Source organism: Epibacterium sp. HA2-3 (assembly GCF_055693725.2).
Map to the genome: position 1 here is coordinate 166689 of NZ_JBVFUL020000002.1, position 55573 is coordinate 222261.

Sequence of the window (55573 nt, forward strand, 5' to 3'; positions counted from 1 at the left end):
CGCGCCACCTCGAATTCATCCTTGTAGGCCATCAGCTTGAAGAGGCTGCGGGCCGCCGACGCGGTGAGCCGATCTGCGTGGTTCGCGGGAAGTGCACGGTGCAGGCGCTGCAGGAGGTCCGAATAGATCCCGGCATAGTCCTCGTTCTGATAAGCGGTGAGGAACGAGACGCGACGCTTGATCAGGTCCTGAAGCGTCTCTTCTGTCGCTTCAGTTTCGCTGTAGTGCGCGGCGAGGCGCTCTGGCGCGGCGGCCATCGCACGCCCGATGGCGAAGGCGAGTTGGTTTTTCTCAATTGCAACGCCATTGAGGACGATCGCCTGCTGTAGTGCGGTGAGGCTGACGGGGACAAGCCCCTGCTGCCAAGAGAATCCAAGCATGATGACATTCGCCAGAACCGCATCGCCAAGCAGCGTCTCGGCGATCGCATTGGCGTTCAGAGCCGTGACATTTCCTGCGCCCACCACCGAGGCCACAGCCCGGGCGCGGGCCGGAATGTCGAGCGACGCATCGCGGCGCAAAACGATGTCGCCGGTGGGCATTTCCGCAAGGTTCAGCGCCACGCGGCTGCCCTCGCGATAATGTGCCGAGGCTTTTGGGGCGGAGGAGACCACCGCGTCGCAGGCGATGACCGCATCGGCGGCACAAAGATCTGTGCGCACCTGATGGACCTCCTCGGGCGATTTGGCGAGGCGGATATAGCTCAGGACGGTGCCGAATTTCTGCGCAAAGCCGGTAAAGTCCAGCACCGATGATCCTTTGCCCTCAAGGTGGGCCGCCATGGTGATCAGCGCCCCAACGGTGACAACCCCCGTGCCGCCGACACCCGTCACCAAGAGATCAAAGGGTTTGCCAAGAGCGGGCAGGTCGGGTGCCGGCAAATCCACCGTGAGCGCTGCCGGGTCCAGATCCTTCAATTCCCGTTTCCGCCGGGTTGCGCCCTCTACCGTCACAAAGCTGGGACAAAAGCCGTTGAGGCAGGAAAAGTCCTTGTTGCAGCTGGAGAGGTTGATCTTGCGCTTGCGGCCAAAGGGCGTCTCTTTGGGTTCGACGCTGAGGCAGTTGCTCTCGACAGAGCAATCCCCACAGCCTTCGCAGACCAGGTCGTTGATATAGGCAAAGCGCTTGGGGTCTTCCATCTTGCCGCGTTTGCGGCGGCGGCGTTTCTCCGTGGCGCAGGTCTGTTCGTATATCAGGAGGGTGACGCCCTTGATTTCGCGTAGCTCGCGCTGGACCAGATCGAGGTCGGCGCGATCGTGAAAAGACGTGCCCGCCGGGAAGTCGCTGCGGGTGAATTTCCCGATATCATCAGAGATCAGCGCGATGCGCTCCACGCCTTCGGCGCGACCGGCCTGCGCGATGCCCGCAACAGAAACCGGCCCGTCCACGGGTTGACCGCCAGTCATGGCCACTGCGTCATTATAGAGCACCTTGAAGGTGATATTCGCCCCTGAGGCCACCGCCTGACGGATCGCGAGCGAGCCGGAGTGATACCATGTGCCTTCGCCAAGGTTCTGGAACACATGTTTGCCGCCGTTGTATTTCGACGCGACCACATGCGGCACGCCTTCGCCGCCCATCTGCGCATAGCCTGCGGTGTTGCGGCCCATCCACGAGGCCATGACGTGACAGCCGATCCCGGAGTTGGCGGTGGAGCCTTCGGGGACTTTGGTCGAGGTGTTGTGCGGACAACCCGAGCAGAAATAGGGCGTGCGCGTGGCGCCGGGGATATTGAGCAGGTTGGGCGGCTGCTCGGTCAGGGCGCGGGCCTTGTCGCGCAGCTTCAGCTCTGGGAAGAAACGATCAAGACGCTCTGCCACCACCGGCACCAGCATAAGGGGGCTCAACTCGCCCACCCATGGGATCAGCGGCTCGCCCGCGGCGTGGTATTTGCCGACCATTTTCTTGGGCTTGTCACCGGGCCAGTCGTAGAAATACTCCTTGAATTGGCTCTCGATGATGCCGCGTTTTTCCTCGATCACCAGCACCTCTTCTTTGCCCTTCACAAAGCGCAGCGCCTCGGCGCGGGCGAGGGGCCAGACCATGCCAACCTTGTAGATGTCGATGCCCAAACGGCGGCAAGTGTCCTCGTCCAGATCCAGTAGACGCAGCGCCTCCATCAGGTCGAGATGGCCCTTGCCGGTGGTGACGATGCCAAAGCGGGCCTCTGGCAGATCATAGATGCGCCGGTCGATCGGGTTGGCCTCGGCAAAGGCCCGCACGGCCTGAAGTTTAGCGCGAATACGGGTCTCGATCTCGGGGCTTGGAAGGTCAGAAGACCGGATGTGCAGCCCGCCGGGATAGTCCGGCAATTCAGGCCGGATAAAGTCACGATCCTCGGGCAGTTCGACCGAACGGCCGCTTTCCACGGTTTCGGACACCGCCTTGAAGCCGACCCAAGTGCCGGAATAGCGCGAAAGCGCGATGCCATATTCACCGAAGGACAGGAACTCGCCCACATCGGCCGGGTTCAGCACCGGCATGAACCACGACATGAAGGCCACATCAGATTGATGCGGCATCGACGAGGACACGCAGCCATGATCGTCGCCAGCGACGACCAACACGCCGCCCTTGGCAGAGGAGCCATAGGCATTGCCATGTTTCAGCGCATCGCCAGAGCGGTCCACGCCGGGCCCCTTGCCGTACCACATGGAAAACACGCCCTCGACCTCGCAATCGGGATCCAGAACAGCTTGCTGCGCGCCCAGAACCGCCGTTGCGCCGAGGTCTTCGTTGACGGCAGGCATGAAGGTGATTCCAGCCTCCTCCATGCGGGCACGGGCGCGCCAGAATTCAAGATCCACGCCGCCCAGCGGAGAGCCGCGATAGCCAGAGACAAAGCCTGCGGTATTCAACCCCGCCGCACGGTCCCGCCGGGCCTGATCCAGCATGATCCGCGCCAGAGCCTGCGTGCCTGTGAGAAACACCCGCCCCTTGGTGCGGGCATAGCGATCCTCAAGCTGGTAAGTCTCAAAGGCGTGGGACAGCTCGGTCATGTTGGCTCCAGTCTGGCTATCGGGCGAGAAGTTGGTTGGCGCCGAAAGGATAAACCCAGATGCATGAAAAAACTTGCCAGATTGCGCGCAAAACTCCACACATCAGGATAAACAATCCGCCAAGCAGCCACACTTCGAAAGGGTTTTGCAAATATGAGACTCGATGATCGAGACCGGCGTATCCTGACCTTGCTGCAAGAAGACAGCCGCATGTCCAATGCCGATCTGGCCGAAGCCGTCGGCATGTCAGCCTCGGCCCTGTGGCGACGCGTGCGCAGTCTCGAGGAGGCAGGGGTTATCAAACGCTATGGCGCAGTGGTGGTGCCGCAAGCAATGGGGCTCAATTTCGAGGCGCTGGTTCAGGTAAATCTGACCCGCCATGCGCCTGAGCACCTGCAGGAATTCATCCGTGCCGTCGAGGGCAATCCGCATGTGGTGGAATGTTATGCAACCACGGGGCAGGCGGACTACCACCTGCGGATTCTCGCGCCCGACCTTGAGGCCTATAATCAGTTTCTGGAACAGTTCCTGTTCCAATTGGCGGGGGTTGCAAGCGCGCAGACCCATGTGATCTTGAAAACCGTCAAACGCGATACCCCGGTGGTGCCCTGACGGAGCTTCAATCTTGGCGCAGGCAGCGCGATTCCGGGTTGCGAGCCCGTAATGTTCACTTTATGTTCTGATTCACTTCAAGAGATCAGGATTGGACAAATGCCCAGATTAGCGGTGATTTTGACACAGGGATTTGCGGATTGGGAATACGGGGTGCTGTGCGGGCTGGGCCGGGCCTATTTTGGCCTTGATGTCCGCTTTGTGACGCCAGTGCCGGGAGATGTGATCTCCATGGGTGGTCTGGTGGCGCGGGTGTCCGACGGGTTTGAGCTGCTCGATTCTTGGGAGCCCGATGCAGTGGTGGTCATTGGCGGCACACTTTGGGAGCACCCAGACGCACCGGACCTCTCCGGCCTGCTCGAAGGTGCTCAGGCCCGCGGTGCGGTACTGGCCGGCATATGTGGCGGCACATTGGCGCTGGCGCGGGCCGGGGTACTCAATACGCTGCGCCATACCTCAAATGATGCAAGCTTCCTCGGCCTGCATGCGGCGGGCTATGCGGGTGCTGCACTATATGTGGATCAGCCCAAAGCGGTGCGTGACGGAAAAGTCGTGACAGCAGCAGGCACCGCCCCGGTGAGCTTTGCTGCAGAGATCATGACAGCGCTTGATGTGCCCCTTGAGACGGTTCAGCAACTGAAGTCCATGTTGGGCGCTGAACACATTGGCACGCAAGCCCGAAGCGTCTGACGTCCTCGCCGCGCGAAAGCGCGGCGCCGGGTCCAACTGTGGAGGAGCATCTTAATGCCCCGAGACGGGCGGGAGCACCCCCGGGCCTCGGAGCGTCGCATCCGCAGACAGGCGTAAAGGGGGCCTTAGAGGCAGACCGCGGCCCAGGCGGCGGTCATGCCGACATAGGTCAGATGGTGCAGCAGTTGATCGGTTCCCATCGCACGCCAGAAGGCACCCTGGGTGGGATCGAGCTTGTTGCACTCCGTGTGATGCGCCTTCCAGAAGTCGATATTGAAATGGATAAACCACTCCACTGCGCAGATCAGCGCGATGAACCAGGCCGGGCTGCCCATGACAAACAGGACCACCACCGAAGCCAATGCATGCACCCCCGCATGCTGGGCGCGTCCGGGATGAAAATACTGGCACCTGCCCGACAGCATCTTCTTGGTCTGCAAGTAGAAGTCCGCAAACATATGTTTGACTTCAAACAGGCAGATCAGCAGCAGGACTGTACCGACATGTTCTGGCAAGGCAGGCTTCCTCTGGCAGTGGCGTCAAGCAGTGGCGTAAATATCCGTCGGACATTACGGTGTTTTACCCGTATCGCAAATACGGCATTCAACTGTCTGTGACTTAGCTCACAGACCGCGACGCGCCATCTTTTTAGACAGATGCAGAGTTTGCATGCTGCATCATTGCCTGAAGAGGACAAACCGCGCTACCCATGTCAAAACCCTTCTGTCATCGTTCGATGACAGAGATCTCACCCTGACGCTCGAACCGCGGAGCCGCCCCATAGAACGCTCGCTATTCCAATTCATCTGGAAATACTCCAAGCGCGACCAGTTGGTTTTGCTGGTTGTGACCGCTTGCCTGTTTCCCCTGCTTTATCTGACCCTTGAGCTGCCCAAGCGCATCATCAACGACGCGATCGGGGCGCAGAGTTCGACCGTCGAGGTACTGGGGCAGCAGGTCGATCAGCTGACCTATCTGTGGATCCTGTGCGGTGCTTTTCTTCTGGCCGTGCTCGCACATGGGCTGACAAAAATGCGGATCAACACCATGAAAGGTGTGTTGGCCGAACGGATGCTGCGCCGATTTCGGTATAGTCTGATCGCGCGTGTTCTGCGTTTCCCGCAACCCTATTTCGAGCGCACCAGCCAGGGTGAGTTGGTCTCCATGATCACCTCCGAATCAGAGCCCATGGGCGGATTGATGGGCGATGCGGTCAGCCAACCGGTGCTGCAAGCCGGGCAGATGCTCACCATCCTCTATTTTCTATTCGCGCAGAATTTCTGGTTCGGCTTGGCTGCGGTGGCTCTGATCCCGTTGCAGGGCTGGCTCATCCCGCTGCTGCAACGCCGGATCAATCTCCTCAATAAGAAACGCATCCAGCAAGTGCGGGCGCTGGCATCGGAAATCGGGGAAAGTGCGGCCGGGGCCTCGACGCTGCGGGTCAATGGGGGCTGGCGCTACCGGATGGCGCGGGTGACGGATCGGCTGGGGCGGCTCTACGAGATCCGCTTCGAGATCTACCAGAAAAAATTCTTCATGAAGTTCCTCAACAACTTCATCACCCAGCTGACACCGTTCTTTTTCTACGCGGTGGGCGGCTACTTGGTGCTGGAGGGCAAGGTCTCGCTCGGGGCGCTGGTGGCAGCTCTTGCGGCCTACAAGGATCTGGCGTCCCCGTGGAAGGAGTTGCTCACCTACTACAACCAGACACAGGATATGTCGCTGCGCTGGGAGGTGATCCTGGAACGCTTTGCGCCGCCGGACATGGTCGACGAGCGCCTGATGGAGGGCGAACCAGAGGAACTGCCGCATCTGGACGGCGACATCGTGCTCAAGGACGTTAGCGTGCGCGACGCCGATGGCAACCTGATCCTCGAGGAGCTCTCTGCCACCTTCCCCAAGGGCGAATTGATCGGCATCGCAGCCCCATCAGAGGAGGATCGTCGCGCATTGGCCGAAGTGTTGACGCGCGAGGTTTTGCCCGCGTCCGGCACCGTCACGCTGGCCGGACATGACATTCGCGAGTTGCACCAGATGGTGCTCGCAACCCGTATTGGGCATGCCACCTCGCGCCCGGCGCTCTTCAAAGGATCCTTTGGTGAAAACGTTCTGATGCCCCTGCGCGTGCGGCCGCTCGAAGATCCCAGCGACGCACGGGCGGTGCGTGATGCAATCCGTGCAGGCAACAGCCCAGATCCCTTTGGGGTGAACTGGGTCGACCCCCAAATAGCCGGGTTCGAAAAACCCGAGGAGCTGCGGGACTGGTGGCTGCGCATCGTCGAGGGGATCGGATCCGATACCGCCTTGCTGCGCCGTGGCATGGATCAGGTCTTCGACCGGGAGGAACACCCCAAGCTGGCGCAAGCGCTGATCGATCTGCGGCCTCGTGTGCAACGTGCGCTGATGGACGCAGGACTGGATGCTTTTGCGCATTTCAACAATCCCGCGCATTACAATCCCGCGCTGCCGGTGGTGGAAAACCTCCTCTATGCCACCCGATCCGTGCCCATCACCTATGAACTGCTGCGCGAGCAGACAGAATTCCTGCAGACCCTGCGGCGCATCGGGCTCGACAAGGACTTGGTGGCGCTAGCACAGGATGTGCTCGAGATGCTGCGCCAGATCTTTGGCATGGATGGCACCGTCCACCCGTTGTTCCGCAAACTGGGGCTTGAGGCCAGCGATTACGAGGCCGCGCTACAACTTCTGCAGAAGGTGAAATCCAGAGGGACCGAAGCTTTGGAGCCTGAAGAACTCGCGCAGATGATGATCGTGCCATTCTCGATCTCTGCCGAAGCCCTTGGTCCGGCATTCAGCTCCGAAATCGAAAACCGGATCCTGAGCTTGCGCGACAGCCACGGACGAGAGCTTCTTGAGACGCTAGATGACCTCTTTGTACCGCTCAACAAGGATCGTTTTGCCCCCGGCTTCACCGTACTTGAGAATGCAATCTTCGGTAAGATCTCTGACAACGCAGGGGCGCGGGCGGAGGATCTGCGCAAGACCGTGGCCGAAGTCATCGACGCAGCCGGTGTGCGCGAAATGGTGGTGGAGCTGATCTTTGATCTGCCGGTATCAGTAGGCGGGCAGGGGCTCGGGCAGAGTTTTGCGGAACCGCTGGCCTTCTGCCGCGCGTCGATCAAACGTCCGGACATCCTGATCCTAGATGGCGCGCTGGCGAGTTTTGACCGCGCCACACGGCGCGCCATGCAGGACAATCTGCGGGACCTGCTGCCGCAATCGACACTGATTTTTCTTGAGCCTGCGTTCAAGGACCCGGACCGCTTTGATCATTATTTCGAGATGCGCCAGGGCCGGCTGAAAGATGAGCGCGCGGCCGAGCGGGGAGCCGCAGACGAAGACAGCGCCTCTGCTGCGGATCTGTCGCGCAAATTGCGGGCACTGGAGAGCACGGAGCTTTTCTCCGGGCTCAACCGCCGTCAGCTGCGCCTTCTTGCCTTTAGTGCGCGCTGGTATGAGGCCACGCCGGGCACCGCCGTCTTCCATAAGGATGATGCTGCCACCGACGGGGCGTATATGATCATCGAAGGCGAGGCAGGGCTCTACCTCCCCGCGGAAGATCCCGGTGCCAAGAGCCAGTTGATCGCCAAAGTCGGACCCGGACGTCTGGTAGGCGAACTGGGGCTGATCCGTAAAGAACCGCGTGCGTTGTCGATGATCGCCGAGAGCGATCTCACCTGTCTTCGCATCGGTGAAGAAGAGTTCCTCGCGGTGGTGGAGAACGACGCCAACACCGCCTTCAAATTGCTACAGGTTGTGGCGGGCTACGTCTCCAGCTAGGTCTTGTCCTGAGGTGCCGCTCACCCTGCGGCACAGGACATACCAAGGGAGAGACTGCCATGAAACTGTTTCGCTACCGCACGCCAGAGGGCGTACGTCCGGGCCTGATCGACGCGCAGGGCGTGGCGCGGGACCTGTCGGGGCATGTTGCGGATGTGACATCCGAGACACTGGGCGCCTCTGTGCTGGAGACGCTTCAGACTGTAGATCAGAGCGCGTTGCCAGAGCTGACAGGCCCGATTGATTACGCTCCCTGCGTCGGTGCGATCGGCAAGTTCCTCTGCATCGGACTCAACTATTCCGATCATGCTGAAGAGGTCGGCGCGACACCACCCGAGCACCCCATTCTTTTCATGAAAGCAAATTCAGCGATTGTCGGGGCCAATGACGACGTGCGCCTCCCCCGCGGTTCCAAGGCCTCAGACTGGGAAGTCGAGTTGGGCGTGGTGATCGGCAAGGCGGCAAAATATGTCTCGGTCGAAGAGGCGCTCGATCATGTTGCGGGGTATTGCATCGTCAATGATGTCTCCGAGCGGGACTATCAGCTGCACCTGACCGGCCAGTGGACCAAGGGCAAGAGCTGCGACACCTTTGGCCCGATTGGCCCATGGCTCGTCACCGCAGACGAGGTAAGCGACCCGCAGGATCTGGCGCTGTCATGTGATGTGAACGGCACCCGCATGCAGACCGGCAACACCAACAAGATGATCTTTTCTGTTGCAGAGGTGATTAGTCATCTGAGCCAACTGATGACCCTGCATCCTGGAGACATCATTGCAACCGGCACGCCGCCCGGCGTTGGCATGGGGCAGAAACCCGAGCCCGTATACCTGAAGGATGGCGATGTAATGGAGCTTGAAATTCAAGGACTTGGAAAGCAACGTCAGGTCGTACGCGCTGACGACTAACATAAAATATGTGCGAGGCCCCGTGTGGTCGGGGCCTCAGCTACAATAGATGTTGTGCAGGGTTTCCAGAACCTCTGTGGCGGGACCATCGGCGAGCGAGTAATAAACGGTCTTGCCGTCACGCCGAGCAATCACAAGCCTGTCTTCGCGCAGACGCGACAGAAGCTGGCTCACAGCGGCCTGGCGCTTGCCCAAGAGTTCCTCTAGCGCACCAACAGAAAGCTCACCCTCGGCGGCGAGATAACAGAGGATCATCAACCGTCCCTCATGGGCGAGAGCCTTGAGCAATGCAGCCGCGTCGGATGCATTGTCCATCATGGAATTTGCGGGCCTGTCCAATGTTACAGTCATTCTACTCAGATCTTCTCTGGAGGGCCGCAACTTTGGCCCATGGCAAACTCAGAAGCGCCAACGCAAGACTGACGCTAAATAGAGTAAAGCCATGGATACCTATCTACTCGCAAGAGTTTTGATAAAGATTTATTCTTTTTAGCAAACCTTTGCTCATATTTTTGCTGGGAGACCTCGCAACATCTGGTGAGGCAAGGCGTGCGACTCAACCCTCGATAGGTGGCGCGCCGCCCTCAAACGCATTGCCATTGGCATAATCACAGGGCGCTTCCTGCATGTTGAGATGCAGATCGTCGCCCTTAAACGGATGCTGGCGCGCAAGCTCTTCATCCACCTCAATGCCGAGGCCAGGGCTTTGCGGTGGCGTCACAAAGCCCTCCTCAACGCGGATCGATCCCTTGATCAGGCGGTCATGAAACGCTGTCTCGATGGTCTCTGCCATCAGGATGTTTGGCAGGGAGGCCGCAAGATGAATATTGGCCGCCCATTCCACCGGACCCGCATAGAGGTGTGGCGCAACCTGTGCGCCAAACACTTCGGCGATGGCGGCGGTTTTCTTCATCTCCCAGATACCGCCTGCACGCCCCAATGCAGGCTGCAGGATCTCGGCGGCTCCGGCCTGGAGGACGGCAGCGAATTCGGCCTTCGTGCAGAGCCGCTCTCCGGTCGCCACGGGAATGCGGACATTTTTCGCCACGCGCGCCATGTCGCCCACGGAATCCGGGGGGGTCGGCTCTTCGTACCAGAGCGGGTTATAGGGTTCGAGCGCTTGCCCCAGACGGATCGCGCCTGCAGGTGTGAACTGGCCATGTGTACCAAAGAGAAGATCTGCCTTGTCGCCAACCGCCTCCCGGATGGCCTTGCAGAAGGCGACGGACCGGCTGATGTCGGACATTGCCGGCATATGGCCGCCGCGCATGGTGTAGGGGCCTGCCGGGTCGAATTTGACGGCGGTATAGCCCCGGTTCACGGCGTCTTCGGCGGACTCGGCTGCCATTTCCGGAGAGTTCCAGAACGCGCTGATGTCGTGATCCGGTAACGGATAGAGATAGGTGTAGGCGCGAATGCGATCATTCATGCGCCCGCCAAGAAGGGCGTGGACAGGACGGTTCCAATCCTTGCCGAGAATGTCCCAGCACGCGATTTCAAGCCCTGAAAAAGCACCAATCACCGTCGGATCTGGGCGTTGCGTAAAACCCGAGGAATAGGCGCGCCGGAACATGAGTTCAATATTTTCGGGGTTTTCACCCTGCATGTGGCGGGCGAACACGTCTTCGATAACGGCGCGCATCGCAGTCGGCCCCACGGTCGAGGCATAGCACTCTCCCCAGCCGACAACTCCTGTATCGGTTGTGAGCTTCACGAGAGTCCAGTAGCGCCCACCCCAACCCGGGGCAGGGGGCGCAGTGATGATGATGTCGAGGTCCTGAAGTTTCAAATTTCACGGTCCTTTGTTTTCTGCAGATCGAATGGAGGAGGAGGGAGCGCGCGCCGGAGCCCGCGAGGCTCCGGCGCGCGCGGGTCCGGGCCAAAAGGCCCGGACCCCGTCGGCTAGGCGAACCGAACAGACCCAGAGCGGATGGCGTCGCATGAGGGCGATATCAGGGGTGATCGTTATCAAAGAGGATAACATTGCGACGTGCAGACCCAGTCTTGGTATCTGCAATCGCCTCATTAATTTGAGACAAGGACCAGCGACCAGAGATCAGCTCGTCGAGTTTCAGGCGACCTTGCTGGTAGAGGTCGATGATCCATGGCACATCGCGTTGAAGCACGACATCGCCCATCTTTGAGCCTTGCAGACCTTGCCCCAAAGCGGCCATGACCACAGGCTCGTAGGGCGCAGTATCACCGGAATGCGGCATACCGATCATCACCGCGCGCCCGCCCGGCGCCAGATAGCGCGGAGCCTGGGCATAAGCGGGGATCGCACCCACAGTGATCAGCACCACCTCTGCGCCCTTGCCGCCAAGGGCGTCGATAGCGGCGCGCCACGGTTTGAGATCGGAGGCCAGCACCGTGTCCGTCGCGCCAAAGTCGCGCGCTACATCGAGCTTTTCAGCGCTCAGATCGACGGCAACGATGCGGCGCGCACCGGCGATGCGAGCGCCCTGGATCGCGTTGAGACCGACACCGCCCGCGCCAATGACAACCACATCTTCGCCTGCCCGCAACTTCGCAGAGTGTACGGCACCGCCGACGCCCGTGATGACCCCGCACGAGACAAGTGCGGCAACGTCTTTGGGCATATCAGCCGGAATGGCCACAATCTGGCTGCCAGAGACCACCACTTTTTCCGCGAAGGCGCCACAGGCCATCGCCTGATAGAGTGGCGCGCCGGATGGGGTGCTGAGCGGGCCTTGCAACCCGTCATAGGGTGTCGCGCAGTAGACTGGCTGTCCTGATGTGCACGCGGAACAGTGGCGGCAGGCCCGGATGAGGGTCACCAGCACATCATCGCCGATGTTGAAACCATCGACATCACGCCCCAGCGCCGAGACACGACCAGCCGCCTCATGTCCGTAGACCGCCGGCAGCTGCCCGCCCCATGCGCCTTCGGCAAAGGAGATATCGCTGTGACAGATAGCGACCGCATCCAGCGTGACTTCAACCTCGCCCGGCCCGGGCGACGCAAGCACCACATCTTCGATTTCGAGCGCGCTTCCAAAGCTATGGCACACGGCGGCCTTGATTGTCTGCATCGGCTGTCTCCCTCGATGACCCCACCGTGACGAGAGCCAGCCCGGTGTGCAATGCGAAAAACGGCGCGGTCTGGTCGCATTTATGAGACATCCGTCGGGTCATCATCGGGTGCATCTGCTGTGCACCCCGTGCTCAAGCATAGCGGATCGGGCGGACACCGGCGGCAAACGTGACGTTCCGGGGTCGAAATCGCGTCGTCTCGATCACTTCGGGTGCGCTGATCCTGTCGGCGCGAAAATGGCGAAAGTCATTTCGGCTTGGATCCCAGGCAACCAGATACCACAGAGGCGGCAGGACCAGCATCGCCTGAGGTTCGATCTCTCGTGACGTCCACGCGCCCTTGGCGTCGCAGTACTGAAATCGCAGCCGTCTCTGGCCAAGAAAGGCGGCTTCAAAGGCTGGCAGCAACTCGGGCACCATCTCCTTCAGGTCAGAAATATCCACTTGTGAGGCGAGCGGGCCGACATAGAGCCGGTCGAGCATTCGGCGCAATTCCCGCAGCTTGTCGGGCGGCAGCGCTTTTTCGATCTTCGCCACGCCGCTGTCCGCGAGGCTCGAGAATGGGATCACACCTGCAGCCCGCATGGAGGCAACACCCATGATGAGCGCAAACACCTCTGCAACTGACAGTCTGGCTGTGGTCTGAACCGAGCTCGGATCAAGGGACACGCCACCGCCGCGCCCCTGTTCGGCATGGATGACATATCCCGCATCGCGCAGCGCCGAGAGGTCGCGCAAGACCGTGCTGCGCGAGGCATCAACCTCTTCCCCCAGCGCCGCAAGAGTGGTGGACCCGCGACGACGCAGAGTGCGGACAATGGCATCTTGGCGGGCGCGCTGCTTCATGCCTGTGGTGTATCATACAAAGGTATCAGTTTTTGAGACCTTTTTTGGTTAGGCGATCGCAGACATGTTTTCCAGCGAGGCCAACCCATGCCCCTTAACTCCGATTTTCCAGCCCCCCAGAAGATTAAGCTGAATGGAATTACGCTCGAAGTATTCGAAGCCGGGTCACACAACAGGGGCAATCCGATTGTCCTGTGCCACGGCTGGCCCGAGCTTGCCTATTCCTGGCGCGCCCAGATCCCTGCGCTTGTGGCGGCCGGCTATCACGTCCTGGCCCCAAACCAGCGTGGGTTTGGGGCATCGTCGCGGCCTGCCGATGTGACAGACTATGACATCACCCGTCTCACTGGGGATCTCGCGGCGTTGCTTGAACATTTTGGCTATGAGGCCGCGACATTTGTCGGTCACGACTGGGGTGCAAATGTCGTCTGGAGCATGGCGTTGCTGCATCCAGAAAGGGTTGTGCGGCTCATCAATCTGGCGCTGCCCTATCAAACCCGCACCCCGACACCCTGGATCGAGTTTATCGAGGCTCTCTTTGGGGCGGATCACTACTTTGTTCATTTTAATCGGCAATTTGGCGTGGCGGATGCGATCCTTGACCAGAACGCAGATCAATTCCTGCGCAATCTGTTTCGCAAGAACCTGACGATGGTTCCGCCAGAGCCCGGCATGATGATGATCAACCTCGCCCGCGCCGAGACGCCTCTGGGTGATCCTCTGATCAGCGCGGAGGATCTGGAGGTTTTTGTCTCAGCCTTCAAGGCCAGCGGCTTTAGACCGGGGATCAACTGGTATCGGAACATGGATCGAAACTGGCATATTCTGGCAGAGATCGACCCTGTCATCCGCCATCCGGCGCTGATGATCTACGGCCTGCAAGACCCGATCCCGCCGTCCGAGAACCTCAGCGAGTTTGTTCCCAATGTGGCGATCCGCAGCCTCGACTGCGGCCACTGGATCCAACAAGAGCGGCCCGAAGAGACGACGCAGGTCATGCTTGAGTGGCTCAAAGCCCAAGACCATGCGGGATAGCGAACGGGCTAGGGGCTGTCGCTCATCTCGGGCGCGTTTCGGACGTGGTCAGAGTTGATGTCCCGCAGCAGTCGGCCAAATTTGGAGGTTTCGTTTAGGAGTTGACCAAAGGTCTCGATCCCCTTGCCCTGCAAGAGCGGCAGAAGGCGTATGAGCGCTTCTGCCGTAGCGCGCGCATCTCCCTTGGCCGTATGGCGGTGCCGGGCAGGAATTTCGATCGAAAGACGGCTGCACAAAGCATCCAGCGAATGATCCGCTGAAATCCCAAACACCACGGCAGACAACAGCACTGTATCGACAACCGGGTGGTCCCAGCTGCAGCCGGTCTGAACCTCTTGTTGACGCAATAGCCCGATGTCAAAGGGGGCGTTATGGGCAACCAGAACGGCGCTCTGTGCAAAGTCATGAAACGCCGGGATCACCTCTTCGATCCGGGGCGACTGCGCCACATCCGCATCGCGCACGCCATGTATCTTTGTGGACGCTGCAGGGATCGGTCGGCCTGGATTGACATAGGTTTCAAAGACCTCGCCATCGAGGATGCGCCCGTTCAGCACACGGGCAGCGGCAAGTTCCACGATGGCATCCTTGGCAACCGACAATCCGGTCGTCTCGGTGTCAAAGACCACGAAGTTCAGTTCCGAGAGGCGTCTGGCCGTTATCGTCCCCTCAAGTTTCTGATCCAGAAGATCAAAGTCAAAGACCAAAGGACGGGACTGCGTGTCGCGCTCCGCCCGCGTATCGGCGTCAAGGAAGATCACATCGCCCTCCGCACCGAGCGATTTTATCTGTAGATTGAACGTTTCGGCATGATTGCTGTCTGGGACGGTCACATACCCCTCTGCGAGGCGCCGGTTTGCTCGCGCACAGGCGCCGATTGCGGGCGTCAGATCGAAATAGTTCGAGAGTGGCGCCCCAAGGCGCGGTGCGGCGATGCGGGAGAGGATGGCCCCGGCCTGCGCGTCATAAAGCGCAATCTCACCTGCTGCGTTTACAAGGATCGTCGCAATGGGAATTTCGCTGAGCAACGCAGTCAGCCGCTCCCGGTCCTGAAGCAGGCGCTGGGTCTGTTCTGGTGGCTGATCTCCAGAAGCCGCAAGCGCATCCGACAGCGCCCGTGCCGCCGGGGCCAGATCGCCGAGGTATTGCGCTGCCTGCGCTTTGATACTGTCCTCAATACCGGAGTGGGCACGCAGGCGCAGACTGGTCGAAAGCCCCTCGATCGGGCGCGCGACGTTTTCGTCAAACAGCAGCCAGATCCCCAGCACCAGACCTGTATTCAAAAACCCGAACAACAGGATCACCGTGGTGAGTTCTGATGCCGTCCACTCTGAATCAGTGCGGGTCCAGACAAAACCCAACGCCACCGCAGCCAACGCGATTGCTCCCACTGCCAGGAGGCAGAAGAACAGAAAGATGCGCAGGCGAAGGGACAGGGATCTCAGCATGTCTAGGCGGTGCAGGCTTTGGCCAGGATTGGATCATCTTTGGGCATGGCTCGCCAATCGGCATCTGCAACCGTCCCATCGGCGTCGAACTCGGCGCCATCAATCAAGAGAGCAGAGCGGGCCTCGGCGCAGTCAAAGAGCATCGGTGCCTGATTGACCGGCGACCAGCGCCCAAAGAAATAGAGATCCAGCAGCTTTTGATCCGGCAGATCCTGATGCGTACGCGCGGTCGCCACATCCACTGCAACAAAACGTTTTGTATAGGGCCAGATCTGCGTCCAAGGGCGCAGCCAACCCTGCTCTTCAACGGTCATCGCGACTTCGAGCCCTTTGGGCAGGCTCTCGGTGGTGCGCGCATACCAGGTATATTCGTTGGAAATCGTCATGCCGATCATACCAAGCCCCGCTGCCACGGGCATCATCCACTTGGGCAAGCGGCGTCCCGTCAAGATGTTCAAAAGCATCACGAGACCAGCGCAGGCAATGCCCGCGACGATGGTTGCGATCAGTTCTACAAACATGAAGTCATCCTAAAGCTCCTGTGCCCGAACCAACGGCAGATTGCATTGTCTTCACAACCACAAAGGCATTGCGCAAATGGCTGCGTTCAAAATCCGACAGCGAGGATGGGTTGAGGTAGTTGCCCGCAGCCTGGCCGGCTTTGATCTGTTTGGTCTGCAATTCAAGCCGCATGGATGCAATGAGATCATAGGCATCCAAGAGATCGGCCCCCCCGGACGCAGACAGAAGCCCCGCAGCAAGGGCCGCTTCAAGCCGCGCGCGGGTGTTCACCGGCCGCAGCCGCCCCTGCAGCGTATATATCCGGCCCAGATCCACCACCGGCACGACGCCGTTGTGTTTCAGATCAAGCTCATCCCGGTGATCGCCAGAACGGATGGTCGCCAACCCGCGCAACAGGCCGAGAGGCGGCTGATGCTTGAGCGAATTGGAGATCATATGCGCGGTAAAGATCGAATTCTTTGCGGCAGCCTCAAGCGTGTCGCTCTGAAGGTGATCAAAGAGGCTCTTGTCCCCGCCGATCGGGCGCAGGTCGAACATGACCGAGGCGAGCATCTGCGCTTCGGGATCGGGTTTGGCGATCCAAGTCTGGAAATACCCGCGCCAGACCCGCAAGGGCTGACACCAGCGTGGGTTGGTCGCCATCATGTCGCCCGGACAGTAGAAATAGCCACAGCGATCAAGCCCATCACTGACAAATCGGGACAGCTTAGCAAAGTAGGGCATTTGCGCATCAGTCACGTCATCAGACAAGATCAGGCAATTGTCCTGATCGGAAACCCCGGTCTGTTCCTGACGTCCCTGCGAGCCACACGCGAGCCAAAGATAAGGTACGGGCGGCGGACCAAGCTGTGCTTCTGCCAGAGAGAGGAGCCGTCGGGTAGCGATGTCAGCAATGTCGGTGATCAGACGCGTGATCACCTCATGCCGGTTGCCCGCTTCAACGAGCTGCACCAGGAGTTGCGGGATCTGCGCCGTGGCCCGCGCCATCTCGGGGGCGTCCTCGGCCCGCGCAATACGGCCGACCAGATCGGCGGAAGAGAGCGCTTGCGCTCGAGTGAGATCCGTTTGCGTGACGATGCCCAACAGGCCTCTCTCGTTCACGATCGGAACATGGTGGATGCTACGTTCCACCATGAGATGCAGGACATCCGTGACCAACGCCTGTGGTGCCAACGTCAGCACATCCTCCGTCATGATCCCGGAGATCGGATCGAGCGGATCTATGCCACCCACGATCACTTTGCTGTTCAGATCGCGCAGGGTCACGATCCCGTGGAACCCATCCGGATCACAGATACAGATCGAGGAGATGTGATGGCGGTGCATCAGCGCGGCAGCGTCGCGAATGGGCGTCTCAGGCGTACAGGTGACAGGCGCGCGCGTCATCAACTGCTCCACCGTGAGACTGGCAAGGCTGTTGCCCGTGCGCGGAGGTGGTCGGCGGCGGTCGAAGAAGCGCGCGACCGATTCATGCTGGTCGATAAGCTGGTGAAACAACTCGGCGGGGAGGGCGATCACCTCGCTCGCAGAGGTCGCCCTCGCGCTGCGGCTTGCACGCTCTCCGCGCAGGAGCGCGCGTTCGCCAAAGGAATTGCGTGAGCCAAGGATCGACAGTTGCACCCCGGCTTCGTCGGTGATCTCGATCTCGCCCGAGACGATAATATAAAGAGAAGACACCGTATCGCCGAGAGAGAAGAGCCGCTCATCCACAGCTACATTGTGTAACGCACATTGCTGCGCCACGTGCGCCAGCACCGGGTCGGGCAGGCTGTCGTAGGGGTGCACGGATGCGAGAAACTGGGTGAGGGCGGCCGGTAGGGGCATGTCTCAAACCTTCGGTCAAATGTCCTGCCCACGTTGAAGCGGGCAGGACCATCTGTAAATACGGGGCAACGCCCAGGGGGCGATGCCAGCGACGGTCTTAGTGACCGTCGACCGCTTGACCTGCGCCGCGCGGCACACGGACGCTCTCCACGAGATCCTTGATGTGCTGCGGGGTTTCCTTGGTCATGTTGGTGACGACATAAGCCACCGCAAAGTTGACCAGAGCGCCGATCGCACCAAAGGAGGTGGACTTGATCGGTCCAAGGAGCGGGTCGGCATCGGTGAACGAATTGGTGTCCGGGATGAAGAACCAGCCCTTGTGCAGGAAGATATAGAGCAAGGTCACCACGAGACCGGCCAGCATGCCTGCAACCGCACCGCTGTTGTTGATGCGAGTCGAGAAGATCCCCATCATCAGCGCCGGGAAAATCGAGGCTGCCGCAAGACCAAAGGCCAACGCCACCGTCTGCGCCGCAAAACCCGGAGGATTGAGGCCCAGAAGAACCGCCACCACGATTGCAGCTGCCATCGACACCCGCGCCGCCAACAGTTCGGATTTCTCCGACATGTTGGGAGTCAGCTGCCCCTTGAGAAGGTCGTGGCTCACCGCCGAGGAGATCGCCAGCAAGAGACCGGCTGCGGTCGAAAGCGCCGCCGCGAGACCACCTGCGGCCACCAGACCGATCACCCAACCGGGGAGCGATGCAATCTCAGGGTTTGCAAGCACAAGAATGTCGCGGTTAAAGTTGGTAAGTTCATTGCCCTTCCAACCGTTTGCTTCGGCTTTGGCTTGCAGGTCCGCATTGGCGTCATTGTAGTACTGAATGCGCCCGTCGCCGTTCTTGTCTTCCCAACCGAGAAGGCCGGTTTTCTGCCACGTCGCCATCCATGCGTACTCAGGATCGGTTTCGATCTGCTCGACACTCACAGCCTGTGCGTCGGTCCCATTGGGCCACATCAGCTCAGAGATGTTGAGGCGCGCCATTGCGCCCACGGCCGGCGCCGTCAGATAGAGAAGCGCGATGAACACAAGGGTCCAGCCCGCCGACCAGCGCGCATCGGACACGCGCGGCACCGTAAAGAAGCGCATGATGACGTGGGGCAGACCTGCGGTGCCGATCATCAGCGACAGGGTGAAGAGCACCATGTTGATGGTGGAGCCATGTGCCGCGGTGTATTCCGCAAAGCCAAGGTCGGTGACGATCTGGTTGAGCTTGGCCAGCAGCGGCTCGCCGCTCTCGGTGGAGCCAAAGAGCCCCAAGGCTGGGATCGGATTGCCAGTGAGTTGCAGCGAAATAAACACCGCCGGGATCGTGTAGGCGGTAATCAGCACGCAGTATTGTGCAACCTGCGTGTAGGTCACGCCCTTCATGCCGCCAAACACCGCATAGGCAAACACAACACAGGCACCGATCAGCAGACCCCAAAAGGCGTCGATTTCAAGAAAACGCCCAAAGGCGATACCCACACCCTGCATTTGCCCGATCACATAGGTGATCGAGGCCACCAGCAGACAGATCACCGCCACCAGACGTGCAGTCGGGCTATAGAAGCGGTCGCCGATGAATTCAGAGACGGTGAACTTGCCGAACTTGCGCAGATAAGGTGCCAGCAGCAGTGCGAGCAGCACGTAGCCCCCGGTCCAGCCCATCAGGAAGGAGGAGTTGTCATAGCCGGTAAAGGCGATGAGACCCGCCATGGAGATAAAGGAGGCCGCCGACATCCAGTCTGCCGCGGTGGCCATCCCGTTGGTGACAGGATGCACGCCGCGCCCGGCGGCATAGAATTCAGAGGTTGATCCGGCCCGTGCCCAGATCGCGATCCCGATGTAGAGCGCAAAGGACGCGCCCACAAAGAGAAGGTTGAGTGTAAACTGATCCATCCTGATTATTCCTCGTCCACGCCGTGTTCTTTATCGAGTTGGTTCATCCGCCAGGCGTAGAAGAAGATCAGCGCCAGAAAGACGAGGATTGAACCCTGCTGTGCGAACCAGAACCCAAGATCGGTGCCGCCGACCGAAATCCCGGAGAGCAGGGGGCGCAGGATGATCCCGAACCCAAAGGAGACCAAGGCCCAGATAACAAGGCTGATCAGGATGAGCCGCACATTCGCGGCCCAATAGGCGTTACTGTCTTCGTTTGCACTCATGGTGCGTCCTCCACTTTTATCACGTCGAATACGTAGGTGGTGGCAGGGGCATTTAGGCGTCGCGCGGACGGCTCAATGCAGGCCCAAAGTCCGAGGTACCCACTGGGCTTTCGCCTCTCCTCCTTGGCTTGGGGGTGCCCCCAGCGCTCGGACGAATTGCCACCGGTATGCTGTCAAAACTTCTCTCAATCCCTCCGTGCAGCCGGTCTGAGACATTTTTGGGCTTACCTTAATGACAGTGTTTGATTCCTGCGCGCATTAGGCGCGTATCAGAAAATATTCTGTAAATTTCCCGTCATATTTGCTGACATTGGATGTAAATTAGTTGTCTATCGTCGCTCACCTCATGCGACAGGGGCGACAGCCAGGCGCCACAAACAGGACCTCAGACAGAGTTTTGCACCCCCGCTTGCGCGCCTGGGATGGACGACATAGTTTCTCCAATGTCGCATCAGCTCTGGAAGTGTTTCATGAAATCCCGGCAGTTCAGGAAGTGGAGCCTTATTGCGTTGTTCGTGGCGGCATTGACCTCGGGTTTCGCCACCGCATCAGTTGCTGCAGATCCTCTGCGCATCTTTGCCGCCGCAAGCCTGAAAACCGCCCTTGATGAAATCGCCCAAAACTTCTCAGAGCTCCATGACACGGAGGTGTCTGTGTCTTATGCAGGCTCCTCCGCACTGGCGCGCCAGATCGGATTGGGGGCGCCGGCGGATGTCTTCATCTCGGCAAATGGGGCCTGGATGGATGTTCTCGAAGAACAGGGCCATGTCCGCGTGGACAGTCGCAGAGATCTACTTGGCAATCGACTTGTTGTGATCGCCGCCAAAGGCGCCGCCCCCCTCAGCGGACTGAACGCGCTGCCGGAGAAGCTGGCAGATGGGCGCCTTGCGATGGCACAGATCAACGCAGTCCCCGCCGGGCTCTATGGCAAGGCGGCACTTGAAAAGGCAGGGGTCTGGCGCGCGCTTACTAGGCATGTTGCGCAAACCGATAACGTGCGGGCAGCGCTCGCGCTCGTGGCGACTGGCGCTACGCCTTATGGGCTCGTCTATCTCACGGACGCCACCGCCGACGCGCGCGTCTCTGTCGTCTTCAACATTCCCGAGGATTTGCATCCCCCAATCGTCTATCCAGCGGCAGCAGTCTCGGACAACGACCTAAGCTTCGGATTTCTCGACCACTTACAGTCTACCCCCGCGCAGAGCCTCTTTCGATCTCAGGGGTTTATTCCGATGGGTGCCCCGTGAGCGGGCAGGGCATGCTAGGCTTTGGACCGGACGAGATCCAAGCCATCCTGCTCTCCGTCAAGGTGGGCTTTTGGGCCATGACCCTGAGCCTGCCGCTCGGCATTTTAACCGCCTATGCGCTGGCCCGTTGGAATTTCCCCGGCAAATCGCTTTTGAATGGGCTGGTTCACCTGCCTTTGATCTTGCCGCCGGTGGTGACAGGGTATCTGCTGCTGCTGCTCTTTGGGCCAGCGGGGCCAATGGGACGGCTCCTGGCCAACTTCGGTATCTCGGTCGCGTTCAAATGGACCGGCGCAGTGCTTGCGGCAGCGATCATGGGCTTTCCGCTGCTGGTGCGCGCCTTGCGGCTGTCCTTTGAACTGATCGACCCCAAGCTGGAGCGTGCAGCCTCAACTCTTGGCGCCTCTCCGTTTTGGGTATTCTGCACGGTGACACTGCCGCTGGCCTTGCCCGGGGTCATTGCGGGCATGGTGCTGGCCTTTGCCAAAGCCATGGGAGAGTTCGGCGCAACAATCACGTTTGTGGCAAATATTCCCGGAGAGACGCAGACCCTGCCTTCGGCGATCTACGCCTTCCTGCAGGTGCCCGGTGCCGAAACAGCGGCGATCCGGCTCGTGATCATCTCGGTGCTGATCTCCTTTGCTGCCTTGCTGCTCTCGGAGGCATTGAACCGACGTCTCGCAAAGAGGCTGGCCGCCACATGAGTTTTGACGTGGATATTGCCCTGTCCCAAGGCCGGTTTCGCCTGGAGGCGCAGTTCTCCGTGCCGGGTGGGCTGACGGTTTTGTTCGGCAGATCCGGATCAGGCAAGACCACCCTGATCAATGCGGTTGCAGGGCTGATTACGCCAGAGCGCGGCCGTATCCAGATCGGCCAGCGGGTGCTTTATGACTCGGTCAGGGGTGTCGCGCTGCCCGCCCACAAACGACGCCTCGGCTATATCTTTCAGGACGCGCGGCTCTTTCCTCATCTCAGTGTTCAGCAGAACCTCCTTTATGCGCATCGCTTTCTCCCCCGATCCAGCCGCACCGCTGACCCCGATCGGATCGTGGACCTGTTGGGGCTGGGTGCGCTGTTGCAGCGCCGTCCTGCGCAGCTTTCGGGAGGGGAAAAACAGCGCGTTGCGATTGGGCGCGCGCTTCTCGCTGCTCCCGAACTGCTTCTAGCGGATGAGCCGTTGACCGCGCTTGATGAGGCCCGAAAGCTTGAAATCCTGCCGTATTTTGAGCGCATCAGAGACGAGCTCAAAGTGCCGGTCCTATATGTCAGCCACGCTGCCAGCGAAGTGGCCCGTCTGGCGAGCCATGTTGTTGTTCTGGATCACGGACGAGTCACACAGGTCGGGTCCGCCAGCGGGGTGCTCTCGGATCCTGCGATTGTCCCAACCGGCGTGCGCAACGTGGGCTCTGTACTCATCGCAGAGCTGTTTTTGCAGCACTCCGATGGGCTCAGCGAATTGCGCATCAATGGGCTAAAGCTGTTTGTGCCCCGGATTGATCGCCCGATCGGGACCGTGATGCGCCTGCGCGTCGCCGCGCATGACATTATCCTTAGCAACACCAGACCCGAAGGGCTTTCGGCCCTCAATGTTCTGCCAGGAACCATCACGGCGATCCGCGCGGGCGAGGGGCCAGGAGCCTTGGTGACACTTGAAACTGCCGGGGGCCCGATGCTGGCCCGCGTCACCCAGAGGTCGGTTGCAACGCTGGATCTGAAGGTCAGCAAAGCCATCTATGCGATCATGAAATCCGTGGCCATCGCACCGCAAGACATTGGTACAGATGGGCTTTAGCGCCACCAGCGCGATATTATAGATAATATATTATTTTCAAGTCGCCGGAGATTTCGTATAGCGCTAGCCAAGGCTCCTTGGGGTAGCGCGGAATAACGGGATCGAAACCTATGATCGAAGTTCAAGATGTCAGCCTGACACTGGATGATCGGCCGATCCTGCGCGACATCAACCTCACGCTGCGCGAAAAGCGAATTGCCATCGTGGGAAGCAATGGCAGTGGCAAAAGCAGCTTTGTACGTTTGCTGAACGGTTTGCGCTTGCCGAGCTCGGGTAGGGTGTGCGTGGATGGCCAAGACACCCGCACAGAAGGCCGCAAACTGCGTCGTCGCGTGGGGTTCGTGTTTCAAAACCCCGATAATCAGATCGTGTTTCCCATCGTCGAGGAAGACGTGGCCTTTGGCCTCAAAAACCTTGGTGTCCCCCCAAAAGAACGTGACGCGAAGGTCACTGCGGTGCTCGAGCGCTATGGCTTGCAAGAGATGCGCAAACAGCCCGCGCATACATTGAGCGGAGGGCAGAAGCAGCTTCTAGCGATTGCGGGCGTGCTTGTGATGGAGCCTGAGTATGTGGTGCTCGACGAACCGACGACGCTGCTTGATCTGCGCAACACGCTGCGAATTTCGCAGGCAATCAGCGCACTCGAGCAAACCGCAATCATGGTGACTCATGACCTTGACCTCATTCGGGAGTTTGACCGCGTGATCGTCTTTGAACAGGGCCGGGTCTTTGCGGATGACGTGCCGAATGCAGCACTCGAACGCTATGTGGAGGCGATGCGCGATGCTTGACCTCTATGTCGATGGGCGCTCCGTTTTGCACCGGTTGGGGCCAGGTTGGAAGATCCTCGCGCTGGCAGTTTCGGGCACCTTGCTCTTCGCTGTGGATCATATTCTGCTCACGCTCGGCTGGTTATGCCTCACACTTGCGCTCTACCTTGTGGCGGACCTGCCGCTCTCTCGGGCGTGGCAACAAATCCGTCCGGCGCTCTGGATTTTTGCGCTGATCTTTCTGGCGCAGATCCTGTTCAATAGCTGGCAACTGGGACTGTTCGTGGTCATACGGCTTGCGGTTCTGTTGATGATGGCAGGGCTTTTGACGCTGACGACCAGATCCAGCGATATGATAGATGGCATCGAAGCGGGACTCAGGCCGCTTCAGAGACTAGGCCTTCGGACCAAAGGCATCAGCCTCGCGATCTCGCTCACGCTGCGGTTCATTCCCGTGCTCACAACTGTGGTTCAGGACGTCCGCGAGGCCCAGAGTGCCCGCGGCCTAGATCGCAGTCTCTTTGCCATCGCCATTCCCTCGATTATTCGCACGCTGCGCATGTCCGAAGAGATTTCAGACGCCATCGACGCGCGCGGGTTCTAAAGCAAAACACTGTCACACCGACATAAAGGAGCCTTTCATATGGCCACCAAAGACATCGTTCTGATCGCGCTCTTTGCGGCGATTATTGCAGCCCTCGGCGTTGTGCCTCAGATCACCATCCCGATGGCAGGCGGAGTACCAATCACCGCGCAGTCCATGGGCGTCATGCTGGCCGGGGCACTCTTGGGGGCCAAACGCGGCGGCTTGGCCGTGGTGTTGTTTCTCGTTTTGGTGGCCGTGGGTCTGCCGCTTCTGTCGGGGGGCCGAGGTGGCGCGGGCGTGTTCTTTGGCGCCTCCGGCGGCTTCTTGATCGGATTCCCCATCGGTGCCTTTATGATCGGCTTTCTCTTTGACAGACACACGGGCCAGCCGGGGTTTGTGCTATCGCTGATCTATGTCCTGATCGGTGGCGTCGGAGTGATCTACCTGCTGGGTGTCCCGTGGCTCGCACAGGTGGCAGAAATCTCGCTTTCTCAGGCTCTTGCCGGATCACTTGCATTTGTGCCCGGAGACCTCATCAAAGCAGTGCTCACTGTTTTGATCGCACGCGAAGTTCGCAAAGCGATGCCGAATCTCTGAACAATGCGCGCCTGAGGGGCTTACCCGCGGGCGCGATAGCTATGATCGCATTTGAGATACACGAAATCCTATAATGGTAGTTATGTTAACTCAGAACTACAGCGTTCTTATGACCGAACATGACGTCCCAGATCTCGGGTGAGCCGGCGCACGGCCAGATGTAGCAGGACTGAAAACACGCCCAGCGTAAGCATAGCGGCAAACATCAAATCCGTCTTGGCCCGTCCATTGGCCAAGAGCATCAGATACCCCAGTCCACGAGACGCACCGACCCATTCTCCGATGACGGCTCCGATGGGCGCATAGACCGCGGCGAGCCGAATGCCCGATGCCAGTGATGGCAAGGCCGCAGGCACGCGGATATGCCACAGAACGCGCAAGGGCGTGGCCTGCATCGTGCGCGCCAGATCAAGATACCCTTGCGGCGTCCGCATCAAACCATCGAAAAACGAGGCCGTGACCGGAAAATAGATAATCAGTACCGCCATCGCAATTTTCGACCACAGGCCAAAGCCGAGCCAGAGCGTGAGGATCGGCGCCAGCGCAAAAACAGGTAACGCTTGGGTGAAAACAAGGATTGGTTGCACCAGCAGACGCGCAGTGCGCGATGTCGCCAGATGGAGCGCGGTCAGGACGCCGAGCGCCACACCGATCACCAGCCCGATCAGCACCTCCGCTGCGGTGACAAGTGTGTTTTCGGCAATGACTGCGAGATTGTCCCACCACGCCTGTGCGACAATCACTGGGCCGGGCAAAATGAATTTGGGCAAACCCGTCAGGCTCACGATGGCCTGCCACAAGAACAGAGCAAAAACGGTTGCAGCAAGAACAGGCCATGGCTTCATGCGCCCTGCCCTCGCAAAAGCCTCATCAAGGCTGCCTGGCATTTGAGCGTTTCCAACGCCTCCACCGGTCTGGGAACAGAAGTGGCGGGCGGCGGGCATGTCATCAGTTTGTTCGGTGTCATGATGGCGATCTGGTGCCCGAGCCGCGCAGCCTCAGATGGGTCATGGGTCACGATCAAAACAGTCTTGTCCTGCAGCACCTCGACCGCCAGCTCTTGCATCAAGGCCCTTGTCTGGGCGTCCAGCGCCGAAAACGGCTCATCCAAGAGCACAACGGGCTTGTCTTCTACCAAAGTGCGCGCCAAGGCCGCCCGCTGCCGCTGGCCGCCGGACAGCTCCGCGGGGTGCTTGGTGGCGTGATCAGACAGCCCGACCCGCGCCAGGATCTCGTCGAGGTCCAGATGGTCCGTCGGTTCTGCGCGAAGGCGCGCACCCAGTTGGACGTTTTCGCGGATTGTTGCCCATGGCAGCAACAGGTCATCCTGGGCCATGTAAGCCACCCGCGACGGGAGTGCGCCCCCGTCGCTGGTCGTTATGGTGCCATGAAATTCCGCACCGGTTGGCAGACCACAGACCAGCCGCAAGATCGTTGATTTTCCAACGCCTGACCCGCCCAAAAGGCAGGTCCAGCGCCCAGCATCCAACGTGAGCGACACCGGCGCAAACAGAGCCGTGCCGTCAATCGACGCCGATCCCTTGATCGTGATGCTGGGCGCAAGGCTCATGGCGTGAGTCCCATTTGCCAGAAGCCGACTTCAAGCTCTGTTGCAGTGTGGAACGTCTGACACAGGCGGGACCATCTCGGCGACGAGGTGAACTCTGCACCCAACCGACGCTCGAGTGCGTCGTCAAGCAAAGTTCCGACCGCCTTGCAGGCTGCCTGATAGTCGTCACCGCCATAGGTGTCGATCCAGTCCCCGTAGAGCGTCGAGGTCGCCTCGGCGGTCAGGCGCTTTCCGATCTCGCCATAACCCATCACGCAAGGCGCCAACGCCGCAAGCAGATCGAGCAGATCCCCACTGTATCCCGCCTCCAGCACAAAGCGCGTGTAGGCGAGGTTCTCGGCCCGTTCGCGAGTGGCGAACAGCGCTTCCTGCGAAATCCCCGCAGCCTCGCATATGCCGATATGGAGCTGCATCTCCTCAGCGACCAACGCATTCACTGTGCCAACGGCCGCCAGCATCTCGCTGTGGGTTTCAGATTTGACAACCGCAAGCGCCCAAGCGCGTGAAAAGTGGATCAAGAACACATAGTCCTGCTGCAAATAATGCAGAAACGCCTCTCGCGGCAGGGTTCCGGCTTTGAGCCCTTCGACAAAGGCATGGTGGGTATACGCCCGCCACGCCGGTTCTGCCTCTGCGCGCATCAAGGAGAAAGCCTTGCCATAGGGTTCGCTCATGGGGCAGTCACGTCGATTGCGATGGCGTCTACGGGGTTCAGGCTGTCGATCATGCCGCTGTCTTTGAGAAAGGCCTCAAACCGTGTGTAGCGACCCGCATCAAACCCGGCCGGGCGCAGCGCAAAGCGAGGCAGCGTGTCGACCCATGCACGTGCATTCAATTCGTCCTGCAGCTCGGTCGAGGTCGCCGCAAAGATTTCCCAGCTTTTCTCGGGGTTGTTCACGATATACTGGGTCGCCTTTTCCGTTGCAGCGAGGAAACGCGCGATTTTATCCGTGTCCGTCCGCTCTGGATTGGCGACATAAATCAGTTCGTCATAGGAAGGCACACCTTCCTCTTCGACGTAGAAACACCGCCCCTCGACGCCTTCGATCTCCATCTGGTTCAGCTCAAAGTTCCGAAAAGCACCGATGACTGCGTCAACCTGCCCCGACATCAGAGAGGGCGACAAAGAGAAGTTCACATTAATCATCTCAATGTCGTCAGAGGAGACACCATGCTGGCCCAGCATCGCTTGCAGCACGGCCTCTTCGACACCGGCCACGGAGAAGCCGATTTTCTTGCCGGCGAGGTCTGAAAGATCCTGAATTGGGCCATCCTTTAGCACCAGAAGACAGTTCAGAGGTGTTGCAACCAAGGTGCCGACGCGTTTCAGAGGCAGGCCTTCGTGGATCTGAAGGTGAAGTTGCGGTTGATAAGAAACGGCCAGATCCGCCTGACCCGCAGCCACGAGCCTTGGGGGGGCCGATGGGTCTGCTGGAGCGACAACCTCGACCTCGAGGCCCTGTTCGGCGAAATAGCCGTTTTCCTCGGCAATAATGATCGGGCCATGGTCGGGATTGACGAACCAATCCAAGAGCAATGTCATTCTATCCTGCGCCATAGCGGGGGTGGCGGCCAGCATGGCCAGCGCTGCGATGAGCGTCTTCATAGTAAGCGTCCTTCCTGTCCTTAGGATGCGGAGGCCGCGACGAGAACGATCTCGCCCGGCCAGATGGGGTGAATTCTTTCTGCCGTGCGCCAGGCCCGCAGACCCGTTGCGCAGCACAGCACCAAACGTTTTTGGGGATTGGGCAGGGTCTGCAACAGCATCTCTGGGTCCGATCGCTTGGCCTGAGGGTGAAGCAGTGGCGCATCTGCGCGCAACTCGATGATGTGATCGTCTGCCTGTAGCTCTTCTATGGCTACAAATGGAAAGCTCACCTCGGGTTCGGGCGCATGGTCGAAACGAAAGGTCGTCGAGCGATAGCTGCGACAATCCAGCTGTACCATTTGGCCCAGAGGCGAGGGCACATGTTCCAAGAGAATATTGAGCGCCATCTGAGCCTGCAGCGCGCCAATCATTCCAACCACAGGGCCATAGACACCTGCGGTTTCACAGCTGGCACCGTTGTCGGGGGCATCGGGGAACACCGCCCGCAAGGAAGGCGCCCCACCGCAAAAACCGCCAACATATCCGCCTGACCCCAGCACCGAAGCGCTGATAAGCGGAGTCTTCTGGGCATGGCAGAGATCGCTCAGGAGGTAGCTCACGGCATAGCTGTCCGCACAATCGAGCACGAGATCCACATCTGCAAGAACGAGCGGCGCATTGGCTGGAGTGAGCGCATGTGCAACCGCGACGATCTCAATTTCACTGTTGAGCGCGCTGCAGCGCTGCGCGGCGACCTCGGCTTTGGGACGGCCACAGTCGGTTTCTTGAAACAAGGTCTGGCGATGCAGATTGGACAGGCTCACAACATCGCCGTCGATCAGCGTGATATGTCCGATCCCGGCCCCCGCCAAGAGCGGCAGAACCGGCGCAGCGAGACCCCCTGCCCCTACCACCAGAACGCGCGCAGTGCTGAGACGCGCCTGCCCCGCAGCCCCCACCTCGGGCAGCATCATCTGGCGAGCGTAGCGGCTCATCGCGTGGCCTCGACCCATTGCCGCACCCGCGCTTCGGGATCAGCGTTGAGGGTAATATCGGTGACCACAGAAACGATGTCGGCGCCGGCCTCAAATACCCCGGGCGCGCGCTCGACCGACATGCCGCCAATGCCGACCAACGGGATAGAGCCGATCCGGGTTTTCCATTCGCGCACCCGCGGCAGACCCTGCTCGTGCCATTTCATCTGCTTCAGGATGGTCGGGTAGACCGGTCCCAGAGCCACATACTCCGGTGACAGTGCAAGCACGCGATCAAGCTCATCCTCATCGTGGGTGGAAACACCCAGTTTGAGACCGGCAGCGCGGATGGCTTTCAGATCTGCATCATCGAGATCCTCCTGGCCAAGGTGGACCCAATCGCAGCCCAGCTCGATTGCAAGCTGCCAGTAATCGTTCACAACGAGCACCGCGTCATGCTGACGACAGAGATCGCGGGACCGTGCGATATGCTGCTGAACCACGTCGATGGGCTGATCCTTGATGCGCAATTGCACCAGCTTGACGCCCAATGGCAGCATCCGCTGCAGCCAATCGGCGGCGTCAAAAATCGGATAGAAACGATCGAGCGTCATGACAAAAACGCCTTTCCAATCACAGGTGTCGAGGCTTCGGCCATATCGCGCGCCTCGATCGGATCAGCCGCATGCGCCAGTTGTCCGGCTTCAATTGCTGCCATCATCGCGCGTGCCATCATCGGAGGATCACCGGCACGCGCAACGGCCGTGTTCAGCAGCACCGCGTCAAAGCCTATTTCCATCGCCTGCGCGGCGTGGCTCGGCAGTCCAATGCCCGCATCGATCACCAAGGGAACCTCGGGAAACTCCGCACGCATCGCGCGCAGGGCATAAGGGTTGTTCAGCCCCCTGCCGGACCCGATCGGCGCGCCCCATGGCATGAGCACATCGCAACCTGCCGACAGAAGACGCTCGGCAACGATCAGGTCCTCGGTGGTGTAAGGAAAGACTTTGAAGCCCTCCCCGGTGAGGATCTTCGCCGCTTCCACCAGTTGAAACACATCCGGTTGCAGGCTGTCGGTATGGCCAATCAGTTCAAGCTTGATCCAGTTCGTGTCAAAAACCTCGCGCGCCATATGCGCTGTGGTCACAGCTTCTTTGATGGTGTGGCATCCGGCGGTATTGGGCAGAATATGCACGCCAAGATCCGCAATCAGCTTCCAAAAGGACGCACCCGCCCCCCCGGCCCCTTCGCGGCGTAGCGAAACTGTCGCCACCCCGGCTCCGCTTTGGCGAAAGGCCTGTTCCAGAACCGCAGGGCTTGGATATTGGGCGGTGCCCAGCATCAGAGGATTGGGCAGCTCAACGCCGTAAAAGCTCTTCATGCTCAGCCCCCCTGCATCGGTGCAAGGATTTCGATCCGGTCGCCATCGCTCAGGGGCTGCGTCGCGCGCTGCGCTACCGGTACAAAGGTTTCATTGACTGCCGTTGCGACCCGTCCCGAAAATCCGCGTTCTTCCAGCAGCGCCGCGAGCGTGGTGGCCGTGACCTCCACCGCCGCGCCGTTAACAGTGATCTTCATCAACCATCTCCGAATGTATGTTGTTGAGCACCAGATCCGCCACGCCACGCGCCAACGCGGGCGCAAGAAGATACCCGTGCCGATAAAGCCCATTGGCATAGATCCGCCCCTTCAACCGGCGGATCCGTGGCAGGTTGTCGGGAAATGCAGGGCGCAGATCGACGCCGATCTCGAGGATCTCCGCCTCTCCAAAGCCCGGGTTCAGCGCATAGGCCGCGCTGAGCAACTCAAGCATCGAGCGCGCGGTAACACGGGCGCGGTCTTCGCTCTCGATCATGGTTGCGCCGAGCATATAGAGGCCGTCTCCACGCGGCACAACGTAGAGAGGGATCCGCGGGTGCAGCAGTCGCACAGGTCGCGTCAGCGTCACATCCGGGCAGCGGATGACCAGCATTTCACCCTTAACACCGCGTAGATCCGCCAGGCAATCGCGCGCCTTCAAGCCTCTGCAATCAATCACATTTTCAAGATCATCCGGCGCGCACTCAGCATGAAAAACCACGCCCTCTTGCATTAGCCCCTCATAGAGATCCGCAAGCGCCCGGCGCGGGTCCAGATGAGCCTCTTCTTCAAAAAAGAGGGCCTGCGAAAAGCCACCGAGATCGGGTTCCAGTTCCGTGATGTCGTGGTCGATCTGACGAAACCCTTCGGTGCGGCGAGCAAAGCGGCGCAGATCCGGAATGTCGCGCCGCCCGGCCACCACCAAAGTGCCGCGATGGGTGACTTGGGTTCTGTCCTGCCACCACTGGATTGCCTCTTGCCCCAGCCGCAAGACCGGCTCTTCGGCGTTTTCGTATTCGCACCAAGGGGCAAGCATGCCCCCTGCCCACCACGAGCACCCATGGGCGCCGGGCGGACCGGCGGGGTCAAAGACCTGCACCCTTGCGCCGCGCGCTACCAGTTCCGTGGCAACTGCGAGCCCAGCGACACCCGCTCCGATGACAGAATAGAGCATCATGCGGACCAGAAGGCGTGGAAGTGATGGACAGGGCCGTGACCATGACCCACGGCCAGCGCATCCGCATGGGCAATTGCGCCTTGAAGGTACTCATGCGCCTCCTGCACGGCTTCTGGAAGCGTCAGGCCTTTGGAGAGGCCAGCGGCAATGGCAGAGGAAAGGGTGCAGCCGGTGCCATGGGTGTTTTTTGTGTGCTGGCGCTGCGCACGGAAACATGCGCGGACCTCGCCCCCCGACACAAGAATATCTTCGCAGATCTCCCCTGCCCCATGACCGCCTTTCATGAGCACAGCCTGTGCCCCCAGCTCGCAAAGTGCGAGACCTTGCGAGATCATCTCATCAGTCGACTGCGCAACCGGTTGATCCAACAGGCACGCCGCCTCGGGCAGGTTCGGGGTCAAAACAGTGGCGCGTGGCACAAGCTCCTTTCGAAGGCTGTCGACCGCATCCGCAGCAAGCAGCGCATCACCGGATTTGGCAATCATCACCGGATCAAGGACGATTTCCCCCGAAAATGCGCCGAGCGCCTCATGGACACAGCCGATTATGCCCGGGGTAGCGAGCATTCCAATCTTGATCGCGCGCACATCAAGATCGCTCAGAACAGCCTCAATCTGAGCCGAGATGACCTCTAGCGGGATTGAATGCACCGCCGTCACGGCGCGGGTGTTCTGGGCGGTGATGGCCGTAACCACGCTGGCACCGTAAACGCCAAGCGCGGACATGGCCTTGAGGTCCGCCTGAATACCAGCCCCGCCGCCACTGTCAGATCCTGCGATGGTCAATGCGATATGCGCCACTACAATGCTCCCATAAATAGGGGCACCGGCAAAGAGAGAGTCCGCACATCAGTAGACCGTTCCCTACGCCGGTATTGCCCGGATCAGGTTCGATGGGTTAGCGCATGCACGCCTCTCAGCCTCCAGGAGGCACCCCAACGGTTCGCTGTTCAGCTAGCAACTGTGGCGCGTGGAGTCAAACGCACCCGCTCTCATGGCGCGCGTTATGTGCAACGATCTCTTGTAACAAGATAGGCTCATGCGCCGCAGCGCAGCTGGTCGCCCTGCCCTGTGTCCGCAGCGCCCTGTTGCGCCCCCGCGGTCAGATTGGCCCAGGCCTCATATTGAGAAAGGAAGATCTTTCCGTTCATTTCGTCAATGAAATCAGATCTTTGAAGGCGATCCATCACGGGGCCTTTGACCTCGGAAAGGTGGAGACCAACGCCCATGTCCTTTAGGCGGTGATTGATGGCTTCGAGGCTCTCGAGCGCAGAATAGTCCACCATGTTCACCGCCGAAAACATAAGCACCACATGCTTGATCGCGCAGCCTTCGGTGACGCGTTTCTGGATCAGGTCCTCGAGAAATCGGGCGTTGACGAAGTAGAGGCTTTCATCGACGCGCAGCGACACCAAACGGGGGTCCGTTTGGACGTTGTGACGGTCGATGTTGCGAAAATGCTGGGTGCCGGGCACCAGCCCAACCTCCGCCACATGGGGGCGAGAGGTCTTGTAGAGGTGCAAGACCACAGAGAGGATGACGCCTGAGGCGACACCGATTTCGACACCGAGTCCCAGGGTCAAAAGAATGGTGGCCGCAACAGCGATGAAGTCAGCATGCGAATAGGTCCAGGTTTTTTTGAGGATCGACAGGTCGACGAGGCTCAGCACAGCCACGATAATGGTCGCCGCCAGTGTCGCGATCGGCAGGTAATAAACCAACGGGGTGAGGGCCACGGCGGCAAGGGCCAACCCGATGGCCGTGAAGGCCCCTGCAGCCGGCGTCTCGGCGCCAGCGTCAAAGTTCACAACCGACCGTGCAAAGCCGCCTGTTACCGGGTAACCCCCGGTAAAGGCGGCCCCTAAATTGGCCGCGCCGAGGCCGATCAACTCCTGATCCGGGTCAATGCGCTGGCGTCGCTTGGCGGCAAGAGTTTGCGCCACGGAAACAGACTCAACAAAACCGATGATGGAAATCAGGATCGCGGGCACCAGAAGCGCTCCGATCAGATCGGGAGCAAAGCCCGGCATCGTGAGCGGTGGTAAGCCCTGGGGTACTTCACCCACGATTTTGACGCCCTTCTCAGCAAGGTCAAATCCCCAGACAACCACAGTCGTGGTGACGACGGCCGCCACTGGCCCCGCCTTGTTCAGAATATCCGCCAAGAGCGGCGGCGTCCCCATGCCATGCAGTGTCTGCTTCAGGTGTTTGCGAGCCCAGAATAGAAAGCCTGTCGCGCTGGCTCCGATCAACAAGGTGATCCAGTTTACCTCGCCCAGACGCAGCGCGATCGAATAGAGCATCTCCGGCAAGGTATGACCTTCGGCACGAATGCCGAGGATATGTTTGATCTGGCTTGTCGCGATTAGAATACCCGACGCGGTGATAAAACCCGCGATGACCGGGTGGCTCAGAAAATTGGCAATGAAGCCAAGTTTGAGCACCCCCATCAGGACCAGAAAGCTCCCCGACAAGAAGGCCAGCGTGAGGGTCGCGACGACATACCCCGCCGTGCCCTGTTCGGCCACTTGCCCCACAGCAGATGCTGTCAACAGCGACACCACCGCAACCGGACCAACCGCAAGCGCCCGGCTGGTGCCAAAAACCGCATAGAGCAGGATAGGCGCGATGGAGGCATAGATCCCGGCTTCGGGCGGCAATCCCGCCAAAAGGGCATAGGCCAACGACTGCGGGATCAACATGATCGTCACGATCACCGCCGCTATGAGATCATTCGACAGGGCGGATTTGTCGTAGTCCCGGCCCCATACGAGGATGGGGAAATATTGGCGAAAGCTCGGCATTCTTCTTTGGGTTCCTTATGCAGCCAATCGCGCCCGGGCAGGGCCCGCTACGCGATGGTGATGCGAAGATCAGAGGCCATTCAGAGGCACCTTGAGCATGGGATGCCCGTCTTTGTCGGTGGGCACCTCGCCTGCCCGCATGTTGACCTGCAGGGATGGAATGATGAGCTTCGGCATATCAAGCTGCGCGTCCCGCTGGGTGCGGAATTTGACAAACTCCTCCTTCGAGATGCCGCCGCCAACGTGGATATTATGGGCCTTTTCGTCGCCCACCGTAGTCTCCCACGCGATGTCTCGCCCGTTCGGGCCATAGTCGTGGCACATGAACAGCCGCATCTCGTCCGGCAGCGCCAGCACCTTTTGGATGCTGTCATACAGGGTTCCAGCGTCACCGCCGGGGAAATCCGCGCGGGCAGAGCCGCCATCGGGCATAAACAGCGTATCGCCGACAAAGGCTGCATTTCCCATCACATGTACCATACAGGCGGGCGTGTGACCGGGCGTATACATCGCAAAAGCCTGCATCGAGCCGATCATATAGGTGTCGCCGTCCTCCAGCAGTCGGTCGAACTGGGAGCCATCGCGCTGAAACTCCGTGCCTTCATTGAAGATCTTGCCGAAAGTGTCCTGCACCACCATGATCTTGGCACCGATTGCGATCTTACCGCCCAGCTTCTCTTGGATGTAGGGCGCGGCCGAGAGGTGATCCGCATGAACATGGGTCTCGATGATCCACTCCAGCTTTAGCCCCTGCGACGTGATGTGATCGATCAATGCATCGGCATGCTCATAGGTGATCCGCCCCGCCGCATAGTCGATGTCCATCACGCTGTCGATGATGGCGCAGGCGGACGACGCGGGATCCTTTACGATATAGCTGATCGTGTTTGTAGCCTCGTCAAAGAAAGCCTGAACCTCGGGTTTGACGTCCATATTCACAGGGTAATGGGCCATAGAATCCGCTCCGGATAGCATGTGGATTAAGAGGTGACGTTACTGGGCAAGTTTGAAAGAAGACGGCGCAGAAAAAAACCGCCAATGACTGCGAGGAGGAACAGCGCGACCTCCCAGCGGCCGGTGCCCAGGGCCGGGATCGCCGCACCAGGACAAAAGCCGGCGATGCCCCAGCCAACCCCAAAGAGCGCCGCACCCCCCACCAGTTTTGAGTCGATCAAGGTCGAAGAAGGGATCTGAAAGCGCCCCTCAAAAAGCGGTGCCTGCCGGCGCCAGACCAACCGGTAGCCGATAAATGTGATGGTAAGCGCGCCGCCCATCACAAAGGCGAGGCTTGGATCCCACCCCCCTGCAATATCAAAGAAATTCAGAACTTTGGCGGGATTCATCATCCCAGAGAGCGCGATCCCGACGCCAAAGACAAGGCCGGTCAGAACAGTATAGATAAATCGCATCTTGTTAGCCTCCAAAAACGTGACGGATCAGGAATACGGTTATGGCCGCGGTTGCCATGAAGGTGGGGACCGCTACGATAGAGCGCAGCGAAAGCCGCGAGAGGCCGCAAACGCCATGCCCGGATGTGCAGCCAGAACCAAGGCTTGCGCCGAAGCCAACAATCACGCCGCCAATGACGATCATGGCGGGACTTGAGGGAACCGAAATGGCAGGCATCACGCCGGTGGCGAAATAAATCGCTCCGGGCGCGAGCAGCGTGCCGAGTATGAGCGCGACGCGCCAAGACAGTTCTTCTCGCGAAGTCACAAAGACTGTGCCCGACAGAATTCCTGTTGCCCCCAAGATGCGGCCCAGTCCGAGCATCAGCAGAACGGCTGCCAGGCCAATCAAGGTCCCGCCCCCAAATGACAACACAGGCGTAAAGTCAGTTTGCATTTTTATCTCCGACAGGTTTTGAGACCAAAGATGGTGTAGAGGGGACAGACCCGCGTCATCGCCACCACCAGCATTACCACAGCAACCGCGATTACGCCGTATCGCACGATAGCGCTTTGAAAGAGCGCAAGGTCGCTCATCAGCGCAAGATACAAGAGTCCCAGCCCCAGTGCCGCGCGCAAGATCCGGTCAAGTGTTCCGACATTCATCGCCATGCCATTCTCCAATTAGATCGTTGACCAAAATCTAACCGGTTGGCGCGTCAGCTTCAGTGATATTGTCACCCAAGCGGTTTTTGGTGGCTGCAGCCTCAGACGCTCGCGGCCATGGCGCGCAATGCGGCGCGGTTCAATATGGTGATGCGCCCTCGAGATTGGCTGATCATTTCCCGCTTTTGAAAGTCGTGCAGCACCCGCGAGATTACCTCGCGAGCGGTTCCCAATTCGCTGGCAATCTGCTGGTGCGTCGCCGCGATTTCACTATCTGCGCCCGCGAGTGTCAGGAGTCGGTCGGCAAGGCGCACATCAATGCGCCCGAAGGCCACATCATCCACCACCCGCAGCAGATCAATGAGCCGGCGTGAATAGGCTGCAAACACAAAGGAGCGAAATGCGGGTTCCTCGGCCACCAATTGGTCAAAAGTAGACTTCGGGAGCTGAATGACGGTCACATCGGTTTCGGCAATGCCCTCGGCGTTATAGGCCTCCTCAGCGAGCATGCAGGCGGTTGTCAGGACACAGCTTTCACCCGCATCCACACGGTAGAGCACGATGTCGCGGCCATTGTCCGAGCTTTGCGAGACCCTGATGGTCCCTTTGAGCAGAAACAGCAGACTGTCCGGCAGGTTGGCCGGACCAAAGACTTCCTGCCCTTTTTTGTAGGTCTGCGCATGGCTCACCCGTTCGAGGCGGGTACGGGTGGCATCGGGCAAGGCTCGGGTGCCCTGAAAATGCGCGGTCCAATCTGCGATCTGCATGACAGTGTTCTATCCTTGGGTGAACAATTGATAGCCGGGATGAGCCACGGCGCACAGACTGGAAATCGGCGCAGCACCGATCCAGGTTGTGCGCTCCATCACAAACAACGCGTCGCCGTCATGGCTTTGCAGGACGTCCTGATCGCTCGGGGTGGCTTTGCGGGCATAGAGACGCAGATCGCAGCGGCTGTAGGGACGATTGCGCACCAGCCATTCATTGGCGTTCTCCCGTGTCAGGTCCACGTCGGCGATTTCGGGAACTGTCTCTAGGCAGATCCAGCGATCTTCAAAGATGTAGGGGCGGTTATCCGCAAGATGCAGCGCCTCGACCCGCAACATGTCGCGGGGTTCAGAGAGAGCAAAGTTAGCCATGATCGCAGGCGGGGTCGGCTGGACCGATTTGCGCAGCAAACGGTGCCGATACTGGCTCCCCCGTCGCTCCACTTCGAGCCGGGTGATCGGGATGTCCAAGGTCGCCCGCGTGACCGGATCCCGCCGGACGGTGGTGCCACCACGGCGCTTGCGCTCGACCACCCCGCTCTGCGCCAGATCGCGCATTGCCCGATGAACCGTTGAGCGCGCGCAGCCAAATTGCAGGGCGAATTCCTCGTCGCGCGGCAGCTTGTCTCCCGGCCCATAGGTCGAGTTCAAGATCATGCTGCGAATACTGTCCCGGATCTCCATCCAGGAATGTCGTCGCTTCTCCACCATCTGCCACCCTCAAGGTCAACCGCCACCCATTGCCTGATAATTGTGCAAGCCCCTGCTTGTCCAGATTGCCTTGGCTAAAGGGTGCGAGGAAGATTGACAACAATATGTACCTACATATTAAAGTAAAGCACCTACAAAACAAAACCGAGTCTGCATCCGGCGCGCGCCAGATCGCAGACCTACCGACAGAGGACTGGACACATGCAAAGACGCGCGTTTCTCAAGACTGGTGCCATGGGCGCAGCCGCCACAGCCTTGGCGAGCCCGGCGATTGCCCAAGGAAAGATGCAATGGAAGCTGGTCACAGCCTGGCCCAAGAACCTGCCGGGGCCGGGGGTTGCCGCACAGATGCTGGCAGACCGCATCACAACGCTGTCGGGCGGACGTATTGAGGTCAAACTCTTCGCTGCAGGCGAGCTTGTGCCGGGGCGCGGCGTCTTTGATGCGGTCTCCGAAGGCACGGCAGAGCTCTATCATGCGGTTCCGGCCTACTGGGGGTCCAAATCCAAGGGCATTTTGCTTTTTGGCTCGCAGCCCTTTGGCCTGCGCGCAGACGAGCAGTTTGGCTGGCTCTACCATGGTGGCGGTCAGGCGCTCTATGACGAGATGTATGGCCGCTTTGGTATCAAGCCTTTCCTCTGCGGTAACTCCGGCCCGCAATGGGGCGGCTGGTTCAAAACCGAGATCAATTCCGTCGAAGACCTGAAGGGGTTGAAGTTCCGCACCACGGGCCTTGCCTCCGAAATGGCGTCGAAACTCGGCATGGCAGCCGAAGCCACCAGCGGACCGGCCATGTTCCAAGGCCTGCAAACGGGTGCATTGGACGCAGGCGAGTTTATCGGCCCCTGGACCGACAGCGCACTTGGCTATTACCAGGTCGCCAAGAACTACTACTGGCCCGGCGTGGGTGAACCCTCTTCTGCCGAGGAATGCGGGGTAAACGCTGACGTCTTTGCCGAACTGCCGGATGATCTCAAACAGGTTGTCTCGCTGGCCTGCGAAAGCCTCTACAATCCGGTCTGGACGGAATACACCACCAAGCACGCACTGGCGCTGAAGAAAATGGTCGAAGAGGACGGCGTTCAGGTCAAGATGTTCCCGTCCGACGTGATCGAGGCCATGGGCACCGCAGCAGCAGAAGTCATCTCTGAGCTGCGCGAAGACGAAGACGAACTTGTGCGCCGTATCACCGAGAGCTTTATCAGCTATCGCGACAGTGTGGGCGGCTACATGACCTATGCCGACAACGGCCAGATGAACGCCCGCGCCTCGGTTATGGGCTACTGATTACGACACCAATCTGCCGGCGCTCATAATAACCGAGCGCCGGCTTTTTTCTTGAAAGAGGGGGCAGGATGATACGGGTTGCCGATGCTTTGGATGGCATCAATCGCGGGCTTGCGCATGTGATCCGCTGGTTGGCGCTGCTGATGGTTCTGGTTCAATTCGCCATCGTCGTGGGGCGATATGTCTTTGGTGTGAACTCTATCGCGGCACAGGAGAGCGTGCTCTATATGCACTCTGCGCTTTTTATGCTGGCGGCGGGTTACACGCTGCTCGTGGACAAACATGTGCGTGTGGACGTGTTTTTTGCAGGCCTGAGCCCGGCCGGGCAACGCCGCGTCGATGTCTTTGGGCACCTGTTCCTGCTGATGCCGTCCATGACCGCCCTTCTCTATTGGTCCTGGCCGTCGGTGCGCAATTCCTGGTCGATCCTTGAAGGACCGCTCGCAGTAGGCGGCATCGAAGCGGTTTTTCTGCTGAAATCCCTGATCCCCGCGTTTTGCGTGCTGGTCATGCTGCAATCGCTCTCCCTACTGATCCGCCTGCTCTTTGAAAGTGATCGCCGATGACTTCCTCCCTCGACCTGATCATGTTTGCCGCCTTGATGGCGGCCATACTCATGGGATTTCCGGTCGCCTTCTCGATTGCGGGCATCGCTGTATTTTTTGCCTATCTGGGCTGGATGCTGGGGGTGATGGATATTTCGCTCCTTGGCGCCTTTGGCCAGCGGGTGTTTGGACTTCTGAGCAATGAGGTGCTGATCGCCATTCCGCTGTTTGTGCTGATGGGTGCAATCCTCGAAAAGAGCCGTATCGCAGAAGAGCTTCTGGACACGATGGGGCGTCTTTTTGGGCAGCTCAAAGGCGGTCTCGGAATTTCCGTTGTATTGGTTGGAGCGCTTCTGGCGGCGTCCACCGGCATTGTGGGCGCAACCGTTGTCGCAATGGGCATGATCGCGCTGCCGGCGATGTTGCGGGCTGGTTATGACCCAAGAGTCGCCTCGGGCATCGTCTGCACGGCGGGCACGCTGGGACAGATCATTCCACCCTCGACGCTGCTGATCATCCTCGCCGATGTTATGTCCAACGCCTATCAACAGGCCCAATACGAACAGGGAAAGTTCGCTGTCGAAGCCTTGTCAGTGGGCCAATTCTTTGCCGCGGCCCTGATCCCAGGGCTTGTACTGGTGGTACTTTATCTTCTGTATATCCTGATCCGGGGCCTTCTGCGCCCCGAGGACATGCCTTCGGCTCCGGCTGGCATTGCGCGACCTCATCGCACCGAAGTGTTGCGGGCGGTGGTGCCCCCGATCCTTTTGATCTTTGCCGTGCTGGGCGCGATCCTTGGTGGCGTTGCCACCCCGACCGAGGCCGCCTCGGTCGGAGCCATCGGCGCGTTGTTGATGGCTGGTCTCAGGACCGGAGGCCCGCTTCGCAGCATCTTGCTTGGCGCGGGCGCGCTGATTGCCCTCGGCATCTTGTCGGGCCTGCACCCCGTCCGCCTGCAGCGCAACGATCTGAGCAGCATGGATCTGGTGATAGGCTTGATTTATGCGCTGCTCGCAGCTGCCGGCGCCATTGCGGTGCTCCTGTCTCTGCGCGCGGGTCTGAAGAAGCGCATCCTGCATGATGCGGTCACCTCTACGGCCACCATGACCTCGATGATCTTTGCCACCATGCTCGCAGCGAGCATGTTCTCTCTTGTTTTCATTGGCCTTGGAGGAGAGGACCGCGTTGCGCATATCCTGAGCGAGTTGCCCGGCGGTCCCTCTGGGGCGCTCTTGTTCTCCATGTTGTTTATATTTGTGCTGGGATTCTTTCTCGACTTTGTCGAGATCTCCGTAATCGTCTTGCCACTGGTGACGCCAACCTTGATCCTGATGGGACATGATCCGGTCTGGCTCGGGATCTTGATCGCGATTAACCTTCAGACGTCCTTCCTGACACCACCCTTCGGCTTTTCGCTGTTTTACCTGCGAGGAGCCGCCCCAAAGGAGATCACAACGCGCCATATCTATCAGGGCGTCATCCCCTTCATAGGTTTGCAGGTGCTTGGAGTGATCCTGGTCTGGTTCATCCCCGGTCTGGCCACATGGCTTCCCGAGGCCATCTTCTGACGAACAACCATGACGACAAAAGCAAAACGCCGGGGCAAGATCCACCCCGGCGTTTTTTGTTTCTCGCTTTGGTCAGCTGCCGGGCTTTTGTTTCTGAAACAGAAGCGACAGAAGGCCAAGTACAGCTGAGATAATGATCAGCAGCAAGGAGACGGCATTCAGAACCGGCGTCGAGCCCTGTTTGAGCTTGTCAAACATCGTGATGGTCAACGGCGAGTCCGAGCCCACCAGCATCAAGGTGGTGTTGAAATTCTCAAAGCTCATGAGGATCGACACGACTGCCGATGCCACGATAGCAGGCAAAAGGAACGGCAATGTGATCTGCCGTATTGCGCCCCATTTGCTTGCGCCAAGGTTCAAGGCGGCTTCTTCAAGGCTCGGGTCGAACTTCTGAAGACGCGCGGTGATCACCAGGGTTGCGAAGGTGGTGATAAAGGAGAACTGACCAAGGATCACCAGCGGCAACCCCGGGCGCAGCCCGTCAAACCACATGCCCGTCGCATCCTCCAGCGCGTTTGCAGCAGAACTCGAAAACACCAGAATGGAGATCCCGAGGATCACGCCGGGGATAATCAGCGGCATCAGCATCAGCATGTAGAGCAGTGCCTTGCCGCGGAATTCATGGCGGACGAACAGAAAGGCGTTGCAAGTGCCAACCGCCACCGCGAGCCCGGAGACCCAGAGCGCGACAAAACCAGACGTTCCAATGGAGCGCAGAATGGAGCGTTCGTTGAACACGCCGATGAATGGCGCCTCATTGCCAAAAAACCATGCCAGCGTGAAACCTTCCCACGGCAGCGATGGGAAAACGCTGTTGTTGAAGGCAAAGACGCAAACCACGGTCAGTGGCAACGCAAGATAAATGAAGAACGCGGTGACGTAGGCCCGGTAGCACCATTTGGCGAAGCCGGGCTGGGGAACAGTAGGTATCATGAGCGCCCCATCGTTTTAGAGAGTGTCTGGCCCGAGAGTTTCAGACCAAGGAAAACCACCAGCGACGACAGCGCCAGCAGCAAGAAGCCAAAGGCCGAACCGAGCTCCCAGTTAAACCGGGTAATGAACTGCGTGTAGATCATGCCCGTGAACCAAAGGCTGTCTTTCCCGCCCAGCAGGATCGGGGTGAGATAGTTCCCGAGCGAAAGCATGAACACAACGATACAGCCTGAAACGATCCCCGGCATCGCGTGAGGGATGACGATCTCGCGCATGATGGAGGTGCTGGTGCCCCCCAGATCATATCCCGCTTCGATCAGACTGTCGTCGAGGCTGTCGAGCGTTGTCACAAGTGGCACAACCATAAAAAGGATCGACGTGTAGACGAGACCCACCATGATTGCTGCATCATTGTAGAGCATCTCGACCGGGCCACTCACGAGACCAAGAGATTGCAGGGCATTGGAGAACACGCCCGTTTCGCGCAACAGGATCATCCAGCCAAAGGTGCGCACGAGCTCTGAGACCCAGAACGGGATCATGCACATCAGAAACAGAACTGTTTTAGTGCGCCCGCGGGTAAGCTTGGCAATGTAGTAGGCGATTGGAAATCCAAGTACCAAGGTCAGCGCAGTGGCAAGGATCGACATGATCGCAGTGCGAGCAAAGGTGCGCCAATAGAGCGGCTCGGTAAAAAACGCCGCGTAATTCCCAAAGCCGGTTTCATACTCGCGCGGGCCCACTTTCTCGCTGATCGACACCAGAAAGAGCCCCACATGGGGCAGGATGATCAGCACCACCAGCCACAACAGGATCGGGGCGAGCAGCAGGTAGAACCCCAAACGGGAGGCGTCGGAGGTCATCATCCCGCCTCCACCGCAGCAAAACAACGCGCATCCGTTGGGCGCCAGCGGGTGAACAGCTTGTCCCCTTTTTGCAGGGTGGCAAAATCGCCAGTCTGCGGCAACGCGACTTTCAGAAGCTCACCCGCCGCACCGCGCACGCTCACCGTGCTGTTAGCGCCATTGAAGAGTACCGTCTCGACGACACCGGGGCTGACATTCGCGGCATCGTCGCCTTCGTTTGTGGTGGGTGAAAGCGCGATTGCCTCCGGACGCAGGAAGATCTGCGCGCGCTGGCCTTCACTCAGATCAGAGTTTGCAGCCTCAACCCGCATCTGCGCACCGGTCGGGGTCTCAAAGGTCAGCATCGCTCCATTTTTGGATTTGAGCTTGGCATCAAATTTGTTCGCGTCCCCCACAAATCCGGCCACGAAGGCGGTCGAGGGATGGTGATAGACCTCATGAGGCGCTCCGATTTGCTCAAAGCGCCCCTTGTTCATCACGGCGATGTTGTCGCTCATCACCAGAGCCTCGGATTGGTCGTGGGTGATGTAGACAAAGGTCGTGTTGAACTCGGCCTGCAGCGCCTTCAGCTCCACCTTCATATGTTCGCGAAGCTTAAGATCGAGCGCCCCGAGAGGTTCGTCCAGCAACAGGACGTCTGGCTCTAGCACCATACAACGGGCGATGGCTACGCGCTGCTTCTGGCCGCCAGAGAGCTGATCGACACGACGCGCAGACACCCCCGGAAGGCCCACGCGCTCCAGAACTTGCTCCACACGCGTTTTGATTTCCGCCTTGCCGACGCCACGTTGACGCAGACCAAACCCGACGTTGTCACCAATGTTCATCGTGGGAAACAGCGCCAGATGCTGAAACACCATCGACACGGGGCGCTTGTTCGGCGCCACGCCGATCATGGACTTGCCCTTGATCCGCAGATCGCCGCTGCTCGGGGATTGAAATCCCGAAATCATTCGCAGCAGCGTTGTTTTTCCGCAGCCCGAGGGGCCTAAAATGGAAAAAAAGGAGCCTTGAGGCACCTCAAAGCTGACACGGTCTACAGCTCTGAAATCGCTGAAGTCTTTTACCAGATCGCGGCATTCCAAATCGGGGTGAGAGTCTGTCAAGTTGTAACCTCGTGATTGAGAAAGGGCACCCTGCAACGGGTGCCCTCCACTGAATTTTGTGGGTGCGATTAGTTGGCCGCGTTGATCCGGTCGAGGCTTGCCCCTTCCATCGCTTCGAGACCTGCGGGCACCGGGGGATACCACTTGATGTTGTCGATCGCCTGCTGGTCAAAGCTGCTCTGGTAGCGCGCTTTGAGGTCCGCATCGACAGCTGCATCACCATCAACCGCTGCAGTGAAGTTCCCGGCGGTGTTGGTGATCATCGCCGCGATTTCCGGGCGCATCACAAAGTTGATCCAGTCATAGGCCGCATCATCTGCACGGCCACGGGCAGGCAGAACAAAGGTGTCGATCCAACCCAGCGCACCGGACTTTGGTGCAACAAAGGTGATATCGGGGTTGTCAGCGTTGAGCTGCCAGCCACCGGTATCCCAGGCCATGGACGCCACAACTTCGCCGGAGCGCAGCAGGTTTTTGATCTCGTCGCCACCATCCCAATAGGTTTTGACGTTGGCTTTACACTCGGTGAGTTTCGCTTCGACCTGATCGAGGATCCCCTGATAAGCAGCGCTATCGCCATAGGCCGCAAACGGGTCCAGACCCATGGAATAGGCGAAACCAATCAGAGTCGGGCGCTTCAAACGATAAGAAACCTTGCCTGCAACCGAGTCGTCGCAAAGATCACTGTAGTCCTGCACATTGCCGGCCATCTCGGTGTTCACCACAAGACCGCTGGTGCCCCAGACATGCGGTACGCCGTAGACTTCACCCTCAAAGGTCGTGTTTGCAGCGGTCGCGCTCAGCATCGACGGAATGAACAGATCCGCATTGATGCGGGACATATCGATCGGCTTGTAGATGCCGAACTCTTCCTGCGCGCTGGTGATGCGGTCCTGGCTCGGCTGGGCCAGATCAAAACCGCCGCCATTGGTGGCGCGCAACTTTGCGATCATCTCTTCGTTGTTCGAGGTGGTCACTTCGACTGTGTGGCCGGTTTCTTCTTCGAATTTCGCAATGACGTCCTCGGGCGCGTAGCCGCCCCAAGTCAGAAGGCGCAGCGTTTCCGCCCCTGCCATCATCGGTAGTGTTGCCATCGCGGTTGTGACCACCGCGATACGGCTGAATTGCGCAAGCTTATCTGTCATGGTGAAATTCCCCTTCTGTTGTCGTTGGCGACCAAAAGCACAGGCGCTGATGGCCCAAGCGCACCGCAAAGCAGGTCAAGATCCCTGACATCTGTTTCCGGCAGATCAAAACGCAGCACGCTCCCTTGTTGACGCCAGCCGACCCTCGGCAGAGTCGGCTGTTCGCTCTTTTTCGAAGCGTGCCGCAGTCGAATGTATAATTCAACATTATTATTTCTGTTACATATAATGCTGCATTATGATTGGGTCAGGACAAGTGACTTTGGGTGAGAGGATAACGGGATGATTGGGGACGAACCGATTCGCATCAGACAGCTTCAAGCCCTTAATATTCTTGCAGAAAGTGGGACGATGAGCCTGACCGCAAAGGCGATGAACATCTCTCAGCCTGCGGTGAGTCGGCTGCTGTCAGATCTGTCCAAAGAACTTGGATACCCGCTTTTTTCTCGCAGCGGACGCCGGCTCACGCTCACACGTGAGGCACAGTACCTCTTGCCAGAGATTCAGCGGATCTTTGGGGCCATGGGCCAAATCCGAAACCTGCGCCAGAACATTCAGGATGGTACCAGCGGCCATCTGAAGATCGCCTGCCTGCCCGGATTCTCCACGAGTCACTTGCCAGGTGTGGTGGCCGATTTCCTGGCGGCGCGCCCCAAAACCACCCTTACGATCGAACCGGACCGCCCCGAGCGGATTCTCGACTGGGTCATCGGTGAGCAATATGACTGTGGCATCACGGATGGATTTCGCTCACATCACGCGCTGGACAGCAAGACGATCCCCATTCGATGTGTTTGCATTTTCCCCGAAGGCCACCCTCTCGAAGCCAAGTCCATCATCCACCCCGAGGACCTGGCAGGAGAGCGCATTGCCCATGATCGCTTTGGCAGTGAGTTCTACCTGCGCCTGCGCGACATCCTTGATGCGGAAGGCATTGCGATGGACAATTTCATTGAGACCCGGCAGTTCACCTGCGCATGTGAACTGGTTTCCAAAGGGGTCTGTGTCTCGGTCGTAAGCGAACTTGATGCGCAAGAATACATCGGCAAAGGCGTCAGCTTTCGCCCCTTTTCTGCCAATATCACGCACCAGCTTTCTCTGGTCTGGCCGCGCCATACGCCCACGTCAATTCTCACCCTTGAGTTCCTCGGGCTCTTTGAAAAAAGCCTTGAGCCTTACGCTCTGACCGGGACCTGATCTCGCATGCTCCGGTCCGCAGATCGCAAATTTCTTCCGGGATCTTCGTTGACGGAGCATCGTTCCGGGAACAGGTGAAAAACTCGATGAAATTGCGCAGAATGGATCTTGTGTTTTCAAATCCCGCAGGATAAACGCTGCCCACAGCGAGGATGTGGTCCTCGCGCTCAGCACCGGATGCGATTTGACGTACAACCCAGCGCGTCAGTTGCAGACATATAGTGCGGAGTGCCCCTATAGCTCAGCTGGTAGAGCAACTGATTTGTAATCAGTAGGTCCGCGGTTCGAGTCCGTGTGGGGGCACCATTCTTATCAAAATTGCCAAACGCGAAGTGAGCCTCAGTTGAGAGGCCCTGCACATTGTATTTTGGAATAAATCACCACCGCGAGAGCGCGGATTCATCGGAGTTCTTGGCCTCGACCCAATCCGCAGAGCCGTCTTCAAGGATTTCTTTCTTCCAAAACGGGGCGCGGGATTTGAGGTAGTCCATCAGATATTCTGCAGCCTCAAAGGCAGCAACACGGTGACGGGCGGCCGTCGCGACCATCATGATCTGATCTCCGGGCGCCAGGCGACCGTGGCGGTGGATTACCAGCGCATCGGTCAGCTCCCAGCGCGTGGCAGCGTCTGACGCGATGTTGGCCAGCGCTTTTTCGGTCATGCCCGGATAATGCTCAATCTCCATCACCGCCATGGCACCACCGTCGGCTTCTCGTACTACGCCGGTGAAAGTGACCACGGCCCCAGCTCCTTTTGCACCTTGTGCAAACGCTTCGGCTTCTGCAGCAAAATCAAACGGCGCCTCCTGCACAACCACCCGCATCGACTCAGCCTCCGGTCATCGGCGGAAAAAACGCCACCTCTCGTACGCCCTCCAGAGGCGCATCAAACTCCGCAAGCTCCTGGTCCAGTGCCACGCGCAACGCCGACAGATCCGCAAAGGCTGCAGCATAACGCTCCTCGCGCGCCTTCAGCTCTTCGACCAGTTCCGCCACCGTCACGGCAGAGGTCTCGACCGTTTCCTTGGGCAAGCCGATGCGCTCGCGCACCCATGCAAAATAGAGAACATCCATCAGCGCGTCTCCTTCAGATATGGCAGAGCCTTTTTCAGATAATCAAACCCGGTGATGAGCGTCAGGGCCGCCGCAATCCAGAGCAGCCACAGGCCGATACGGCCCGACCAGATCATGCCCTCGAAGTAGAACCTAAGCCCCTGCGTGTCCTCGATGACCCCGCTGAGCACATCATTCACCATCTGCGCATCCATGCCAAACCCACCCATGCCGAGGTGGTGCTCAAATATGCCCTGTGAAAATAATGTTGCAATCGCGATCATCTGCGCCGTCGTTTTCCACTTGGCGAGTTTGGTGACTTTGAGAGAGCCTGCCGTGTCGCCCAGATACTCCCTGAGGCCGGATACAAATACCTCTCGAAATAGGATCACCGTGGCGGGTAGAACCAGCCAGGCCGTCCAATGCGAGGTCGAGTATCCCACGAGGATCATGAGCGCGATCACCACCATCGCCTTGTCCGCGATTGGGTCGAGCATAGCGCCCATTTTGGTTTCCTGCTTCCAGCTGCGGGCCAGATAACCGTCGAACCAATCGGTGATCGCCGCCCCCACAAATAAAACCAGCGCAAACCAATCCGCATGAGGGCGACTGAAAAACAGAAACATCACCGCCAGCGCTGGCGCCGCCAGCAGCCGCAGGACCGTGAGGATATTGGGCAAATTCCAGATCATAAGCGCATTCCTACAGTCTGGTTCGACTGTCGGGAAGGGACAATTCGCGCGTGGGATGATCTTCGCCACTTCTGCCGCAGGCCGTAGTGCGTGAAACTCTGGACCGAGGCCGCCGTAGGGCGCCTCGGGCGAGGGTCTCATCAAGGGCAGTTCGCAGGAGATGACCACCCTACGCCTGACTCGCCTCAGTAGATCTTTGGCACGTAAAGTTCGTCCGGCAGGACCCTGCGCTCATAGCTCGGATTATACTCGCGATCCGGCAGATTGACCTTTTCACTCGGGACATCGTGATAGGGAATTTTGGTCAGAAGGTGCTCGATGCAGTTCAGGCGTTCGCGCTTTTTGTCGTTGCCTTCGACGATATACCAAGGTGCCTCGTCGATATTGGTGCGAAAAAACATATCCTCTTTGGCCTTGGTGTACTGCTCCCAGCGAATGCGGCTCTCCAGATCCATGGGCGAAAGCTTCCACTGCTTCATCGGGTCATGAATGCGCATCAGGAATCGCAATTGCTGTTCCTCATCGGTGATCGAGAACCAGTATTTCAGCAAGATGATACCAGAGCGCACAAGCATGCGTTCAAATTCCGGAACGTCTTGAAAAAACTGTTCAACCTGATCGTCTGTGGCAAAGCCCATCACGCGCTCGACACCGGCGCGATTGTACCAGGAACGGTCAAAAAGCACGATCTCGCCCGCAGCCGGCAGATGCGGGACATAGCGCTGAAAATACCATTGGCTCTGCTCACGGCGGCTCGGCGCTGGCAAGGCCACCACACGCGCAACTCGCGGATTGAGCCGCTGGGTGATGCGTTTGATCACACCACCCTTGCCAGCACTGTCGCGTCCCTCAAAAAGGATGCAGACTTTGGCGCCGGTATGCTGCACCCAATCCTGCACCTTGATCAGCTCTGCCTGCAGACGCAGCAGGTTGCGGAAATACACTTTGCGATCAAGCATTTCAGGATGCTGGGCGCGATAGATCTTGCGAAGCTCCATGGACAGCATGGGCTCGGCGAATTCGATTTCGAAGTCCTCGTCCAGCGTGTCCTGCAGCTCGGCTTCCAACCACTCGAAAGATGTGTTGTCCTGTTCGCTGCTCACACTGTGTCTCCTTTGAATGATGCGGGTTCGCTAATGCATATAGCTGGCATGTGATCCTTTGATGTCAGATGGCGGCGCGAAGGTCCAAATTCAGCCGGTTAGACGAAAAATAGTCAGCCACCCCAATTTGTGCCCGGATCAAAGGCGCACACAAGGGCAACAGCGGATTTTTCACCCTAACCGCCTACCTTACCGCCTAGCCAACCGGAAGTGCGGTCGTTTTGAACACGGTCCGCAGGGCAAAGCTAGATTGCATCTGAGCCACGCCTGGTAGGCGTGTCAAATGCTGGCGGTGGATACGGGCAAAGTCGTCGGTGTTTTCCGCTACCACTTTGAGGATATAGTCAGCTGTGCCCGCCATCAAATGGCACTCCAGAACATCGGGAATGCGCGCCACAGCCTTTTCAAAGGCATCAAGCACCTCATCCGCTTGGGTCTGAAGCGTGATCTCCACGAACACCGTTGTCGGCACACCAAGTTTGCGGGCATCGAGCAGCGCGACATAGTTTCGGATATAGCCCTCGCTCTCAAGCCGCTGCACCCGCCGATGACAGGCCGAAGCTGAGAGGTTTACGGTCTCGCTCAGATCACTATTGGAGATCCGACCTTGTTTCTGTAGCACCGCGAGGATTCGACGATCCACCTGATCCAGAGCCAAATGACTTACCTCTTCTTGCGTGAAATTCGTACTTAGTCGAAGAAACTTCGAAAGTCGAGTTTTCATTGTGCCTACAAAAGCAGCACATTTGCACAAATGCATGTAAGGATCGGGCAAGATGGGAACGGAGGAAACCCAATGAGAATCGGATGCCCAACGGAAATTAAGCCGCAGGAATTTCGCGTCGGCATGACGCCGGACGCCGCGCGCGAGGCTATTGCACATGGACATCAGGTGATGATCCAGAAAGGCGCAGGCCTCGGCGCAGGTTTTCCCGATGAGGATTACATCGCGGCGGGTGCGGCCATTATCGACACGGCCGAGGAGATTTTTGCCGACGCCGATATGATCGTCAAAGTGAAAGAGCCGCAGGCGGTCGAACGCAAGATGCTGCGGGAGGAACAACTGCTGTTCACCTACCTGCATCTGGCGCCAGATCCCGAACAGACTCATGACCTGCTGGCGTCGGGCTGTACAGCGATTGCCTATGAAACCGTGACGGACGACCGTGGTGGACTGCCGCTCCTTGCACCGATGTCTGAAGTGGCGGGCCGTCTGGCGCCGCAGGTTGGCGCCTACACCCTGCAAAAGGCCAATGGTGGACGCGGCGTGCTGATGGGCGGCGTTCCCGGCGTTGCCCCTGCCAAGGTGGTGGTTGTCGGTGGCGGCGTTGTGGGCACCCATGCGGCCAAGATCGCTGCTGGTATGGGCGCGGATGTGACGGTGCTGGACCGGTCCCTGCCCCGTCTCAAATATCTGGATGATGTCTTTGGCGGCACCTTCAAGAATCGGTATTCCACGGCCGGCGCCACCGCAGAATTGATCCGCGACGCCGATATGGTCATCGGTGCGGTATTGATCCCCGGCGCTGCCGCTCCAAAGCTTGTCTCGCGCGCGGACCTCTCGGACATGAAGCCCGGTGCAGTTCTGGTGGACGTGGCGATCGACCAAGGCGGCTGCTTTGAAACCTCGCGCGCCACGACCCATGCGGATCCGATTTATGAGGTGGACGGCATCATGCATTACTGCGTTGCGAATATGCCCGGCGCTGTCGCGCGCACTTCGACGCAGGCGCTCGGGAACGCCACCCTGCCCTTCTTGCTCGCGCTTGCGGACAAAGGCTGGCGACAGGCCTGCGCAGATGACCCGCACCTGCTGAACGGCCTGAACGTGCATGCTGGCAAGCTGACCTATTACGCGGTGGGCAGGGCGCTTGGTCTTGATGTTCTATCACCGAGCCTTGCCCTGCGAGAGGGTACCTAAAGCCAGAGCGACAGCCACTCAGGTGATGCGACGCCCCCGTGCGCCGCGTCACCGCCAAGACATGCTTTTTAGAGCGTGAAGGACACAAATTCCCCCCCAATTTGCACAAAAAGCCCTCGATTTCCGCATGCTGTCTGGCGCAAATAGGGTATGCATGCTGTCCAACCTTCTGGATCGTGCAGAAATTTTCGCGCACTGAGATGTTTCGCCAGATGCGCACAAGACAAAGGTGGGGACTGATATGGAAGACATTATCGAACAAGCTGGCGCCTATTGGCCGCTCGTCGTCAGCGGTGCAAAAGCGCTGGTGGTGCTGGTACTTGGCTGGATAGCGGCCGGTATGATTTCCGGCGCGGTACGCAATCGCATCAACAAAACGCCACAAATTGACGAAACTCTCGGCAGTTTCGTGTCAAGCGTCGTACGCTGGGTTCTCTTGGCAATTGTATTGGTCGCAGTGCTCGGCGTCTTTGGCATCGAAGCCACCAGCCTTGTTGCCATGCTTGGCGCTGCGACCCTGGCTATCGGCCTCGCGCTACAAGGCACGCTGAGCGACCTGGCAGCCGGCTTTATGCTGATCCTGTTTCGCCCCTACAAACTGGGCCAGTTCGTCGATATTGGCGGCACGTCGGGCACGGTGAAGGATCTCAACCTCTTTGTGACCGAACTCGTTACGCCTGACAATGTGCAGATTATCGTCCCCAATGGTCAGGCCTGGGGTGCCATTATCACCAACTACTCGGCCCATGACACTCGCCGCCTCGACATCACCTATGGCATCGACTACGGCGACGACATCGAAAAGGCCAAAGCCATCATCCTGCGTCTTGCCGAAGCAGATGGTCGCGTTCTGACCAGCCCGGAGCCCTGGGTACGTGTCACCAATTTGGGCGATAGCTCTGTCGACATCTCCACACGCCTTTGGTGTGATGCAGGTGACTACTGGGAGCTGAAATGGACGATGATTCAGGGTGTGAAAGAGGCCTTTGACGCCGACGGGATCTCCATTCCTTATCCGCATAGCGTGGAAATCCAGAAACAAGCGTGATCGCGAGATCACTCGTGCGATCCGGCTCCTTGCCTTTGGGCAAGGGGTCCCTGCTCGAAATAGGGGCGCGGCGCCTTGGCCGGAGAAGTTCCCTGCGAGATTTTGGTCTTGGCAACAACCGGCGCCGTGCCAAACTTCAACGTCTGCCCATCATGGGCCTGGAATGCCCAACGGGCGAGCATGAATTGCAGGTTCTTGTGCGCCACCCCATGTGCATCTGTCGTTGTAACCGCCCGCCAGGCCCCCTCGCATTGTACAGGCAGTTGGATGTCATTGACGTCCCGCATCTTTCCACTCTGCAGCAAATCCCTTTGCTGAGCCTGCGCGTACATATAGCGAAGCTGCGTGTAAATCGCTTGGAAATGCGGCCTGCGACGACCGGCGAACACCGCGGTCACCTCTGTTCCCGCGGCATTGAAACCGCGCGCTGTGCAGTCGCCACGAGACGTGGTTCCAAAGACCGGAACCAGAGCCAGCTGAACCTGGATGATGCCCCCTTTGAACAGGCCACTATCCTCATATTCAGGTGTTACCGGCCCTGATTTTCTGCGATTTATTCGTGGCACGGGCGGCGGCATCAACATCATGTATTTGCAAAAGGAATACTGGCCAATCTTTGGCGGGATCTGGGCCAAGACTATCTCTGTGATTCCTTAAAAAAGGATAGCGCTCCCGCAACTTTGGGCGCGGGTTTTGGAAATCCTCATGACCGAAACCGCCTTCGGGAAACCTCCGCCCCCGGTGTCTGCTTACCGCGACATCATACGATGCATAATCAAGGTCGGTTTTCCTCTGTAGCTCCCCAGCTGATCGGACGCCTGATAACCGAGACGCTGCGCTACTCTGTGGGAAATATGATGCTCAGGATCAAAGATACAGCAGGTCTTGTCCCAGAGGGTCTCGGTCTCGGCCCAATGATGCATGCAGGCAACCGCCTCGGTTGCAATCCCCTTGCCATGAACCTGCGGCGACAATACCCACCCGGCTTCGGGCACGCCCTCCAGCGAAGGCGTGATGTCACGCCGGAAATTGGCAAAGCCAACATCACCGACATAGGCCCCCGTCTCGCGCAGGATCACGGCCCAAAAGCCATAGCCCAGCATCGACCAGTGGCCGATATATTTCATCAGCCGGGTCCAGCTTTCCTCTGGCGTCGACGGGGTTCCGGTGATGAAGCGAACCACCTCCGGCTCTGCCCACATCTGCGCCACTGCATCAAAGTCACCAAGCTCATGACGACGCAGGATCAGACGATCAGTCTCCAGCACCGGCGCCGTCATCCGGGGAGCTTTCCGGTCAGGACATAAGTAAGGATCTCGACAACCTGACGCGGCTCATCAGCAACCGCAAGCGCCGCCGCATGCACTTCTTTCAGCGCGTGCTGATGATCGGGCTGGCTCAACACGATGATGGATTTTCCAAGCGCCGCCGCATAGCCCGCATCAAAGGCTGCATTCCATTGCTTGTACTTGTCGCCAAATCGCACAACGACGATATCAGCATCCTCAATACCCTTGCGCGTACGGATCGCGTTCAGCTTGGCCCCTTTGTGATCGTGCCAGAACTTGCTGTCTTCTGCGCCAAGTATCGCCACGCCACAGTCATCTGACGCATCGTGATCCGTGACCGGGCTCGCAAACTGAACATCCAGATCGCGCGCACCCTCAATGATCTGCTCGCGCCAATCGGTGTGAATTTCACCCGAAAGATAAACCGTAAGAGCCATTTTTTCCTCCTGCCTTGCCGCGTGGGGCCTCAATTTGAACCAAGACCTATCCGCTCTTTCACGTAGCGCCAACCCCACCGATCAAAGTCCTAATCCACAACCCCGGTCATTTGGCTCTTGGGCTTCTTCTAACGACAAATATCCCGGGGAGCACGAGGGGCTGGCCCCTCGCACCAAATGAAAAGACGCGCCCCAACAGGGGCGCGCCAAATAAGTTCAGACGACAAGGGTGTTCTGATCAGCCGCGCAATACGCCGCCGGTCGCCTTGGAGACTTTCGCGACGATCTTCTCGCTGACGGCTTCGATGTCTTTTTCGGTGAGTGTCTTGTCAGCGGGCTGCAGTCTCACCGCAATCGCCAGGGACTTCTTACCGTCGCCAAGCGGCCCCCCAATGAATTCATCAAAGACGCGCACATCTTCGATCAACGTTTTGTCCGCGCCTGCCGCTGCGTTCACAACCGTGAGCGCTTCGACCTCTGAATCGAGCACAAAGGCAAAGTCCCGCTCCACCGCCTGCAGATCGCTGATTGCAAGCGCACTGCGGCTTGCACCAGATTTGCGCGGCAAGGGGATCTCATCAGGATAGATCGTAAAGGCAACGGCCGTCCCCTTGATCCCAAGCTCGCTCAGGGTTTTGGGATGCAGCTCGCCAAAGACGCCCAGTGTCTTTTTCGGACCAAGACAGATCCGACCGTGACGTCCGGGGTGCCACCAGGCATCCCCGCCGCGCAGGATCTGAACCTTGGCGGGCGCTCCGATGGCTGCCAGAATTGCCTCGGCATCCGCCTTGGCATCGAAAACATCCCAGTTGCGCGAGGCGCCGTGCACGTCCTTCGGGCCGTTGCGGTTCACCAGAAGACCCGAAATCTGGATGCGTTCCTCGCCCGGCTCCCCGCCGGTAAAGGCAGGTCCCACCTCAAACAGGGAGACATCCGCAAAACCACGCGCCTGGTTGCGCGCCGCCGCCTGCAACAAACCCGGCAAGAGGTCGGGGCGCAGATGCGACATCTCCGAGGAGATCGGGTTGGCCAGCATCGTCTCATCTGTTCCGCCGCCGAACAGCCCAGCGGCGGCCTTGTCGATGAAAGTATAGCTCACCGCTTCATTATAGCCCAGCGACGCCGCCGTGCGACGCGCCATCTGCAGGCGCCGCTGCTGCGGTGTCATCACGGGCGCGGGGATGCCTGCGGTCAGGCGCGGCAAGGGTTTGCCTTCCAGCTTGGTGAGCGACGCAATCCGCGCCACTTCCTCGACCAGATCGGCCTCTCCCTGTACATCCGGACGCCAGCTCGGCACATGGGCCATATTGCCCTCGAGACGGAAACCAAGTCGTGTCAGCGTCTGGCGCTGCTCGCTCTCGGGAATATCCATTCCCACCAGCGACTGCACCCGCTCTGCGTTCAAGCGATAGGACCGCGCGTGATCCGGCACATCCCCTGCGGAAACCACATCAGAAGCCTCCCCACCACAAAGATCCAGGATCATCTGGGTTGCGCGCTC

General features: G+C 59.1%; 58 protein-coding genes, 1 tRNA gene and 1 riboswitch (2 of these 60 only partly in view). Of the genes, 18 read left to right on the forward strand and 41 right to left on the reverse strand.

The features are described from left to right. A protein-coding gene (locus ACZ1HH_RS15310; RefSeq protein ID WP_472635237.1) for an indolepyruvate ferredoxin oxidoreductase family protein crosses the window boundary here: on the reverse strand, window positions 1-2999 show its 5' portion. Its footprint begins 421 nt before the window's first position; 2999 of the gene's 3420 nt are visible here — the first part of the coding sequence; the start codon lies at window positions 2997-2999; the stop codon falls past the left edge of the window. Window positions 3000-3152: 153 nt separating this feature from the next. Here ACZ1HH_RS15310 and ACZ1HH_RS15315 point away from each other — a divergent pair, with 153 nt between their 5' ends. Both ACZ1HH_RS15315 and ACZ1HH_RS15320 read left to right on the forward strand, forming a co-directional pair. After that, window positions 3153-3611 carry an Lrp/AsnC family transcriptional regulator gene (locus ACZ1HH_RS15315; RefSeq protein ID WP_472635238.1) on the forward strand — a complete coding sequence of 153 codons (459 nt, stop codon included), beginning with the start codon at window positions 3153-3155 and terminating at the stop codon, window positions 3609-3611. A 99-nt stretch (window positions 3612-3710) separates the two neighbouring features. Next, window positions 3711-4301, forward strand: a complete 591-nt coding sequence (locus ACZ1HH_RS15320; RefSeq protein WP_011537284.1) for a type 1 glutamine amidotransferase family protein — start codon at window positions 3711-3713, stop codon at window positions 4299-4301. Between the two features lie 125 nt (window positions 4302-4426). Here ACZ1HH_RS15320 and ACZ1HH_RS15325 read toward each other — a convergent pair whose 3' ends face one another. After that, window positions 4427-4816: a DUF3307 domain-containing protein gene (locus tag ACZ1HH_RS15325; protein ID WP_011537283.1), complete on the reverse strand. Its 390-nt coding sequence runs from the start codon at window positions 4814-4816 to the stop codon at window positions 4427-4429. A gap of 316 nt (window positions 4817-5132) precedes the next feature. Here ACZ1HH_RS15325 and ACZ1HH_RS15330 point away from each other — a divergent pair, with 316 nt between their 5' ends. Together ACZ1HH_RS15330 and ACZ1HH_RS15335 are read left to right on the forward strand one after the other, a co-directional pair. Beyond that, window positions 5133-8102, forward strand: coding sequence for an ABC transporter transmembrane domain-containing protein (locus ACZ1HH_RS15330; RefSeq protein WP_472635239.1), 2970 nt, complete (start codon window positions 5133-5135; stop codon window positions 8100-8102). Between the two features lie 59 nt (window positions 8103-8161). Further along, window positions 8162-9010: a fumarylacetoacetate hydrolase family protein gene (locus ACZ1HH_RS15335; RefSeq protein WP_416369594.1), complete on the forward strand. Its 849-nt coding sequence runs from the start codon at window positions 8162-8164 to the stop codon at window positions 9008-9010. A gap of 36 nt (window positions 9011-9046) precedes the next feature. On the opposite strand, the gene ACZ1HH_RS15340 is transcribed toward ACZ1HH_RS15335, so the two are convergent. The 4 genes from ACZ1HH_RS15340 to ACZ1HH_RS15355 all read right to left on the reverse strand — a co-directional run bounded on the left by ACZ1HH_RS15340 (window position 9047) and on the right by ACZ1HH_RS15355 (window position 12910). Beyond that, complete coding sequence (locus ACZ1HH_RS15340; RefSeq protein ID WP_416369595.1) at window positions 9047-9361, reverse strand: ArsR/SmtB family transcription factor; 315 nt, start codon at window positions 9359-9361, stop codon at window positions 9047-9049. A gap of 205 nt (window positions 9362-9566) precedes the next feature. Beyond that, entirely contained in the window at window positions 9567-10799 is a 1233-nt protein-coding gene (locus tag ACZ1HH_RS15345) for a mandelate racemase/muconate lactonizing enzyme family protein (protein WP_487320500.1), read from the reverse strand. 163 nt (window positions 10800-10962) lie between these two features. Next, window positions 10963-12063 carry a zinc-binding dehydrogenase gene (locus tag ACZ1HH_RS15350; RefSeq protein ID WP_416369597.1) on the reverse strand — a complete coding sequence of 367 codons (1101 nt, stop codon included), beginning with the start codon at window positions 12061-12063 and terminating at the stop codon, window positions 10963-10965. 133 nt (window positions 12064-12196) lie between these two features. Next, window positions 12197-12910: a helix-turn-helix transcriptional regulator gene (locus ACZ1HH_RS15355; RefSeq protein ID WP_011537277.1), complete on the reverse strand. Its 714-nt coding sequence runs from the start codon at window positions 12908-12910 to the stop codon at window positions 12197-12199. Window positions 12911-12997: 87 nt separating this feature from the next. Between ACZ1HH_RS15355 and ACZ1HH_RS15360 the strand changes: the two genes are divergently transcribed. Then, window positions 12998-13945: an alpha/beta fold hydrolase gene (locus tag ACZ1HH_RS15360; protein ID WP_472635240.1), complete on the forward strand. Its 948-nt coding sequence runs from the start codon at window positions 12998-13000 to the stop codon at window positions 13943-13945. Window positions 13946-13953: 8 nt separating this feature from the next. Here ACZ1HH_RS15360 and ACZ1HH_RS15365 read toward each other — a convergent pair whose 3' ends face one another. The 5 genes from ACZ1HH_RS15365 to ACZ1HH_RS15385 form a co-directional block, all read right to left on the reverse strand. Next, a complete protein-coding gene (locus tag ACZ1HH_RS15365; RefSeq protein ID WP_472635241.1) occupies window positions 13954-15393 on the reverse strand; it encodes a 3'-5' exonuclease in 1440 nt (479 codons plus the stop codon). Window positions 15394-15395: 2 nt separating this feature from the next. After that, complete coding sequence (locus ACZ1HH_RS15370) at window positions 15396-15914, reverse strand: hypothetical protein (protein WP_472635242.1); 519 nt, start codon at window positions 15912-15914, stop codon at window positions 15396-15398. A gap of 4 nt (window positions 15915-15918) precedes the next feature. Beyond that, window positions 15919-17739 (reverse strand): DUF294 nucleotidyltransferase-like domain-containing protein, encoded by a 1821-nt coding sequence (locus tag ACZ1HH_RS15375; RefSeq protein ID WP_487320501.1) that lies wholly within the window; start codon window positions 17737-17739, stop codon window positions 15919-15921. A gap of 97 nt (window positions 17740-17836) precedes the next feature. Next, window positions 17837-19621 (reverse strand): sodium:solute symporter family protein, encoded by a 1785-nt coding sequence (locus ACZ1HH_RS15380; protein ID WP_472635243.1) that lies wholly within the window; start codon window positions 19619-19621, stop codon window positions 17837-17839. Window positions 19622-19626: 5 nt separating this feature from the next. Then, window positions 19627-19887, reverse strand: a complete 261-nt coding sequence (locus ACZ1HH_RS15385) for a DUF4212 domain-containing protein (RefSeq protein WP_011537271.1) — start codon at window positions 19885-19887, stop codon at window positions 19627-19629. Between the two features lie 470 nt (window positions 19888-20357). Between ACZ1HH_RS15385 and modA the strand changes: the two genes are divergently transcribed. The 6 genes from modA to ACZ1HH_RS15415 all read left to right on the forward strand — a co-directional run bounded on the left by modA (window position 20358) and on the right by ACZ1HH_RS15415 (window position 24879). Beyond that, a complete protein-coding gene (gene modA, locus ACZ1HH_RS15390; RefSeq protein ID WP_472635244.1) occupies window positions 20358-21134 on the forward strand; it encodes a molybdate ABC transporter substrate-binding protein in 777 nt (258 codons plus the stop codon). A gap of 11 nt (window positions 21135-21145) precedes the next feature. Next, window positions 21146-21838, forward strand: coding sequence for a molybdate ABC transporter permease subunit (gene modB, locus ACZ1HH_RS15395; RefSeq protein WP_416369603.1), 693 nt, complete (start codon window positions 21146-21148; stop codon window positions 21836-21838). After that, on the forward strand, window positions 21835-22926 hold the full coding sequence (gene modC / locus ACZ1HH_RS15400) for a molybdenum ABC transporter ATP-binding protein (protein WP_472635245.1): 1092 nt from the start codon (window positions 21835-21837) through the stop codon (window positions 22924-22926). Before modB ends, modC begins: the two co-directional genes overlap by 4 nt. Window positions 22927-23036: 110 nt before the next feature. Beyond that, complete coding sequence (locus tag ACZ1HH_RS15405; protein WP_472635246.1) at window positions 23037-23717, forward strand: energy-coupling factor ABC transporter ATP-binding protein; 681 nt, start codon at window positions 23037-23039, stop codon at window positions 23715-23717. Further along, window positions 23710-24300, forward strand: a complete 591-nt coding sequence (locus tag ACZ1HH_RS15410) for an energy-coupling factor transporter transmembrane component T family protein (RefSeq protein WP_472635247.1) — start codon at window positions 23710-23712, stop codon at window positions 24298-24300. Before ACZ1HH_RS15405 ends, ACZ1HH_RS15410 begins: the two co-directional genes overlap by 8 nt. Window positions 24301-24339: 39 nt before the next feature. After that, on the forward strand, window positions 24340-24879 hold the full coding sequence (locus ACZ1HH_RS15415) for a biotin transporter BioY (protein WP_472635248.1): 540 nt from the start codon (window positions 24340-24342) through the stop codon (window positions 24877-24879). A 107-nt stretch (window positions 24880-24986) separates the two neighbouring features. Here ACZ1HH_RS15415 and ACZ1HH_RS15420 read toward each other — a convergent pair whose 3' ends face one another. The 17 genes from ACZ1HH_RS15420 to ACZ1HH_RS15500 form a co-directional block, all read right to left on the reverse strand. Then, window positions 24987-25724, reverse strand: coding sequence for an ABC transporter permease (locus ACZ1HH_RS15420; RefSeq protein WP_472635249.1), 738 nt, complete (start codon window positions 25722-25724; stop codon window positions 24987-24989). Beyond that, window positions 25721-26449 carry an ABC transporter ATP-binding protein gene (locus ACZ1HH_RS15425; RefSeq protein ID WP_472635250.1) on the reverse strand — a complete coding sequence of 243 codons (729 nt, stop codon included), beginning with the start codon at window positions 26447-26449 and terminating at the stop codon, window positions 25721-25723. The genes ACZ1HH_RS15420 and ACZ1HH_RS15425 overlap by 4 nt, the downstream gene beginning before the upstream one ends. After that, on the reverse strand, window positions 26446-27123 hold the full coding sequence (tenA, locus tag ACZ1HH_RS15430; protein WP_472635251.1) for a thiaminase II: 678 nt from the start codon (window positions 27121-27123) through the stop codon (window positions 26446-26448). Before tenA ends, ACZ1HH_RS15425 begins: the two co-directional genes overlap by 4 nt. Next, window positions 27120-28055 carry an ABC transporter substrate-binding protein gene (locus tag ACZ1HH_RS15435; protein WP_472635252.1) on the reverse strand — a complete coding sequence of 312 codons (936 nt, stop codon included), beginning with the start codon at window positions 28053-28055 and terminating at the stop codon, window positions 27120-27122. Before ACZ1HH_RS15435 ends, tenA begins: the two co-directional genes overlap by 4 nt. Before the next feature lie 20 nt (window positions 28056-28075). After that, window positions 28076-29032 carry a HesA/MoeB/ThiF family protein gene (locus tag ACZ1HH_RS15440; protein WP_472635253.1) on the reverse strand — a complete coding sequence of 319 codons (957 nt, stop codon included), beginning with the start codon at window positions 29030-29032 and terminating at the stop codon, window positions 28076-28078. Next, window positions 29029-29625: a thiamine phosphate synthase gene (locus ACZ1HH_RS15445; RefSeq protein WP_472635254.1), complete on the reverse strand. Its 597-nt coding sequence runs from the start codon at window positions 29623-29625 to the stop codon at window positions 29029-29031. Before ACZ1HH_RS15445 ends, ACZ1HH_RS15440 begins: the two co-directional genes overlap by 4 nt. After that, window positions 29622-30392, reverse strand: coding sequence for a thiazole synthase (locus ACZ1HH_RS15450; RefSeq protein WP_472635255.1), 771 nt, complete (start codon window positions 30390-30392; stop codon window positions 29622-29624). Before ACZ1HH_RS15450 ends, ACZ1HH_RS15445 begins: the two co-directional genes overlap by 4 nt. 2 nt (window positions 30393-30394) lie before the next feature. After that, a complete protein-coding gene (gene thiS / locus ACZ1HH_RS15455; RefSeq protein WP_487320502.1) occupies window positions 30395-30589 on the reverse strand; it encodes a sulfur carrier protein ThiS in 195 nt (64 codons plus the stop codon). Beyond that, complete coding sequence (locus tag ACZ1HH_RS15460) at window positions 30573-31547, reverse strand: FAD-dependent oxidoreductase (RefSeq protein ID WP_472635257.1); 975 nt, start codon at window positions 31545-31547, stop codon at window positions 30573-30575. The genes thiS and ACZ1HH_RS15460 overlap by 17 nt, the downstream gene beginning before the upstream one ends. Further along, window positions 31544-32347 carry a bifunctional hydroxymethylpyrimidine kinase/phosphomethylpyrimidine kinase gene (gene thiD / locus ACZ1HH_RS15465; RefSeq protein WP_472635258.1) on the reverse strand — a complete coding sequence of 268 codons (804 nt, stop codon included), beginning with the start codon at window positions 32345-32347 and terminating at the stop codon, window positions 31544-31546. Before thiD ends, ACZ1HH_RS15460 begins: the two co-directional genes overlap by 4 nt. Window positions 32348-32390: 43 nt before the next feature. Beyond that, window positions 32391-32494: riboswitch (TPP riboswitch) on the reverse strand. 89 nt (window positions 32495-32583) lie between these two features. Then, the gene (locus tag ACZ1HH_RS15470) at window positions 32584-34350 is read right to left on the reverse strand and encodes a SulP family inorganic anion transporter (RefSeq protein ID WP_011537254.1); all 1767 of its coding nucleotides are present in this window, start codon (window positions 34348-34350) and stop codon (window positions 32584-32586) included. A gap of 69 nt (window positions 34351-34419) precedes the next feature. Beyond that, the gene (locus ACZ1HH_RS15475; RefSeq protein WP_416369613.1) at window positions 34420-35304 is read right to left on the reverse strand and encodes an MBL fold metallo-hydrolase; all 885 of its coding nucleotides are present in this window, start codon (window positions 35302-35304) and stop codon (window positions 34420-34422) included. A 26-nt stretch (window positions 35305-35330) separates the two neighbouring features. Beyond that, complete coding sequence (locus ACZ1HH_RS15480; RefSeq protein WP_011537252.1) at window positions 35331-35759, reverse strand: DUF6691 family protein; 429 nt, start codon at window positions 35757-35759, stop codon at window positions 35331-35333. A gap of 4 nt (window positions 35760-35763) precedes the next feature. Further along, a complete protein-coding gene (locus ACZ1HH_RS15485; RefSeq protein ID WP_472635259.1) occupies window positions 35764-36195 on the reverse strand; it encodes a YeeE/YedE family protein in 432 nt (143 codons plus the stop codon). Between the two features lie 2 nt (window positions 36196-36197). Then, window positions 36198-36410: a YgaP-like transmembrane domain gene (locus ACZ1HH_RS15490; RefSeq protein ID WP_472635260.1), complete on the reverse strand. Its 213-nt coding sequence runs from the start codon at window positions 36408-36410 to the stop codon at window positions 36198-36200. Window positions 36411-36505: 95 nt separating this feature from the next. Beyond that, window positions 36506-37171, reverse strand: a complete 666-nt coding sequence (locus ACZ1HH_RS15495; RefSeq protein WP_472635261.1) for a Crp/Fnr family transcriptional regulator — start codon at window positions 37169-37171, stop codon at window positions 36506-36508. Window positions 37172-37180: 9 nt separating this feature from the next. Continuing rightward, window positions 37181-37882 carry a GntR family transcriptional regulator gene (locus ACZ1HH_RS15500; RefSeq protein ID WP_472635262.1) on the reverse strand — a complete coding sequence of 234 codons (702 nt, stop codon included), beginning with the start codon at window positions 37880-37882 and terminating at the stop codon, window positions 37181-37183. A gap of 201 nt (window positions 37883-38083) precedes the next feature. Between ACZ1HH_RS15500 and ACZ1HH_RS15505 the strand changes: the two genes are divergently transcribed. From ACZ1HH_RS15505 to ACZ1HH_RS15515, 3 genes are all read left to right on the forward strand, one after another. Then, a complete protein-coding gene (locus ACZ1HH_RS15505; protein ID WP_472635263.1) occupies window positions 38084-39169 on the forward strand; it encodes a TRAP transporter substrate-binding protein in 1086 nt (361 codons plus the stop codon). A 68-nt stretch (window positions 39170-39237) separates the two neighbouring features. Continuing rightward, entirely contained in the window at window positions 39238-39735 is a 498-nt protein-coding gene (locus tag ACZ1HH_RS15510; RefSeq protein WP_416369619.1) for a TRAP transporter small permease subunit, read from the forward strand. Next, window positions 39732-41282, forward strand: coding sequence for a TRAP transporter large permease (locus tag ACZ1HH_RS15515; RefSeq protein WP_472635264.1), 1551 nt, complete (start codon window positions 39732-39734; stop codon window positions 41280-41282). Before ACZ1HH_RS15510 ends, ACZ1HH_RS15515 begins: the two co-directional genes overlap by 4 nt. Window positions 41283-41354: 72 nt before the next feature. Here the strand turns inward: ACZ1HH_RS15515 and ACZ1HH_RS15520 are convergent, their stop codons facing one another. From ACZ1HH_RS15520 to ACZ1HH_RS15535, 4 genes are all read right to left on the reverse strand, one after another. Next, window positions 41355-42215, reverse strand: coding sequence for an ABC transporter permease (locus tag ACZ1HH_RS15520; RefSeq protein WP_011537244.1), 861 nt, complete (start codon window positions 42213-42215; stop codon window positions 41355-41357). Then, entirely contained in the window at window positions 42212-43078 is an 867-nt protein-coding gene (locus ACZ1HH_RS15525; protein ID WP_044026491.1) for an ABC transporter permease, read from the reverse strand. Before ACZ1HH_RS15525 ends, ACZ1HH_RS15520 begins: the two co-directional genes overlap by 4 nt. After that, a complete protein-coding gene (locus tag ACZ1HH_RS15530; RefSeq protein ID WP_472635265.1) occupies window positions 43078-44187 on the reverse strand; it encodes an ABC transporter ATP-binding protein in 1110 nt (369 codons plus the stop codon). Before ACZ1HH_RS15530 ends, ACZ1HH_RS15525 begins: the two co-directional genes overlap by 1 nt. Before the next feature lie 68 nt (window positions 44188-44255). After that, a complete protein-coding gene (locus ACZ1HH_RS15535) occupies window positions 44256-45332 on the reverse strand; it encodes an extracellular solute-binding protein (RefSeq protein ID WP_011537241.1) in 1077 nt (358 codons plus the stop codon). A gap of 282 nt (window positions 45333-45614) precedes the next feature. Here ACZ1HH_RS15535 and ACZ1HH_RS15540 point away from each other — a divergent pair, with 282 nt between their 5' ends. After that, the gene (locus ACZ1HH_RS15540; RefSeq protein WP_472635266.1) at window positions 45615-46529 is read left to right on the forward strand and encodes a LysR family transcriptional regulator; all 915 of its coding nucleotides are present in this window, start codon (window positions 45615-45617) and stop codon (window positions 46527-46529) included. A gap of 230 nt (window positions 46530-46759) precedes the next feature. Beyond that, a tRNA-Thr gene (locus ACZ1HH_RS15545) sits at window positions 46760-46835 on the forward strand. Window positions 46836-46906: 71 nt separating this feature from the next. Here the strand turns inward: ACZ1HH_RS15545 and ACZ1HH_RS15550 are convergent. The 5 genes from ACZ1HH_RS15550 to ACZ1HH_RS15570 form a co-directional block, all read right to left on the reverse strand. Next, window positions 46907-47353 (reverse strand): molybdenum cofactor biosynthesis protein MoaE, encoded by a 447-nt coding sequence (locus ACZ1HH_RS15550; RefSeq protein ID WP_011537239.1) that lies wholly within the window; start codon window positions 47351-47353, stop codon window positions 46907-46909. A 4-nt stretch (window positions 47354-47357) separates the two neighbouring features. Then, entirely contained in the window at window positions 47358-47603 is a 246-nt protein-coding gene (gene moaD, locus ACZ1HH_RS15555; protein WP_011537238.1) for a molybdopterin converting factor subunit 1, read from the reverse strand. Continuing rightward, window positions 47603-48274 (reverse strand): CDP-diacylglycerol--glycerol-3-phosphate 3-phosphatidyltransferase, encoded by a 672-nt coding sequence (gene pgsA / locus ACZ1HH_RS15560; RefSeq protein WP_011537237.1) that lies wholly within the window; start codon window positions 48272-48274, stop codon window positions 47603-47605. The genes moaD and pgsA overlap by 1 nt, the downstream gene beginning before the upstream one ends. 185 nt (window positions 48275-48459) lie before the next feature. Continuing rightward, on the reverse strand, window positions 48460-49377 hold the full coding sequence (ppk2, locus tag ACZ1HH_RS15565; protein ID WP_011537236.1) for a polyphosphate kinase 2: 918 nt from the start codon (window positions 49375-49377) through the stop codon (window positions 48460-48462). A 196-nt stretch (window positions 49378-49573) separates the two neighbouring features. Continuing rightward, window positions 49574-50035: an Lrp/AsnC family transcriptional regulator gene (locus ACZ1HH_RS15570; protein ID WP_011537235.1), complete on the reverse strand. Its 462-nt coding sequence runs from the start codon at window positions 50033-50035 to the stop codon at window positions 49574-49576. 138 nt (window positions 50036-50173) lie between these two features. On the opposite strand from ACZ1HH_RS15570, the gene ald reads away from it, so the two are divergent. Together ald and ACZ1HH_RS15580 are read left to right on the forward strand one after the other, a co-directional pair. Further along, a complete protein-coding gene (ald, locus tag ACZ1HH_RS15575) occupies window positions 50174-51298 on the forward strand; it encodes an alanine dehydrogenase (RefSeq protein ID WP_472635267.1) in 1125 nt (374 codons plus the stop codon). A gap of 241 nt (window positions 51299-51539) precedes the next feature. Beyond that, window positions 51540-52346 carry a mechanosensitive ion channel family protein gene (locus ACZ1HH_RS15580; protein ID WP_011537233.1) on the forward strand — a complete coding sequence of 269 codons (807 nt, stop codon included), beginning with the start codon at window positions 51540-51542 and terminating at the stop codon, window positions 52344-52346. An 8-nt stretch (window positions 52347-52354) separates the two neighbouring features. On the opposite strand, the gene ACZ1HH_RS15585 is transcribed toward ACZ1HH_RS15580, so the two are convergent. The 4 genes from ACZ1HH_RS15585 to pheT all read right to left on the reverse strand — a co-directional run. After that, entirely contained in the window at window positions 52355-52981 is a 627-nt protein-coding gene (locus ACZ1HH_RS15585; RefSeq protein WP_472635268.1) for a hypothetical protein, read from the reverse strand. 114 nt (window positions 52982-53095) lie between these two features. Further along, a complete protein-coding gene (locus tag ACZ1HH_RS15590; protein WP_472635269.1) occupies window positions 53096-53626 on the reverse strand; it encodes a GNAT family N-acetyltransferase in 531 nt (176 codons plus the stop codon). After that, entirely contained in the window at window positions 53623-54072 is a 450-nt protein-coding gene (locus ACZ1HH_RS15595) for a YtoQ family protein (protein WP_472635270.1), read from the reverse strand. Before ACZ1HH_RS15595 ends, ACZ1HH_RS15590 begins: the two co-directional genes overlap by 4 nt. 238 nt (window positions 54073-54310) lie before the next feature. After that, on the reverse strand, window positions 54311-55573 hold the 3' portion of the coding sequence (pheT, locus tag ACZ1HH_RS15600; RefSeq protein WP_472635271.1) for a phenylalanine--tRNA ligase subunit beta. 1134 nt of this gene lie beyond the right edge of the window; 1263 of the gene's 2397 nt are visible here — the last part of the coding sequence; its start codon lies beyond the right edge, outside the window; the stop codon is at window positions 54311-54313.

What these genes read in the sequence shown, in the direction of transcription:
- ACZ1HH_RS15415 (WP_472635248.1), top strand. Translation starts at nt 24,340, where the DNA reads ATGGCCACCAAAGACATCGTTCTGATCGCGCTCTTTGCGGCGATTATT.
- ACZ1HH_RS15485 (WP_472635259.1), bottom strand. Translation starts at nt 36,195, where the DNA reads ATGCAAACTGACTTTACGCCTGTGTTGTCATTTGGGGGCGGGACCTTG.
- ACZ1HH_RS15375 (WP_487320501.1), bottom strand. Translation starts at nt 17,739, where the DNA reads ATGCCCCTACCGGCCGCCCTCACCCAGTTTCTCGCATCCGTGCACCCC.
- ACZ1HH_RS15495 (WP_472635261.1), bottom strand. Translation starts at nt 37,171, where the DNA reads ATGCAGATCGCAGATTGGACCGCGCATTTTCAGGGCACCCGAGCCTTG.
- ACZ1HH_RS15500 (WP_472635262.1), bottom strand. Translation starts at nt 37,882, where the DNA reads ATGGTGGAGAAGCGACGACATTCCTGGATGGAGATCCGGGACAGTATT.
- ACZ1HH_RS15315 (WP_472635238.1), top strand. Translation starts at nt 3,153, where the DNA reads ATGAGACTCGATGATCGAGACCGGCGTATCCTGACCTTGCTGCAAGAA.
- ACZ1HH_RS15590 (WP_472635269.1), bottom strand. Translation starts at nt 53,626, where the DNA reads ATGACGGCGCCGGTGCTGGAGACTGATCGTCTGATCCTGCGTCGTCAT.
- ACZ1HH_RS15505 (WP_472635263.1), top strand. Translation starts at nt 38,084, where the DNA reads ATGCAAAGACGCGCGTTTCTCAAGACTGGTGCCATGGGCGCAGCCGCC.
- ACZ1HH_RS15340 (WP_416369595.1), bottom strand. Translation starts at nt 9,361, where the DNA reads ATGACTGTAACATTGGACAGGCCCGCAAATTCCATGATGGACAATGCA.
- ACZ1HH_RS15420 (WP_472635249.1), bottom strand. Translation starts at nt 25,724, where the DNA reads ATGAAGCCATGGCCTGTTCTTGCTGCAACCGTTTTTGCTCTGTTCTTG.
- ACZ1HH_RS15440 (WP_472635253.1), bottom strand. Translation starts at nt 29,032, where the DNA reads ATGAGCCGCTACGCTCGCCAGATGATGCTGCCCGAGGTGGGGGCTGCG.
- pgsA (WP_011537237.1), bottom strand. Translation starts at nt 48,274, where the DNA reads ATGATCTGGAATTTGCCCAATATCCTCACGGTCCTGCGGCTGCTGGCG.
- ACZ1HH_RS15320 (WP_011537284.1), top strand. Translation starts at nt 3,711, where the DNA reads ATGCCCAGATTAGCGGTGATTTTGACACAGGGATTTGCGGATTGGGAA.
- ACZ1HH_RS15370 (WP_472635242.1), bottom strand. Translation starts at nt 15,914, where the DNA reads ATGTTTGTAGAACTGATCGCAACCATCGTCGCGGGCATTGCCTGCGCT.
- ACZ1HH_RS15480 (WP_011537252.1), bottom strand. Translation starts at nt 35,759, where the DNA reads ATGCGATTTATCTATACTGTTCTGACCGGCCTTGTCTTTGGCGTCGGG.
- ACZ1HH_RS15550 (WP_011537239.1), bottom strand. Translation starts at nt 47,353, where the DNA reads ATGCGGGTGGTTGTGCAGGAGGCGCCGTTTGATTTTGCTGCAGAAGCC.
- ACZ1HH_RS15355 (WP_011537277.1), bottom strand. Translation starts at nt 12,910, where the DNA reads ATGAAGCAGCGCGCCCGCCAAGATGCCATTGTCCGCACTCTGCGTCGT.
- ACZ1HH_RS15435 (WP_472635252.1), bottom strand. Translation starts at nt 28,055, where the DNA reads ATGAAGACGCTCATCGCAGCGCTGGCCATGCTGGCCGCCACCCCCGCT.
- ACZ1HH_RS15380 (WP_472635243.1), bottom strand. Translation starts at nt 19,621, where the DNA reads ATGGATCAGTTTACACTCAACCTTCTCTTTGTGGGCGCGTCCTTTGCG.
- ACZ1HH_RS15450 (WP_472635255.1), bottom strand. Translation starts at nt 30,392, where the DNA reads ATGAAGAGCTTTTACGGCGTTGAGCTGCCCAATCCTCTGATGCTGGGC.
- ACZ1HH_RS15595 (WP_472635270.1), bottom strand. Translation starts at nt 54,072, where the DNA reads ATGGCTCTTACGGTTTATCTTTCGGGTGAAATTCACACCGATTGGCGC.
- modB (WP_416369603.1), top strand. Translation starts at nt 21,146, where the DNA reads ATGCTAGGCTTTGGACCGGACGAGATCCAAGCCATCCTGCTCTCCGTC.
- ACZ1HH_RS15540 (WP_472635266.1), top strand. Translation starts at nt 45,615, where the DNA reads ATGATTGGGGACGAACCGATTCGCATCAGACAGCTTCAAGCCCTTAAT.
- ACZ1HH_RS15410 (WP_472635247.1), top strand. Translation starts at nt 23,710, where the DNA reads ATGCTTGACCTCTATGTCGATGGGCGCTCCGTTTTGCACCGGTTGGGG.
- ACZ1HH_RS15580 (WP_011537233.1), top strand. Translation starts at nt 51,540, where the DNA reads ATGGAAGACATTATCGAACAAGCTGGCGCCTATTGGCCGCTCGTCGTC.
- ACZ1HH_RS15535 (WP_011537241.1), bottom strand. Translation starts at nt 45,332, where the DNA reads ATGACAGATAAGCTTGCGCAATTCAGCCGTATCGCGGTGGTCACAACC.
- ACZ1HH_RS15490 (WP_472635260.1), bottom strand. Translation starts at nt 36,410, where the DNA reads ATGGCGATGAATGTCGGAACACTTGACCGGATCTTGCGCGCGGCACTG.
- ACZ1HH_RS15405 (WP_472635246.1), top strand. Translation starts at nt 23,037, where the DNA reads ATGATCGAAGTTCAAGATGTCAGCCTGACACTGGATGATCGGCCGATC.
- modA (WP_472635244.1), top strand. Translation starts at nt 20,358, where the DNA reads ATGAAATCCCGGCAGTTCAGGAAGTGGAGCCTTATTGCGTTGTTCGTG.
- modC (WP_472635245.1), top strand. Translation starts at nt 21,835, where the DNA reads ATGAGTTTTGACGTGGATATTGCCCTGTCCCAAGGCCGGTTTCGCCTG.
- tenA (WP_472635251.1), bottom strand. Translation starts at nt 27,123, where the DNA reads ATGAGCGAACCCTATGGCAAGGCTTTCTCCTTGATGCGCGCAGAGGCA.
- ACZ1HH_RS15335 (WP_416369594.1), top strand. Translation starts at nt 8,162, where the DNA reads ATGAAACTGTTTCGCTACCGCACGCCAGAGGGCGTACGTCCGGGCCTG.
- thiS (WP_487320502.1), bottom strand. Translation starts at nt 30,589, where the DNA reads ATGAAGATCACTGTTAACGGCGCGGCGGTGGAGGTCACGGCCACCACG.
- ACZ1HH_RS15520 (WP_011537244.1), bottom strand. Translation starts at nt 42,215, where the DNA reads ATGATACCTACTGTTCCCCAGCCCGGCTTCGCCAAATGGTGCTACCGG.
- ACZ1HH_RS15525 (WP_044026491.1), bottom strand. Translation starts at nt 43,078, where the DNA reads ATGACCTCCGACGCCTCCCGTTTGGGGTTCTACCTGCTGCTCGCCCCG.
- ACZ1HH_RS15425 (WP_472635250.1), bottom strand. Translation starts at nt 26,449, where the DNA reads ATGAGCCTTGCGCCCAGCATCACGATCAAGGGATCGGCGTCGATTGAC.
- ACZ1HH_RS15510 (WP_416369619.1), top strand. Translation starts at nt 39,238, where the DNA reads ATGATACGGGTTGCCGATGCTTTGGATGGCATCAATCGCGGGCTTGCG.
- ACZ1HH_RS15460 (WP_472635257.1), bottom strand. Translation starts at nt 31,547, where the DNA reads ATGATGCTCTATTCTGTCATCGGAGCGGGTGTCGCTGGGCTCGCAGTT.
- ACZ1HH_RS15470 (WP_011537254.1), bottom strand. Translation starts at nt 34,350, where the DNA reads ATGCCGAGCTTTCGCCAATATTTCCCCATCCTCGTATGGGGCCGGGAC.
- ACZ1HH_RS15445 (WP_472635254.1), bottom strand. Translation starts at nt 29,625, where the DNA reads ATGACGCTCGATCGTTTCTATCCGATTTTTGACGCCGCCGATTGGCTG.
- ACZ1HH_RS15360 (WP_472635240.1), top strand. Translation starts at nt 12,998, where the DNA reads ATGCCCCTTAACTCCGATTTTCCAGCCCCCCAGAAGATTAAGCTGAAT.
- ACZ1HH_RS15365 (WP_472635241.1), bottom strand. Translation starts at nt 15,393, where the DNA reads ATGCTGAGATCCCTGTCCCTTCGCCTGCGCATCTTTCTGTTCTTCTGC.
- moaD (WP_011537238.1), bottom strand. Translation starts at nt 47,603, where the DNA reads ATGGATGTTCTCTATTTTGCATGGGTGCGCGAGCGCATCGGCTTGCCC.
- ald (WP_472635267.1), top strand. Translation starts at nt 50,174, where the DNA reads ATGAGAATCGGATGCCCAACGGAAATTAAGCCGCAGGAATTTCGCGTC.
- ACZ1HH_RS15350 (WP_416369597.1), bottom strand. Translation starts at nt 12,063, where the DNA reads ATGCAGACAATCAAGGCCGCCGTGTGCCATAGCTTTGGAAGCGCGCTC.
- ACZ1HH_RS15475 (WP_416369613.1), bottom strand. Translation starts at nt 35,304, where the DNA reads ATGGCCCATTACCCTGTGAATATGGACGTCAAACCCGAGGTTCAGGCT.
- ACZ1HH_RS15515 (WP_472635264.1), top strand. Translation starts at nt 39,732, where the DNA reads ATGACTTCCTCCCTCGACCTGATCATGTTTGCCGCCTTGATGGCGGCC.
- ACZ1HH_RS15385 (WP_011537271.1), bottom strand. Translation starts at nt 19,887, where the DNA reads ATGAGTGCAAACGAAGACAGTAACGCCTATTGGGCCGCGAATGTGCGG.